This is a genomic window from Thermococcus sp. PK, assembly GCF_000430485.1.
In the GTDB taxonomy this organism is placed as follows: Archaea; Methanobacteriota_B; Thermococci; order Thermococcales; family Thermococcaceae; genus Thermococcus_A; species Thermococcus_A bergensis.
The window spans coordinates 494,241-551,518 of sequence record NZ_KE387149.1; the positions used below are offsets into that span (position 1 = coordinate 494,241).

The window sequence follows — 57,278 nt, forward strand, 5'->3', positions numbered from 1 at the left end:
ATTGAACTCCTGCCGGGGGGTTCTGGGAATTTTTATGCTGATGGGGCTTATGATTCAAAGAAAGTTCTGAACACTGTGGTGGAAAAGGGTTATCGGCCGATTGTTAAGAAAACTAAGAACGCTCCAGGTGGTTTTGGTAGTAAGAAGAGAGACAGAGTGTTTTCTGAAGAAGAGTACAGGCATAGGAATCCTCATGAGGGGTTCTGGGGTGCGTTTACAACGTGGTTTGGCAGTAGGATCCCCTGTTTTCTGAAAAAGACTACTGTAACCCGAATCCTGCTTGGGGTAATGTGTTATGGTCTGAAAATCCTCCTCAGAGTCAAATACTGTTTAAATAACAGGGGGTGAAACTAAACACGCCCCTTCAGTGGACAACAATGATCGTTAGAAAACTTAAATAGTAGTTCTTAGCAAATACAATTCCGGTGAATTAGATGGGCATAACAACCAAAACCGGAGATAAAGGAACAACGGGAATCTTTACTGGAGAAAGAATAGTAAAATTCGCCCCGATAATAGAGGCCAACGGCACAATAGATGAACTGAGCTCGTTTTTAGGAGAAGCAAAGCACTACCTCGATGAAGAGCTGAAAGAACTCCTTGAGAAAATCCAGGTTGAGCTTTATTCGCTCATGGCCGAAATTGCAAGTAAAGGAGAATACAAAAAAATTGGGGAAGAAGAGATAAGGCATTTGGAAGGGCTTATCAAAAAGTTTGAAGGCGAAGTAAAACTCGAAGGGTTCGTGGTTCCCGGAGCTACACTGGGGAGTGCAAAGCTTGACGTCTGCAGAGCAGTAGCTAGAAGGGCTGAGAGGAAAGTTGCCAAGGTAGTTTTGGAATATGGGATTGGAGAAGATGTTCTTAAATATCTCAACCGTCTGGGCGACCTGCTCTTTATAATGGCTCGCTATGTTGAACTCAAGGAAGGAAAAATCAAATACGCGAAGTGATCGAGCATGGAGAAGGTCATAGGAATTCTGGGTGGAATGGGCCCTCTTGCAACTGTAGAGCTTTTCAAAAGGATAGTACTCAAGACGCCAGCCAAAAAAGATCAAGATCACCCGAGAATAATTATCTACAACAATCCCAAAATCCCCGACCGGACAGCATATATTCTCGGAAAAGGCGAAAACCCGCTTCCAGAGCTCATTGACAGTGCAAAAAAACTTGAAAGCTGGGGAGCGGACTTCATAATTATGCCCTGCAACACTGCCCATTACTTTGCGGATGAAATTCAAAAGGCTATCAAGATACCCCTTATAAACATGGTTGAAGAGACCGCTGAATACATAAAGACCCTAAATCTAAAAAAAGTTGGTCTTTTAGCCACGGATGGCACAATAAAGGGGATGGTTTATCATAACGCCCTTTTGAAGAGGGGAATTGAGATAGCAGTTCCGGACAAAAACGGCCAAAGAGAATTGATGGACGCCATCTATGAGGGTATAAAAGCTGGTAACTTGGAATGGGGAAGAGAAAAAATGCTTGAAATTGCCAAAAAGCTTGAAAAAAGGGGTGAAGGGCTTATAGCAGGGTGTACTGAAGTTAGTGTGGTTTTAAGGCAGGAAGACTTCGACATACCGCTTATAGACCCCATGGATGTTATAGCTGAAAAAGCCGTGAAGCTTGCCATTGGCCTATAACCATCCTTTCTTTTTGAAATAGTACAGCATCCCAAGGGCTATTATGAGCATAGTCAGAAGTGTAGCCGGATATCCGTAGTACCAGTTGAGCTCGGGCATGTTATAAGGAGAGATGCGGGTATTGAAGTTCATTCCGTATATACCTGTTATGAAGGTTAGAGGGATGAAGATCGTAGAGACTACAGTGAGAATCCTTATAATGTCGTTTGTTTTCATGGGGAGGGTGGAGTAGTAGATATCTATCAATCCATTGGTCATTTCTCGGTGATTTTCAATAATATCGAGGATTTCCATGACGTGCTCATGGAGTTCTTCTAGGTATCTCTGCGTCTCTTCAGTGAAAAATTCTTTTCCTTCTACTCTCAACCGTCTAAAAATCTCTAACAGGGGAAATATTGTTCTTCTCAAAAACAGTATCCTTCTCCTAATTCCATGTATCTTTCGGAGCACTTCTCTGTCTCCACCTTTTAGCACTTTGGTTTCTAGGGTTTCCATTTGCGAGCTGATGTTCTCTAGAATTGGAATGTAATTCTCAACTATCGCATTGAGGAGTGCAAAGAGTAGGTAATCTGCACCTTTCTTCCTGAAAATTCCTTCCCCGTGCCTTATGTTTTTCCTAATCGTGTTAAACACATCGCCAGGCCGTTCTTGTATTGTTATGACAAAGTTATCTTTTAGAAAAACAGCAGTTCTTTCTTTTTTCAGGCCTCCTTTCAGCTCGTAGACCTGATGAAGCAGAAGGAAGATATGATCTTTTAGGACGGAAACCCTTGCTCTAGTGTTTGCTCTAAGAATTGACGTAATGGTAACTTCATGAAACTTGAAAATCTCTTTAAGCTCTTGGAGATACGCAAGTCCCTCCATGTTTACCCAAACTACATTGTAATCTTTGTATTTGAGGATCTCTTCAATTGTTTTAACAGTTGTTTCTTTAAATTTGTCCTCGGAATATGCAAAGACCGTTATCTTCGGTTGTTCCATCTTGAACACCGTAGTGAAAGTCGCTAATTTGAATTTCACTTAATGGTAATTATAGTTTTCTCTCTTCAAAACCTAAGGGGAAAATCAAAAATAATTTTGGTATATACTCAATTCAAGAGAATCCGCTCTTCAACGCTTCCAGAAATAAAGTCTTTAAGTTTCGTCTTCTTCATAGTCATAGGGTTTTATTCCCCCGAGTTCCATTGCTCTCAATCTGTCTGGGCTTTTATCTCTCGTACTATGCAGGAGATACGATGTTGGGACAAAGCCCTCCTCCAAAGACTTTACAACGTAAAGATACTCTTCAATAACCCCGTTCAGTCTTGTGGAAGTCACTATGACGTAATCACTAATCCTCGCAACCCAAGTGGTAAAACTCTCCGAGACGGCCTTTTTAGTCAGTGGAAGGACGAATATAGAATTGGGCCGGTACTTTCTCTCCAGCGCAAGCGTTTGGTTGAGAAGGCGGAGCGTTTCTTTTTCTCCGAACATCAATGCAGCCCCGTCGAGGGTATAAACTACCCTTACAATGCGCCTGTCCTTTACTAGGGGTTTAATGTGCTGTTCAAGTATCAGTTCAAGTTTGGGGTTTATTGTGTCTGCTGCAACGTTGTCGATGTAAAAGAGGTTTTTGCACTCGCATTTGACACCATACCTTGAGCCGAAGACGTCTATTATGGCGAGGTTGTCGTTTTCAAGTTCTTTTTTGATGTCCAGTCCAACTTGTTCTCCGCTCATGATGATGTTTTGGACGGGTGTTGTATAGTTTGTGATTATGGCAAAGGAGCCCCGTTCGAGTTCTTTTTTGATTATTGCGAATGGCATTAGCCATATGGCGGAGTAGGGGTCGTGGATTATTGTGAATGTTGTGCCTGCTGGTGGGGCCGATTTGAAAACCTCCCCAAAGATATTGAGAACCTTCTTCTTGACCATACTCACCACCAATTACGTACATTGCATTACAAACTACAAGTTGCAGTATGATTTTTCTTCAACTATTTCCATTTGTTATAATTATTTATTAATGTTTTCCCTTCTAAAAAGATACTGTTAGGATAAGCTGTGGGGTGTCAGGTTTAAGTTACTGGCAGTACTTTAGAAAAAGAAGGGGGAACATGAAGTCTGAAACCATTATTTACTGGGTGGTTTCAGCCTTAAAACCCTTTCGTCGCAACAAAATCCCACCAGAAAAGAAAATCAGGGGAGTAGAATTATACCTGCGAGGCCTCAGTTACCGGCAAACCGCCAGAATACTCAAAATCAGTCACGTAACAGTCTGGGAGGCAGTCCAAAAACTCGCAGAAGCAGTTTACAAGCCAAAAATCCTCGCAGTCAAAAAACAGCGAAACTTCATCGCAGTTGACGAAACAGTAATAAAAATCAACGGGAAGAAAAGATACCTCTGGGCTGCAATTGACGTTGAGAGCAAGGAAGTTTTAGCAGTCTGGATTACGACTGTTAGAAACTGGTGGGTTGCCAGGGATTTCATTCTGGTTGTTTTAAAGTCGTGTGAAGGGCAGCCTGTCTTTCTGGTTGACAGGGCGAGCTGGTATAAGTCTGCTTTTAAGAGTTTGAGGTTGGGTTATCTGCATGTGACTTTCGGGCCGAGGAACAGTGTTGAGCGCTGGTTTAGGACGTTGAAGGAGAGGACGAAGCGTTTCTGGAATAATTTCAGGGGTAAAGACTGGAGGAGGGTTCATAGGTTTGTTTTTCTGTTTGCCTTCTGGTATAATTTTGTCAGAATTCATTCTAGTTTTGGTGATCCGCCTGGTGATGTTACTGAATGGCTTCAGGAGGTGATGCCCCAGTTATCCTAACAGTATCAAAAGATAATAACAAAAAGCTCAGGGAATTGGGTAGCCGAGTCCTTTGAGGATCATCCTAATGGCTAGGAACGCCATCACAACAGCGAAAGCTTTTGTCAGGTTGCTCGCTTTGGTTCTTTTTGCTATTCTTGCTCCCAACTGGGCTCCAACTATTAGTCCCGGAACAAGGAGGAGCAACCATTCCACTTCAACGTTTCCCAGCATGTAGTGCTTCAAAGCCCCGCTTGTTGCTGTGAAAACTATGGCAAAGCTCGAAGTTGCCACTGCATAGTGTATTGGTAATCCCATATAAGTTAGGAACGGAACGTTTATCGCTCCACCGCCTATACCAAGCAGACCGCTGGCTATTCCGGCTATGAACCCGCCGAGAGGTACTACTTTGTAATCGAGCTTTATCTGGCTCAAATCTACTTCGTGTGGCTCTTTGCTCTTTTTGCGGTAAAGTCTTATTGCCACGAGGAATAGGACTGCACCAAAGATGACCTTTAACTGGCTTGCGCTTATAAAGCTCGTCATCCATGCTCCTATATAAGCTCCTATCACGGCAGTGCTTGCTAGGAGAAGGCCCGCTTTGTAGTGTATTCTCCTCTGCCTGTGGTACGCTATGGCGGAGCTTAGAGAAGTGAAAACAACCGCAGCGCTTGAAGTCCCAATCGCGTGGTGAATTTCAACCCCCAGAAGGTTTAGAGTGGGTACAATCAAAAACCCTCCCCCTAAGCCGAAGAGGGCTGCTAGTATGCCTATAAAAATCCCAACACCAAAATACCCTAGGTATTTAAGCAAATTACCACCTCCGCTACTCAAGTTCAAACACAAGGGCTTCTATTAGCTTTATCAGAGCTTTGAGGTCATCCAAGTGGAGCATCTCCGTTTCACTGTGGAGGTATCTTATGGGGGCGCTTAAAGCTAGGGTTTGGCTCTTGAACTCAAAAGCTGATGCGTCGGTTCCTCCACCGGTAACTCCAATCTGCACCGGGATGTTGTTCTTCTTTGCTATTTCGAGAGCCTTCCTTGCAAGGGAGGGTGTATAGATTGCTGAATTGTCAACGGCCCTTATTACAGCGCCTTTTCCGAGCCTTACATCTCCCGTAAGGAAAGAACAGCATGCAAAGGAGTCTACAGCAATTGCGTATTTTGGTGAATAGCTGTTTGCCAAAAACTTGGCCCCCTTGAGTCCTATTTCTTCTTGAACTGTAAAAGCGAAAATGTACTTTCCATCCAGATCGTGGTCAACGAGGTCTTTTATGGCCTCAACAAGGGCAACAACACCAAATCTGTCATCCAGGGAGCGCGTTGCGATATATTTGTTGTTTAAGATGCTGAAGTGCTTTTTAAATACAGCAAAGTCCAGAACCTTTACTCCCATTTTCTCAGCCTCTTCCTTTGACTCTGCGCCGATATCTATTTCGAGGCTGTGCCAGGGAATTGTGTCGAACTTTCTCTCGAGGTTTAGATGAACGGGAGTGACCCCTATAACTCCGTCCAGATCCCCTTTTCGGTTATTACTTTTACATGCCTCCCCAGAAGCAGTCTGTCGTCTATTCCCCCTATTTTTCTGAACTTTAGCTTTCCGTCGTTTGTTATCCCGGTTATCATAAGTCCGATTTCGTCCATGTGTGCCATGAAAATAGCTTTCTCCTCACCCTCTCCGAGCTCCACGATGAGGTTCCCAATTGCATCGACCTTATAGTCGGCATAGTCTTCGATCCATTCTATGGCCTTTTCCCGTATTCTCTCTTCATATCCGGAAATACCGGGAAGTTGGGTTATCTCTTTGAGCATCTCAACTAGCATAATTTTCACCAAAAAATAAATTGAGACAAACTACTTAAAGTTTTTTAATAGCGTTAAGATTTGCATTTTAATGGCCTCTCACTAAACTTTAAAAACCCCTATGGGTTTATTTATAAAGGGTTTTTAAACCCAGTGGAGGTGTAAGCCTTGGTTGATATGAGCAATGTTGAACTTAAGATAGAAAATATAGTAGCCTCTGTGGATCTTTTTGCTCCTCTTGATCTCGAAAAAGTGATAGAAATTTGTCCGCACTCAAAATACAACCCGGAGGAGTTCCCAGGGATAATATGCCGCTTTGATGAACCAAAAGTTGCCCTTCTTGTATTCAGCTCCGGCAAGCTCGTGGTCACCGGTGCAAAGAGTGTTGAAGACATAAAGGCTGCGGTTTCAAAGCTTGTTGAAATGCTCTCAAAGATCGGGACTAAGTTCACCAGAGAGCCTGAGATAGATATCCAAAATATGGTGTTTAGTGGAGACCTTAAGATGGAGTTTAATCTCGATGCTGTTGCTCTTGTCCTGCCCAACTGTGAATATGAGCCTGAGCAGTTCCCCGGTGTCATCTATCGTGTTAAAGACCCAAAGGCTGTTATCCTTCTCTTCAGCTCAGGAAAAATCGTGTGCAGTGGGGCAAAGAGCGAACAAGATGCGTGGGAAGCTGTTAGAAAGCTCCTCCACGAGCTTGAAAAGTACGGCCTCATTGAAGAAGAGTTTTAATTTTTCTTTAACTTTTCTATGGCGTGTTTCTAGTTCTGGAGACTGTTGCTAAAGTGAAGGATGTCGTTGGGCAGTGGTGGAGCCTTTAGCAGCTTTTAGAAAAATATGAAAGTTAGCTAAAGCTTGCGAACCCAATCTCGTAGAGCTGTCTCAGCATACGTAGGACTTTTTTGGCCGTGTGCTTGAAGCGGAAGTTGTCTTTGTAAGTTTCCCACTCTTCGAGCATGGCAACAATCGTATCACTGCTGAGCTTATCGATATCATCCGGTAACTTGAGCTCGATTTCTTTATCATCCACTTTAACATTCACTGTTGTCTGCTTTTCATCCTCGGTTCCAGTTACACAAAGCCTTAGAACTTCCTTCAAAGGCTTCTCAAGCTTTTTCCTGTTCCCGTGGAACTTTGGAAGGACTTTCATCAGGAGTGCCAGGTCAAAGATTTCGTCGTCATTATCAAATTTGATTATTTCTCTCTCCTCGCTATCTTTGGCATTCTTGAAGAACAGGGCAATCTCATCAACAACGCGATAGCCAAAATGAAGATCGTAAGGCTCGAGAGCTTTGTTTAATTCAATGAGGATTTGCCAGTACTCAGTATCCTTCAGCTTTTTGACGGCTTCATTTATTGAATTTTTATAGCTGGCTAAGAATTTGCCATCCTCACCACGGAGATCATCCCATATAGATTTCCACAGCTTTGCCACTTGCTCGGGGGCGAATTTGTTGTTTTCTACCTCAGGAGGATACTTCTCAAGCTCCACATCGTGGAACTCTATCGTGAAGGCCCTGTCAAGAACTTTGGGGCTGAAAGCGTAGGTGGTCTCGTCCATGTTGACAGTCCCAACGATATAGAGGTTTGGGGGAAGTTTAAGCTCTTTGGGGATTTCCAGGAACTTTTCAACCTCATCACTGTCATGTAGAGGTATTCCCTCCTTAGTGAAGCCTTCGTCTCTCCCGCTCTCAAGGACGCTCAGGAAGTCGGCAAAGTAGTACTCCACGTGAGCAAGGTTCATCTCGTCGAGAATTATAAAGTACGGCGTGGCTTTTTCCTTGTTCTGTTCATAGTCTTGGATTACCCTTAAGATAAATTCCAAGAGTTGAGTTTTGTGATATTCACCTGTCAGTGGATTATAGTAGCCGAGCAGGGATTTAGAATCGCGCCAGTCAGGACGGACTGAAAGGAAGATGTGGTTTTTTGTCACTATAAAATCATCTTTAAGGATATTTTCGTCTAATAGTCTAACTCTTGAGTACCCCTTTTGAGCCACTTGTTTTAGTGGTCTTCCTAAGTCTAACCCATAAAATCTTTCATATCCCAGCTTTTTCTCTAGCTCAATTACTTGGGTTACTTCTAGAAATATTTTGTCTTTCTTCAATTCCTCTTCTAGATGTTCATATAATCTTATAGACCATTCAAATCCTTTTTTAATTCTCTCTTTGAGATCAGGATTATTAAGAATTTCTTTTTTTAGATACTTCTTCCTAACTATGAATCCATATTGCACGCCAGACTTATACCCAATCCATAAGATAAAGGGTTCTAAAGTGCTTTTTAGAGTATTTGAGTCATCCCAAGCTAAAATTGCATATCCATTTTCACGTATAAGTCTTTTTATCCAATTAATTGCATCTTCAAACTTTTGTTCTGGATCATCACTTCCCCATGCGGTTAACAATTGTGGAAGGGGTATTTTTTCTTTTTTCCCCAGTAATTCTGCAAACTCTAAGGCAATCTTTGTCTTTCCTGTTCCAGTTAATCCGGATAGGATAACGAAGCCTTTGGTCTTGAGGGCGACGTAGAACTGGGAAACTAGATGCTCTGGGTAGAGATAGCCTTTTGAGGTGAAATATTTAGCAAGGAAACTATGTTCCCCCGCAACTGCGGAAATTATCGGATTTGCTTCTTGAACATTATTATTGGAGCCAGCATGTAATTTTAGATAGTAAGCGACTTCTAGAAGAATATGAATTCCTAACTCCTTCAGTTTGTATCGAAATTCTGGGTTATTTAACTCAAGAAAAGCGTTGGTAATGTCTTCAGGTTTCCACTGTCCATGTCCCCACAATTTTTTTGTAAAAAACTCTTGCCAAATATCTCCGAGCCAAGGTGCTATTGGCATGAACATCTTAGGGTTATAAATCGCCATCCATGACGTGATTATTGCAGGTCCTAAGTCAACTAGGTCTTCGTTCTCCTTAATTTTGCTGAGTAGATTTTTAATTTCGTTCTTATATTTTTCTAAGTCATTGTAATCACTTATCGTAGAGACTAGCTCTAGGAGATTTAAGAAATCCTCATTGGCAAAATATTTCGATATGTCCTTCGGTTTGTTGAACAGATAGAACAGCTCCTTTACATTCTCGCTTATATCCAAGCCATTGAATCTTTCCGTAATTATCCGATAAAGATCCTTGTTAGGATCGCTAGAATTTCGAGATCTCTCGGCTATCATTTTGAATTCATTGATTTTTTCAATTATTTTCTCAAAATTTATACCAGGGTATTTTTCTTTCTCCCTTTTAACGACCTCCAATATACTATCAGCTTTTACTATCATAGACATCCCTCGGAACACGTCTTAGGTAACCAATGCCCTCTAAATTTCCTATTAAAATGTCCTCAATATCAAAGTTGTTAATTCTTCCAATCTTAACATCAAAAAACTGCTCCTCCTCCCCGGGATAAACCACCACCGCAAATCTACACCTGAGGGCGTCTCGATAAGTGTGCATCTTGTAGATGTCCTCAAGCTTTGCCCATGTCTCGTAACTTCTCGTTTCTTCAGCGAGTGATGTCTCCTCATCGAATTCTTCTATCTCCTCTTGCTCATCCACTATGTCAACCTTGAACTTTGCATCGAAGACCCCTATGAGCTCGGTGTCCTTTTTCGACGGATTCCCGCTAAAGAGCGAAAAATCAGGCCTCAGCGAGACGGAGTAGCTCCACCTTTTTGGAGTCAGCTTCTTGTTGTAGTAGAGCCTCCAACCGTTGTCAAACTCGGCATAAACGTCTCCGCTCTCAGAAAGTTCGCCCGCGGGAGTAACAACGATTTTAAGCTTTTTCCTTCCAAGAATTCTTCCTAGTTCATCCACCAGCCTGAAGAACGCCCAGTATTCGTAGAGCTTCGCAATGTCCTTGTTGTCTATTGCGCGTTGAAGCCCCTCAAAGAAAGGTGAATACGCCGTAAACTCCCTGTAAAGCTCAAGCAGGTCACGGTAGCCATCTCCCTTCAGGAGGGTCTGAGAGGTGTAGGGAAAAAGCGTCATCTCCCCGACTTCGTCCCATAGCCCGTCGCTCCTCAGGAATTCAAGCTCTCCCAGAAGGTCTTCTACGGGGTTTAGGTCAACATTTGTTTTGCCAAAGGTTTCCACAACTCTCTCGCCCCACTCTATTAGCAGGTTGAGGAAATATTTGACGAAGCGGTTTTCGGGAGTATCAACGCTCTCATACTTCCGGAGAGCAAAGACGCGTGTGGGGACGTAGCCATTTAAGTATTTACCCACGAGGACACCTTCCCCCGCAGGGGCAAGGTACTCTGGGTGCTGAGCGATGGCGATGAGTGTCTCAGGGGCTACCTCATCGACCTCGTCGGGCTTCATCCATTTCTCCTCCACCACAAGCTTCCTCTTCATGCGGTGCATTACTGTCTCAAAGGCGCCGATAATACGTTCCCCGTTCGAGCGGAGGTAGTGGTAGGCAAAGAGCTCGTTGACGGGCTCATCGCTTTCCATGGTCGAGAACTCAGTTGGAGACTCCAGGTGAAATGGGAGTGTGCTTGAATACCGGAGAATCTCGTGGGTTAATGCCTCCACAAAGCTGTTCTGGAGATCTGATAACTCCTTGACTTGTTCCTTAGCCCACTTCTTGTGATATCTCTTCAAGATTGTAGGTGAAATTACCTCAACAGGCATTTTTATTGTTCTGCCCTCTTCAAAGACTAAAACCAGTTCAGAAAGGCCAATGAAATTACCGAAAGATACCAAAAAGAATCCATTTTTAAGTTTTTTTGCAGGTTTGCCGTTGATTAGAACTGTTTTGATATTCTCGCCCTCAATGTAGTGGTCCGTCCATCCCATAAGGTAAATTCTATTTTTCCCCTTAAACACCCAACAGTCTTCCTTAGCGGAGAAAATTTTCCATCCATTTAGGGACTCACTATCAATGCACTCCATGGTTCACCAAAAAGTTATTTCACCTGAAAACTAATAAGCATTTCGGGAGAAAATAAAGGAATGAGTAGGGCACTCAAAGCCCTAAAATATCTTTTGCGGCTTGTATTCCGAGGTCGAAGGCCTTCATGTTCACGTCCACAGCTTTTGGTGGAACACTTATCTTTATGACTTCCCTAACGTGCTCTGCATCGAGTGGGAACTCTGGAACCTGTGTTAGAGCTCCAATGAGGACTGTGTTGGTGGTAACCACGTGTCCCGCTTTTTCGGCAAGCTCTTCTGCGTTAAAGCCAATCCACTTCGCCTTGAAGTCCTCCTCGAAAATTCTCCTTATCTCGTCCAGGCTTGGGTACTTAGCCATTCCCATCGAAACCTGCACTGGGACTATTGGCTTTGTATTGATTACTGCCATTCCGCCCTCTTTGAGGTAGTTAACGTATCTTAGGGCTTCCACAGGTTCGAAGGAAAGTATAACGTCGGCTTTACCTTCTGGCACCATTGAACCGTAGACGTCCTCTCCAAAGCGCACGTAGGAAATAACGCTTCCAAACCTCTGGCTCATCCCGTGGACTTCTCCCAACCTCACCTTGTATCCAGCCCTTAAGGCGGCCCATCCAAGGATGTTTGCCGCGGTCAAAACTCCCTGGCCGCCTACTCCAGTAATGACTATGTTATACTCTTTCATTGTGATCCCCCCTCTATGGGTTCAAAAGCCCCAAATGGACATACCTGGGCGCAACCTCCGCATCCCCAGCACATTGTTGGCTCTACTCTTGCTTTCTTCTTCTCCTCGTCCCAGTAAATTGCTGGGCAGCCGTAGGTGTTGATACATGCCCTACATCCTGTACACTTCTCTTCGTTGACTTGGTAGATGGGCCACTTTTCGCCTTTTCTCCTCATCTGTCCTATTCTGTAGAGAGCACATGGTTGTCTTGCCACCACAACGCTAACACCCTCAACTTCTAGGGCTTTCTTCATGGTCTCGTATGTTGTTTTTATGTCATAGGGGTCAACAACAGCCACAAAGTCTGCACCCATGGCTTTTGCAACCTCTTCTATCGGGATTCTCTTACCCATGCCGTGTGGTGTTTCTCCGGTGCTTGGGTTGGGCTGGTCACCGGTCATAGCGGTAACGAGGTTATCAAGAACGACTACCAGCACGTTCGAGCGGTTGTAGATTGCGTTTGCCAGAGCGGGGAGTCCAGTGTGGTAGAACGTTGAATCACCGATTGTGGCAACTATCACTTGCTTCTCTGGGCTCTTCTGCTCTTCGCTGAGGCTTCCGTTCTGGGCTATGCTCAATCCGTGGGCAATTCCAATTGAAGCTCCCATGGCAACAGTGGTATCAACCGCTTGAAGCGGTGGGAGCAGTCCTAAAGTGTAGCACCCTATGTCGCTGGGGTAGATTGCCTTGCCCTTTGTTGCCTTCTTTATTGCGTAGAAGCTGTTTCTGTGCGGGCAGGCTGGGCACAGTGAGGGAGGTCTTGGCGGTAGGAGGGGCTTAACTTTCTCGTACTTTGCGTCGAGCTCTTCAAAGTTTATTGGCGTTTCAACTCCAAGGAACTTCGCTATGGCAGTTACTGCTCTCCTCGTTGTCATCTCATAAATCCTTGGCACGAGGTCTTTGCCGTGGATTGGAATTGTAATTCCTTTGTCATAGGCCCATGTTTTTACCTGCTCCTCAACGACTGGCTCGAGCTCCTCTACGATGAGAACCTTCTCAAGCCCTTCCAAGAACTTCTCTAATAGCCCGTAGGGAACCGGGAATGGTGTTCCGAGTTTGAGGATCTTGACGTTATCAACGCCAAGCCAGGCGAGGGCTTCTTTCACATAGGCGTAGCTCAAGCCTGGAGCGATTATACCTACCTTGGCGTCTTCTTTGCCCTCTATCCAGTTGAATGGGCAGTTGTTGAGCTCTTCCCTAATTTTCTCAATTTTCTCAAGGATTATCGGGTGGAAGTTTCTTGCGTTGGCTGGAACGTCAACAAATCTGCTTGGGTCTTTCTTGAATTTTCCAAACTTCCTCTTTCCTTGTTTTATCTCCTCTGGAAGTTCTCCTAAGACTACGTCTCCCCTTGCGTGTGATGTCCTTGTTGTTGTCCTTAAGATTACAAAGTGCTTGAACTTCTCACTGAGCTCGAAAGCATATTTTGTCATCTCCTTTGCCTCGTGAGGATCGGCTGGCTCAAGAACAGGAACGTTTGCAAACTTGGCGTAAACCCTTGTATCCTGCTCGTTCTGAGAAGACCACATGCTTGGGTCGTCTGCCACCATTATGACGAACCCGCCTTCGACACCCATTCCGACGGCGCTCATGAATGTGTCGGCGGCAACGTTTAAACCAACATGCTTCATTGCGGTCATTGCTCTGAGTCCGCTCCAGGCTGCTGCTAGAGCGGTCTCAAAGGCTACCTTTTCGTTTGTGGAGTACTCCATGTAAACGCCTGCCTTCTCTGCTACGGCAGCCATTGTATCGGTAAGTTCAGAGCTTGGGGTTCCGGGATAGGCGGCATAGACCGCAATATTTGCTTCTAAAGCTCCTCTAGCTATTGCCTGGTTTCCTAAAAGCAGAACTTTTTCTCCAGGTTTGTCCCATAGGACGATATCACTAACTTTAGCCATATACACCACCTCATTCTTTAATAACACCTTTTGCCTTAGCGAATTCAGCTAAAGCATAAGCAGCTACTCCAACGTCTTCGGGCCTTTCATAGGCTGGGATTCCCTCTTTTTCAAGAAGCTCTTTGGCCTTCTCGCTAACGTAACCTGCCATGAACAATGCCAAAACCGGTTTTCCGTTGTTGACCTCTTTTACCGCTCTTATAACTCCTTCAGCGTGCTCTGTTGGAGTCATCCCTGCAAAAGTCGGCACGACACATATTGCTATGAGCATGTCAACGTTATCATCTTCAAGAAGGAGCTTTGCGGTCTTGTAGTACTCTTCTCCCCTCGCTGAGGCAATCATGTCAACAGGGTTTTTAACTGCTGCCATTGGCGGTAAGAATGAGCGGAGCTTCTCCATGGTTTCCTCTTTTAGGTTGGCCAGCTTTAGTCCTCTCTTGTCTATCTCGTCAGCCGTTAGAACCCCCGGGCCACCTGCGTTGGTCATTATTGCGACTCTCTTTCCTTTTGGCAGTGGCTGGGTGAAGGCCCTTGCCATGCTCAGCATCTCGTCTATAGTGTTTGCAACCAGAATTCCGCTCTGCTTAAATGCGGCTTCATAGATGGCATAGCTTCCAGCTAAAGAACCCGTGTGGGATGAAGCGGCTCTTGCACCGCTTTCGCTTTTTCCAGCTTTTAGGGCTATTATTGGCTTCTTCTTGCTGGCTTTCTTAGCAATTTCCATGAATCTCTTTCCATCTTTTATGCCCTCTATGTAAAGGGCAATTGCCTTGCTGTTTTCGTCATCAGCGAGGTACTCCATCAGGTCTGCAAAGTCCACATCGCTCATGTTTCCAACGCTTATGAACTTAGAAAAGCCTATGTCTTCTTTGATGGTCTTGTAAACTATTCCTGCACCGAGGGCACCGCTTTGGGATATGAAAGCGACACTGCCCTTCTTGGCCTTCATTATAAACGTTGCGTTCAGGTTGCTGTGTGTGTCCATTATACCAACACAGTTTGGTCCGATGATCCTCATTCCATATTTGTGTGCTATTTCGACAAGTTCTCTCTCCTCTTTCTTCCCTTCTTCGCCGGTTTCACCGAATCCTGCTGTTATTACTACGGCACCTTTCACGCCTTTTTCTCCGCAGTCAATGATTGACTGCTTGACGAATTTTTTGGGCACCACTATGACGGCTAAATCCACATCGTCGGGGATTTCCTTGACGTTCTTGTATGCTTTGACTCCCTGGACTACTTCTTCTTTTATGTTCACTGGGTAAACCTTTCCTCCGTATTCCTTGAGGTTCTTGAAGACCTCATAGCCGAGTTTCAGTGGGTCATTGGATGCTCCCAATACGGCAACGCTTTTTGGGGTGAAGAAATAATCAAGCATTTTTACAATCACCGAGTTTCGTATCGGTAAAAGTCTATATAAGCTTTGCCGAGAAAGTGCAGTTAGGCAATCTTGACCATAAAAAAGCACAAATTGGTCTTTGATGAGCATAAAACAGCACGAGTGCATTATCACTTGGAGTAATATGCCTCCACAAGGCAAAGCCAAACCTGTCGTGAGAATTAATTTGAATGGGCGGAGGTTTGTTCATATTTGCTCATAAAACCTTATGACGGACAGATACCTCAGCTAACCCTCTTGTCATCATCATCAGAGTGGCTAACGCTCATCATCGGCTAACACTTTTTAAAGAATAGGGAGTTAAAAAGTTTGGGATGATGTGCGTTTACCGGTCTGAGCAGTGATGATATCGGCACTATCTGACCGTTTTATTCTCTTTTTTCGAGGAGTTCATGCTCGACTAAAGCCACAATATCTTTGTGGATGTCCTCAACAGGGGCTAGGGCGTTTACAATTCTTATCTCATCGAACCTCTCGGCAAGCTTCAGATAGTTTTCCCTTACCTTTTTTTGGAGCTCAACAATCTTATCAAACTCCGATTTGATACTTCTACCGTTTATGCGTTTTATGCTCTCCTTAACAGGCAAATCAAGGAGGATTACAAGGTCTGCTCTTGGAGCAAATGCATTTAAGTTGATAAGCCATTCCAAATCAAGGCCCCTTGCCCACTGGTAGGCTAGGGATGAGTAGAAATACCTATCCGATATAACTACCTTTCCAGCCTTTAAGGAGGGCTCTATGAGTTTTTTAACGTGCTCTGCTCTATCTGCAGCAAAGAGTAATGCCTCAGCTTCTTTGCTTATTCGTGCACCGTCTATTATTCCCTCTTTTCCTCCTGTAAGTACAAGCCTCCTTATCAGTTTCCCAAAAGCAGTATCTGTTGGCTCTTTGGTTAGAACAACTTCGTATCCTCTCTCTTCAAACCACTCTGCAAGCAATTTTGCCTGGGTTGACTTTCCCGCTCCATCAATTCCCTCTAAGACAATGAATATGCTCATAAATACACCTCCAGAGTTGCATCTCGCTTGGTTTTTGTTTATGGCTTTTGCCTTTTGTATATCTTTTTGGTGAAATCAGAGGAGAGTTTTCTTCATGTGGTCTAGGAGCTTCCACATGCTTCCAAACTCTTTTTCCTCTTCCCCTTTGTGGAACTCTACGTATCCATTCGGCTTGAAACGGAGTCCAAAAGTATACTCTCCCTTTTTGAGCTTTTGAAGGTAGACTTCTTTTGGTTTTGGTGGCAGGTAGCTGGTCATCATGTCATTGAGAAGCTCCACCTCAAACCCAAAGTGCTCATTTAGCCTGGGGAAGAAGAGTACTGCGGGAGTATTCATGCAATCTACCAGTGCAGTTCCCTCTATCTCAAAATTATAGTGTCTGAAAATGTCATGCAAAAAGTCATCTAGAGCGTTAGGATAGTAAATCGTTGCTCCTATATCATTGGGATTTGCTTCTATAAACTTCCTGCTCTCCATTATAGCCTTTATTTCATCTGGATCAAGACCGCTAACTTCTACCCTTATCCCGTTGTGGTAGTAAACATACACCAGAGGAAGGCCTTTCTTATGGGCAAAATCTTTGAGGGCTATTAGCGGGATAAGCCTGACGTCCATAGTTGCTGCTCCGGTACTTACAATCCCCACTACGAGTGCCCTCTTTCCATACCTTGAGATAGCTCTTCCGTCTCTCCCCACTATTATTGTTCCCTGTCCTACGGTTCCTATTGCCCTACCGAGCAGAGCAAGCTCTTCTGGGTTGAATTCCTCGGATTTGTAAATCTCCATAATCATCACCTCAATCTGGAAGTATTATACTTTCTTTTCCAATTCTTGACTCAGTCCAGACTTTCACATTTGCCCCAATTTTTGTGAAATCTTCAATCACGGAGTTATCTCCAATAACGCTACCACTTTCAATAACAACACCTTTTCCAATGTAAACGTTTTCCCCAATTATCGCCTCGTGTATCTCTGCTCCTTCCTCAATGGTCACATTGGAGAATATTACGGACCGCTCTATTTTAACGTTTCTGCCTATTTTAACGTTATCGCCCAAGACGGCAAATCCTCTTATATTCGGGTTTCTGATTTGACATCTCTTACCGCTGTAAATAGAGCCCCCGTGTTCCAGGTTTCCTTTTAGGGATTCAGTTTTTATTTGTGGGAGCTTCAGCCTTCCTAAGAACACATCCGCAGTTGCTTGAAGGTAGCTTGATGGCCTCCCTATGTCGTTCCAGTATTCTTTAAACGGAAAACCGTAGAGAGGCAGCTTCTCTTCGAGCATTTTGGGAAACAGATTGAGTGAGAAATCAAAGTTCTCGCCCTTTGGAACTAAATCAAATACCTCCGGCTCGAAAACATAGATGCCAGCATTTACAAGGTTGCTAAAAGCCTCTTCTGGCTTTGGCTTTTCTTTGAACTTTATTATCCTGTTCTCTGGATCCACGATCGATATTCCGTACTGGGTGGGATCTTCGACCTCCGAGAGGGCTATTGTGGCGAGGGCGTTCTTTTTCTTGTGGTACTCGTAGAGGGCTCTGATATCCAGATTAGTGAGAACATCGCTTGAAGCAACGATAAATGTGTCTTCTATTTTATCAACGACTTTTTTTGTAGCTCCTGCGGTTCCGAGCTTTATGTTGTCCCCATTTGAGTAGTGTATTTGAACACCAAACTCACTTCCGTCTCCAAAGTACTCCATAATCCTCTCTTTGAGGTACCCGACTAATACAAATATTTCCTCTACTCCCGCGTTTACTAGGGCGTTGACCATGTACTCCATCATGGGTTTGTTGAAAAATGGAATCATTGGCTTGGGGCGGTAGACTGTTAGAGGAAGCAATCTTGTTCCCTTTCCGCCCGCTAGAATCACCGCTTGCATATAGTTGCCACCATAGTGTTTAGGAATTTTTCAGTTAATATAATTTATGGTGTTCGTTGAAAAGCTTTTTAATCCATCGTTGAGCAATGTTTTACGGTGATGTAAATGGGACCTCTGGAATACCTTAAAAATAGGCTTGACCCAGAACAGTTTGAGAAAATTAAGGCAATCGACAACCCTGAACTTCATGAATTTCTGGCAAAATATATCGATCTTTTGAATCCCGCAAAGGTTTTTGTTTGCACCGATTCAAAGGAAGATGAAGAGTATGTAAGAAGAAAGGCCATTGAATACGGGGAGGAGAAACCCCTCGCAATGGACGGACACACTGTCCACTACGATGGCTATTATGATCAAGCTCGGGACAAGGCCAGGACTAAAATCTTGGTTCCTAAGGGTGTGGAGATTCCGTTCGTAAATACTATGGACAGGGAAGAAGGGCTTAAGGAGATTCACGAAATCATGAGAGACATCGCAAAGGGTAAAGAGCTTTTTGTATGCTTCTTTGTTCTCGGACCCAAGAACTCTATTTTCACAATCCCTGCTGTTCAGCTTACGGATTCGGCCTATGTTGCTCACAGTGAGTTTATCCTCTACAGAAAGGGTTACGAGGAGTTTAAGCGCCTGGGAAGAGAAGCAAAGTTTTTGAAATTTGTACACTCTGCTGGAGAACTTGACGAAAGGAAGACCAGCAAGAACATAGACAAGAGGAGGATTTACATTGACCTTGAAGGGGAGACCGTTTATTCGGCAAACACCCAGTACGGTGGCAATACAATAGGGCTCAAAAAGCTTGCTTTTAGGCTTACAATTAGAAGAGCCGTTCAAGAGGGCTGGTTGAGCGAGCACATGTTTCTTATGCGCGTGAACGGTCCCAATGGTAGAAAGACTTACTTCACCGGAGCCTATCCCTCAATGTGCGGTAAAACCTCAACAGCAATGATTTCGTGGGAGAACATAGTAGGGGATGACTTGACGTTCATCGTTGACATGAAGGGAGAAGCCAGAGGGGCCAACGTCGAGAAGGGAGTTTTTGGAATAATTCAGGGAGTCAACCAAGAGGATGACCCGATAATTTGGGAAGTGCTGCATTCACCGAATGAGATAATATTCTCAAACGTGCTCGTTAAAGACGGGAAGCCCTACTGGAATGACATGGGGATCCCAATTCCAGAAGAGGGAGAAAACCACAGCGGAAAATGGTGGAAAGGGAAGAAAGATGCTGAGGGTAACGAAATCCCGCCGAGCCACAAAAACGCTCGCTTTACCGTTAGCCTTGAAGCTTTCCCAAACGCTGACCTGGAAGCCCTTGAAGCTCCATGCGGGGTTAGGATTGGGGGAATGATATTCGGTGGCAGAGATGCAGATACTTGGCCTCCTGTGAGAGAGGCCTTTGACTGGGCACACGGAGTAGTTACCATGGGTGCAGCACTGGAAAGCGAAACAACTGCAGCTACTCTTGGAAAGGAAGGGGTAAGGGCATTCAACCCAATGGCGATTTTAGATTTCCTCAGCGTTCACATTGGAGACTACCTCAGAAACTACCTTGAATTTGAGAAGAAGCTGAGAATAAAGCCAAAGATATTTGCCGTTAACTACTTCCTGAGGGATAAAGACGGCAACTGGCTGAACCACAAGCTAGACAAAGCCGTGTGGCTCAAGTGGATGGAGCTGAGGGTTCACGGGGATGTTGATGCAATAGAGACTCCCGTTGGGTACATTCCAAAATATGAAGACCTGAAGAGGCTCTTTAAGGAAGTTCTTAACAAAGATTACCGCAGGGAGGACTACGAAAAGCAGTTCACCATAAGGGTTCCAGAGTTCCTTGCCAAGATAGAGAGGATTGAGAAGATTTATAGGGATGTTGGCAATATCCCGGAAGAGCTCTTTAAGGTCTTGGAGAAGGAAAGAGAAAGACTTCTTAAGGCTAAGGAGAAGTATGGGGACTACATATCTCCATTCCAGTTAGAAAAGAGTTAGCATGTAAGAAAAAGCTTCCTTTCTATCTTTTTTCTTCAATTAAACTCACCAAAACCTTTTTATATAACTTTTCGGAGATTCGCTATCTGAGGAGAACCAGAAGAATTCAGGGGGATGAAGCATGGAGGATGGTAACAATGGTAGTAGTTCGAGTAGGCACTTCAACAAATCTAAAGGAGTTATTGAAAGAAGGATTAACAGTTTCATTACCAGCGCTCTTTTTGTGCCTGCTGCTGGATTTCTTCGCCGGGGCAGTTCTGGGCAGGTTTTTTGAGAAGATAATGAACGAATATCCGGTAGTTCTTGTGATTCTTCCTGGTTTGATGGGTCTTAGGGGTAATATATATGGGTCTCTTGTCTCCCGATTCACAACGATGTTGCATCTCGGTGAGATGAGCCCCAGTTTAAGGGATGAAAACGTTACGAGGAACATCTTTATCTCTCTCCTCCTTTCCCTTCTCCCCGTGACAATACTCTGGTTTGTGGGTGTTGTGAAGATTAGAGATGTGAACATGGCGATTATAGTTCTCCTAGTAGTTGTGGCCTCTACGATATTCGCTGGGGTTATCCTTGGATATTCGGCAGCATTTACCACAATAATTCCGTTCAGGAGGGGTATCGATCCAGATGCAGTCGCTGGTCCAATAGTAACTTCTGTCGCTGATCTTGTTACCGTTCCCTTCTTAGTGGGATTTATACTCTTATATGAAGCAAAAACTGGTATCTTTTATTCACTCTTTGTTCTATCGCTTGTCTTTATGTTGATGCTGAGGAAGTTTTCCAAGATTAGAAAAAGAGAAAGGCGAATCTTTACAGAGGTTTTGGGAGTTGTTGGAATATTGGCTTTGCTCTCAAGTATCTCCGGGTCAATTCTTGAAAGTTACAGCGAGCTAATCTATGCCTCAGTAATATTCAGCGTAATGTATCCGGCGGTTCTTGACACTACTGGGAACCTTGGCTCTATAATAGGAATGAAGACCTCCACTAGAATACATCTGGGAGAAATAGAGAGCATTTTCAACAGGTTAATTTTTTTGGAGGTTGCAGTTTACACGATAATTGGGGCTTTGCTTGGGCTTTTGGCAAATCTAACCTCAGTAGTGATTGTTAGGATAGCTCTGGGTAAAACTGTTGGACTAGTAATCCCTTTTATATTGCTTTACCCAATGTTGTTATTCTTTGTCATGTTCATTGCGTATTTCCTTGCGATATTGTTTGACAGAGTTGGATTGGATCCCGATAATGCTACAGTTCCGACTATAACAACTTTGGCGGACATATTTTCGACACTCTTCACTGTGGGTGTTGCTCATTTGATTGTTTAGGTTAAGAAAACCTTAAAAGAAAATGGTATGTGAGATAAAAACGGGAGGACAAAGGGATGGAAGAATTTGAGGAGTTTGAGTATCAGCCTAAGAGCGTTAAAGAAATTTTCATTGAGATGAAAAACATCGTCGAGCTCATGGTTGATCTTGCTTACACAGCAATCCTCTTCGGGGATAAAGAGATAGCCGAGGAAGTGCTCGATCTCGAGGAGAGAATGGATCTTCTTAACTATCATTTGATGACTCACGCTGTTTTGGCAGCGAGAAATCCAAAAGAGGCGGAACAAATAACCTCCATTCTGCAAATGGCTAATTCGATAGAGGACATCTCAAATGCCGCCGGAGACCTTGCAAAAATGGTTCTTGAAGGGGTTGAGCTCCATCCTGTAATTTCAGAAGCAATTATGGAAAGTGAGGAGGTAATAGCAAAGATTCCTGTTTCTGCAGACTCCGTTATTGTGGGAAAGACACTTGGGGAGCTTAATTTAGCCACGAATACCGGTGTCTGGATAATAGCGGTAAAGAGAGGTAAAAGATGGATTTTTGCCCCTGATAAGGACTTCAAGATAAAGCCGGAAGACATTTTGATAGGACGGGGAACTCACACTTCTGTTGAACACCTTAAAGAGATTGCAAGAGGAATTATCAGGGTGGTTGGCGATGAAAGAGCTTGAAGAGATAAAGGATTGTCTCATAGAGATGAAAAACCTCTCTTCGCTAATGGTTGACCTTGCTTTTTCCGCCGTCATGTACGACAGCGAGGACATAGCTGATGAGGTTTATATCCTAGAAGAAAAAATGGACGAGCTTACGTTAAAGGTGAAAAAGCTTGCTTTGAGGGCCGCTAAGCATGAAGAAAATCCCGAGACACTCTTAAGTATAATTGAGATGGCCACAATAAACGAGCAGATAAGCGATTCTGCCTATGAAATAGCCGATCTTGTTCTCAGGGACGTTGAGCCACACCCCATAATAAGGAAAATAATGCACGATGTTGATGAAGAAATAGGGCGCATAAAGGTTAACAGGGGATCAATACTAATAGGACAATCCCTCAAACAGCTCAAGCTTCCGACTAAAGTGGGTGTGAGAGTGATAGCGATAAAGCGGGGAGGGAAATACATTTATAACCCCTCCAAGGACGAGAAAATCGAAGAGGGGGACATATTAATAGCTGTAGGTTCAGGAATTGATCGCCTGAGGGAGCTTTCCAATGAAAAAGGGGAGGAAGGAGAGTTCATAGAAGAAGAGGAATAGTTATAAACTCCTTTTTGAAAGGAGAAATGGAGGATTTGAAATGAAAGTTGAAGGATTTGTTGCAAGTTTGAAGGATGCCGAAACAATCGAGGAGCTCTTTGACATACTTGAAAAGAAGGGCGCACCGGTTATAGAGTTTGATGGACAGAAGACTCTCGTAGTTGTTGAAGGGGACTTTGAGGGAAAGCCGTTTTGGACTGAAATAAACGGTAAAAAGGCTAACTTTGCCCTTGGAGATGCAATGTTGAACTCTGCGAGCTTCCCCTTCAAGTGTAAGAAGCCCTACACCGGTGGAAATGCCATATTCGTGAACTTCGAAAACATAGAGAGTGAGGAATTCCTTGTTGCTTATAGGTCAGAAGATACAATAAGGGCGTTTCATGTGAAAGGTAGTGATGTTAAAAAAATAGACGAGAAAAAATACAAAGAGCTTATTGCCAAAATGCCCGAGTTCAAAGTTAAGGGCTTCTCTGAAGAGCAGATGGACATGATGGGTGCCTTCTTCGGCTAAGCCCACGGCACTTTTGTTTTTATTTTCCATATCCCGAGAAGTTTTCTTGAGCCCCAAGTCGCCTGTATTTCAAATGCCGCTATCATGTCTTCATAGATGTCTATTAAGTTGAAGGAGTTTCCAAATGGGTTTCTATGGAGCTCCCAGCTTATCGAGCCTGCGTTTATTATTGGGGTTTCCTCAACTTTTATTCCAAGCGTATTGCCACCGTGACCGGTTAAAACTAACTCTGCCTTTTCTTCTGTCAGTATTTTCAAAACGTTGCCACCATCTTCCAGAAATCCTATCTCTCTGCTTCTGGGTATCGGAATTATATTGTGGTGCATTACAACAACCTTAAACTTATCTTCGTGCTCTCTCAGATGCTGCTTCAAAATCTTCTGACCTATTCTTCCAACCACACCTATAGGAGTCTCATATTGGGCTGAGATTATCGGGATGAAGGCAAAACTGTCCATTTCCAGAATTTTTGGTTCTCCAAAATATTCTCTGAAGAGCTCGTAGCCGAGGTAAGTGATGTCGTTGTGGCCCGGCACTATAATCTTCTCCGGCTTAATTTTTTCCCAGAACTCGTAGGCCTTTGCATAATAACGCTCTGTTCCAACATCTACCACGTCTCCGCAGTGGATAACTAAGTCGGGCTTATATTTTTCGTTGATGGCTTTAATTGCGTTTTTCAAAATTCTCTCCCTGAAATAAACCCTGTCTGATACATTACTCTCGCTCATCTGGACGATTCTTAGCAGCCTTCTTTTCTTTGGAACGAAAATCCTCTGCTTTTTGATTTTGAATTCCCTTCTTGCGATTTCTCCCGTCACTCGCTTTATGCTTACCGAGATTTTTCCATCTTCCTTGATTTTAATTATGTTGTAGCTGTTTACGTCGCCTTTTCTGGTCTTTCTGCAGGAGGTACAGCCGGCATTTGCCACAACAAGCCCTTCAACTTTGTAGATGTTGGGTACGTGTTTGTGGCCGCAGATATAGAGGTTGACTTCATGCTTTAAAAGCAAGTCTAAAACATCTCCAGCATTGAACAAGACGTTCCTTTCCCTCCCCGTGTCTGGTAGAGGGACTAAATGGTGGTGGGAGGCAACAATCTTGAACTTTTTGTGGGAATACTCCTCCAGCTTTTCTTTAAGCCACTGGAACTTGTATCCGCCTATCCTTCCATCGCTTAGGTCCGGTATCGTGGAATCAACCCATATAATGACGAGGTCGTCCTTCTCATAAACGCCATTTAGCGGCCCTATATACTTCTCAAATAGCTCATAGCCGACGTTTCTTGCATCATGGTTTCCGGGAACAACTATTAGGGGCTTCTGGATTTTTTTCAACTCATAGCTTGCTCTCTCGTATTCTTCTTTCAACCCTTCATTTGTCACGTCCCCCGTGTGAACAACTATATCATAGTCGAGCGTGTTGATTTCGTTGGCTATTAAATCGTAGGCGTACCCCTTGTAGGCTTCACCGCTGGTTATGTGGGTGTCGCTTATGTGAGCTATTTTCATTTCCATCACTCTGCCGCTATCGACGTTTCGAGCTTTCTTCTGCTTGCCTCAAGCAGATCGCTCAGCGTAAAAATCCCCACTACTTTTCCTTCTTCTCTGATCAGTATGTGTTTTATCCTCTTTGCCGCCATAATTTTCAAAACTTCTTTTAGGGGAGTGTTGGCGTCTACAGTGATGAGTTCTTTTGTCATAATCTCCTTCACGGGTGTTGTGTAGGGCAGACCGGGAACGATTACCCTTCTTATAACATCGCTTTTTGTAAAGAAGCCCACTACGCTGTCGTTTTCATCAACAACCACAAGAGAACCGATGTCAAAATCCATCATCACTTTGCACGCCTCTTGGACACTATCCTCAGGTCTCACCCCTATGAGCTTCTTCGTCATATAAACTTTAATAGGTGCATTTTCATCCATGGGAATCACCGTAAAAGCTCTCAACATTAATTGGACTCAAAAAGATAAAAGAGTTTTGTCCTTAAATTGAAAGCTCAATGCCTCTTTCTTTAAGCCGTTTTGGTATCTCTTCCATGAGATTGTTCATTATTGCATTTACAGACTGTTCGAGCTCGACGTTCTCTATAATTGGAATTCCATGTTCTTTTGCTTTTTCGATTAAATACTCTTGGATGCGCATTATGTTGTCTATGTTTTTTACGTAGTATTCTGCCGGCCTGAGGCTGTAACGGGCCCTTTCATAGAACCTTGCTTCAAGTGCCTCAAGGTTTTTTACAGTTATGAGATACATAAAGCTTCTGTCGTTCAGGCTTACATAACCCGGAACTAGGTGAATTCCCTCTATTATCGTGTTGAAACCCTCCTTGTATGAACGCTCTACAACTGCGTTAATTCCTACGGTTACATACCGAACTTGACTCTCAAATCCGTATATTAGGGGATCCACGTCTTTTGGCAAGTTTCTGAGCTCTTTCCATGCTAAAAACGAGGAAGTGTGGATCGATGGTAGGAGCTCTTTGCTTATTATCTTCCTCATTACCTCTCTGACGGTATCAGTCCCTAGTATGGTTCTTATTCCAAGCCTAAAGGCCAGCTCTGTTGCTAACGTGGATTTTCCAACCCCTGTTGCTCCTCCAAGGAGGATTATCATCGGGTACTTCAGCTTTCTGAGCTCATGCCAGAAAAGGTACCTTCTGGCGGCGTCTTTTAGTCCATGATCCAGGAGCTTCTTATAGGTCATCTTTCGGATGTCCTCTTTGGTAATGATCTTTGTCTTTTTTCTCTCGAGTTCCTTTACTATCTCCGCAGCTATTGAGTAGGCAACTCCAACGTCAACACCAGCTGAGGTTATTGACCTTGTCAGGATGCCTCTTGAAAAGGGCAGCTTGGTGTTTTTCTCAGGGTCAACGACGATTATCATCTGACATCCCCTCTGAGTTCTCTTCCGATTTTCAGAATCGCTTCCTTCAAGTCCTTACCGTCCATATTCACCGGCTCGTTGTCAAGGTAAATTATTTCTTTTCCGCGCTGGAGGACTTCCTTTGTAACCACATCCACAGCCGCTGCCTTAAGCTCCACTATAACCGTATCGTAATCATCAAAGCGCTTTAGATCCTCCCTCAGTTTTGCTCTGTTTGATAGGTTCGGGCTTTTTCCAACTATCTCCACTCCATAGTTTTCTTCAAGATGCTTTGCCGCCTTCTCAAGCCCTTCTGGAGGTGCGGTCATGACAAGAAGGGCTTTTTTGCCCCTCACATCTCCCAGAGGCCTCGGCTTGAAGGCCGTTAGATGTATATCTGCTTTTGGGTTTATGTATTTCAAAACTCTCTGGAGCTCTTGAAGCTTCTCTTTGCTTACCATATCGGCAAGTGTAACCACGATTAAGTCCGCCAATCCCACTCTAAACGGACCGAAATAGCTCCTTATGAACTCAATCCTCTGAGTTGCACCAACGACGGTTATGTATTTGTCTGCCTTAACCGCGGGAAAAGTTGCGCCACTTCCCTCGAGTATCACGATATCCCCTTCAAGCTTTTCCGCAAGCTTTACTCCCTTGTCAACTATGTCAAAAAAGCTGAAGCCTGCCATTCCGCCCCCACATCTTCTGCATCCAATGGTTAAAACTCTAGCGGTTAGGGCGTCTTCAAAATGGTCAGAAGCAGCATGCTTGCCTGACTCCGCAATTTTTACCAGAAACTCGGGAGTTATCTCTATCTTATCTCCCTCAATTATCTCCGGCTCTTCCGGCCCTCCCCTGCCCATTGTTACTATTATGGGCTTTGCGATTTGTTTTAGAGTTCTTGCAACAAAACCACTTACCGCTGTTTTTCCAACTCTTTTGCCGGTTCCGAGTATTGTTATGCTCGGTTTGCTTATTTTTAACATCTTCTTGGGGGAGAACTCAAAATCAGCGCCCCTGTATTTTATTCCATGCTTTAGGAGCACTGCCGCTATTCTAAACCTGTCCTCATAGTTCACCACTGGTTCGTCGCTCAAATCAATAACTTCTTCAATTTTGTTCTCTTTGATAGCTCGCTCTATCTCAATAAGATAGTCCTCACCAGAATACAGCTTGACACCTATTTTTTTCTCAAGAGACTTAATATCTCCTATCTTTTCCGTACCTCCCAAAAACACGGCACAACATACGTCCTTGAGCTGCTTAATAGCCCAAGCCGTTACATCTGGATAGTGCTCCCCGTCAATAAGCACCATTCTCATTTTCTCACCTTTAAAAGTTTAGGATAGCTAAGTATAAAATCCTTCTGGAGTAAGCAAACTGGCTTAACTTTAACACATCTGTTTGCTCAAAATGTTTAAATGTTTAAAGTGGAGTATTCTTCTGGTGGTTTGATGAAACGGGCATCATTGATCCTTGTGGGGGTTCTCCTCTTTGCGATAATTGCCAGCGGCTGCATTGGGGATAATGGAGTTAAGGACACTGGAACGAAGGAAAGCATTGCTCCTCTATCAGGACAAACGGAACTCCAAAAATCAACTTTGAAGATTTTCCATGCTGGCTCTCTGAGTGAGCCCTTAAAAGACGTCAGCGAGGCTTTCAGGGAATATGCTAAAACCCTTGGCTATGATGTGGAAATTCAAGCAGAGGCTAGTGGAAGTGTTATGGCCGTTAGAAAGGTCACAGACTTGGGGAAAAAAGCCGATATTGTTGCCCTTGCGGATTATACCCTAATCCCTCAGTTGCTGGTGCCCAACTATACGGACTTTTACGTCCTTTTTGCGACCAATGAGATAGTCATAGCATTCACCGATAAGAGCAGATACGCTGATGAAATCAACTCCAACAACTGGTACGAAATTCTGGCGAGAGAGGAGGTTTCCTTTGGATTCAGCGACCCCAATCAGGATCCCTGTGGCTACAGAAGCCTTATGGTGATGAAGCTTGCCGATATCTATTATGGAAAGCCGATTTTTGAGACTCTGGTGGAGAGGAACACCAACATATATGCCGAAGGAAACCACATAGTTGCCCCAAAGGAAATCCAAATTAAGACGGACAAAGTTGTTATAAGGCCAAAGGAAACGGACTTAACTGGCTTGGTGGAGAGCGGTAGTCTGGACTACTATTTCATCTACAAAAGCGTTGCAATGCAGCATAACTTGAGATTCGTTGAACTGCCCAAAGAAATCAATCTGAAGGATTTTGCCTTGGCAGAGCACTACGGGCAGGTTTCAATAACACTGGGCTCAACAGGGAAAACCATCAAAGCAAAGCCGATTGTTTATGGGGTCACAGTTCTAAAAGATGCTCCCAACAGGGAGCTTGCCCTCGAGTACCTGAAGTTCTTGCTTAGTGAGAAGGGCAGGGAAATCTTTGAGAAGAACCATCAGGATTTCATATGGCCACCTGTTGGATTTGGAAACATTCCAGAGGAGATCAAAGATGGAGTGGAGGTAGAGGGCTAAACTTTTTATCTTTTTCTTCAGAGGTGAGGGTATGAGGGATTACGTAACATGGTTTTTCGCTCTGCTCGGCACGTTCCTTGTTCTGTACATCCTCCTTCCGTTAGCCGTTATCATAGGGAAGCAACTTTTCGACTGGGAGATGCTAGTAGAGACGCTCCACGATGGCCTTGTTTTGGAAGCCCTTAAAAATTCTTTCCTAACTTCCACGGCTGCAATGCTGATTTCCCTCCTTTTTGGAGTCCCCCTTGGTTATGTGCTCGCAAGGAAGGATTTTGTGGGGAAGAGTTTTGTCCAGGCGGTTGTTGACGTCCCAATAGTCATCCCACACTCCGTTGTTGGCATAATGCTTCTTGTGACATTTTCAAACAAAATTCTGGACAGCTATCTCGGAATAATAATGGCAATGCTTTTTGTCTCTGCACCTTTCACAATCAACGCTGCCAGAGACGGGTTTTTGGCGGTAGATGAGAAGCTTGAGCATGTGGCAAGAACCTTGGGGGCGAGTAAGTTAAAGGCATTCCTCACGGTTTCCCTCCCAATTGCAATGCCCTCTATTCTGAGCGGTGCCATAATGACGTGGGCGAGGGCGATAAGCGAAGTGGGAGCAATCCTAATCGTTGCATATTACCCAAAAACTGCGCAGGTTCTGGTCATGGAGTACTTTAACAACTATGGGTTGAGGGCTTCAAGGCCGATTTCCGTTATCCTTGTACTGCTGAGCTTGAGCATCTTCGTTGTTCTAAGGTGGATTGTAGGGAGGTCGAGAAATGCTTGAGGATAAAGCTTTAAGTGAATTGAATCAAATACTTAAAGGGATGCCTTATGATAACCTCTCTTGAAGTTAAAAATTTCAGGGGAATCAAAAACCTGAAGCTTGAAAACCTTGGACAGATCAATATAATTGCTGGTAAAAACAATGCGGGTAAATCAAGTGTTCTTGAAGCGTTGTCTCTCTTTTTGAGTGCTCCAGAAGGAGCTCAGGCGTTTAAAGACATTCTTCAAGAGGTTTTGATATGGAGAGGATGGTACGGGCCTCAAACGGTGGAGGACTTGTTCTATAAGAAAGCGCAATCTGCGGAAATTGCGGCAGTGCAGAAAGGTCATAATGCATTACTGCCTGACCTTTATGTTGAGCAGAAAAGTTCATGGCAGCTTACATTAAAAAAGGAGAAAAGTCATAACGCACTACTGCCTGACCTCTATGTTGAGTTGAGGGGATTCAATCTGAGAGCGCCAAAATTAAAAGCTAGATTTCCGGTATCCAATCTCGTTGATCCTAATGTGTTGTCTTCATTCCTCCTTTCAGCAAAGTTCGAACCTGGGCTGAATTTTGAGTTTATCACTCCTTTAACCCTCCGCAAGTTTGGATACGTTGAGAGTCTTTACTCCTTTGCATATGAAAGAAAGGTCGTGAAGAACAGCGTGAAGGTTCTCAAAGAAGCGTATCCAGAGGTTGAAGGCTTCAGTCCACTATTTAAGGCAAATAAATGGATACTCCACGTCGAAACGAGACATGGGGTTTATCCCTACTATCTGATGGGAGAGGGATTCAAAAATGCTATGATCATAGCCTTTCTCTCGTCACTTTTAAAGAGCGGGTACCTCCTCATTGACTCAGCAGAAGCTTTTCATCACCCAGCGTCTTTGAAAGTCATGGCTAAAACTATTATCAAGGGGGTAAAAGAAAACAAAGTCCAGGTATTTTTAACGACTCACAGCCTTGAGCTGATTGACATACTCATAGAATATGGGGCTGAAAATGGACTTGATGGAAAGTTAATTTACATGAAACGTGAGGGTGAAAAAATTAATGCGAAAGTTGAACCTTTTGAAAAGGCTAGGGAACTCAGGGAAATTCTAGGGCTGGACTTGAGGGGATGAGCTATGCAGGAGCAATGGAATGTTAGGGTACTTCTCTTGGAGGGTCCAACCGATATCAGCTTTTTTGTTCCCATCCTCAAGAGGATGTATGGATTTCAAGAAGCCCCCAAAGAGCTCTATGGCAAGATTAAGATCGGGAAAAATTATCCTAACGGGAATCGGGACAGTTTGTCCAAGCCAGTATGCATAGTAAAAAACGGGCGGGTAGTGGTTCTGTTTCATGTTGGAGGGCGAGACAAATTGCCAAAGGCTCTTAGGGGTGTTCTGACTACCCTTGATGCTTACTGGGATGAAGACTTCAGGCCCAGAATTGTGGGTGTTGTACGGGATATTGACACAGAACATAACGTCTTTAATTGGGTCAAAAGTGTCCTCCGTTCTTTAAATTTTGAAGAAAACGGGGAGGGTATCCTTCTGGTTGGCGGTATCAGAGTTGTACCTTTTGGTCTTGGTAATGTGGGCGTGGATAATCCGAACATCGAGGAAAAGAGAGAGCTTGAGCTTTTACTCACTGCACTTGTGGAAAAGGCGGGCACATTGTCTGAGTTTGAACGTTCTTTGGAACAGCTTAAAGAAGACGCCCAGAGAAAGCTCAAGCCAAAAGACGTGATGCACGTTCTGGCTATTGCCAAAGATTATGACGGGGACGCAATGTCCGGACTTTACAGAAAATTCATTGAAGAACTCATCAGAGCAAAGCCAGAACTCATAGAGGAGCTTCTTGAAGAGTCCGGTCTAAGAGGATTCCTCGACAAAATGGTGGGGTAACGGTATGCTTGAAGTTAAATCCATCTCCAAAGACTGGAAAGAGTTCAGAATTAGAGATGTCAATTTTGAGGTTAAGAAAGGGGAGTACTTCATAATTTTGGGCCCTAGTGGTGCTGGAAAGACCCTTCTCCTTGAGCTCATCGCTGGCATCTTTACACCAGATTCTGGAAAAATCTTTATGGATGGAAAGGAGATAACTTTTCTTCCACCGGAGAAGAGGGACTTAGCTTACATTCCTCAAAACTACGCTCTCTTTCCTCATATGAAAGTTTACGACAACATAGCCTACGGGTTGAAGCTCAGAAAAATTCCAAAAAATGAAATCAATAAGAGGATTAGGGAGATTGCAGAGATTCTTGAAATCTCACATCTTTTGCACAGAAAACCAAAAACGCTGAGCGGTGGTGAAGCTCAAAGGGTTGCCATTGCGAGGGCTTTAGTACTGGAGCCAAGGCTTATACTTCTTGATGAGCCTTTTGCGAATCTGGACGTTCAAACTAGGGCTAAGCTCATTCAAGAGATGAAACGCTGGAGAAGGGAGCTTAGCTTCACGGCTTTACACGTAACGCATTCTTTTGAAGAGGCTGTCAGTTTAGGGGATAGAGTTGGTGTAATGCTGAACGGAAAATTGATCCAAACCGGAGAAGTTAGAGAAGTCTTTTCCAAGCCTAAAAATGAAGAAGTCGCGAGGTTTCTTGGGTTTGAAAACATAATAGAGGGGATTGCGGAAGGGAAGATATTAAGGGCGAACGGAATTTCAATAGAGCTACCTGGAGAGTTTAAAGGGAAGCTGAGAGTTGGAATAAGGCCGGAGGACATCGTTATATCCAATGGGCCCATAAAAACCTCTGCAAGAAACGAGTTCAAAGCTAAGGTGTTAGCGGTTGAAGATCTGGGCTCTCTAGTGAGACTAACCCTTGATATTGGTGGAATTGAGCTTAGAGCTTTTATAACCCGCTCTTCTCTTGTAGAGATGGGGATTGAAGAGGGAAAAGAGGTTTACCTAAGCTTTAAAGCAACGGCGATCCATGTCTTTTAACACATTCGGGCGGGAAGTCCCCTCCCTATCGGAAGGGGATGAAAGCCCGAAACCCTTAAATACTTTCATAGTTACACAAAATTTGGGATAACTATTAAATACAAACTCGATAAAGGAGCACACTCAGTCTATTCACTCTACTACCACCTCATTTTAGTCGTAAAATACCGCAGAAAAGTCTTCACCAACGACAGGATAATAGACTTTCTTAAACAGAAAATCCACGAAATATCGGAGACCCACGAGGTAGAAGTTCTCGCTATCGAGACAGACCAAGACCACGTTCACATCCTCTTCAAGGCAAAACCCACCCTCAACATACCAAAATACATCAACGCCCTAAAGACAATCACATCACGGGAAATACGCAGGAACTTCCCGGAAGTGAAGGAAAAACTCTGGAGAAACGCTTTCTGGTCGCCCTTATACTTCCTCGCAACATCTGGGCAAGTGACCCTCGACGTTCTCAAAGCCTACGTTGAGAGTCAGGGTGAGGAAAGTTGATGCGTTCCTACCGCTTCAGAATCTATCCCTCAAAAGCACAACAGGAAAGGATGCTCTAACATATGAAACTCTGTAGCTGGCTCTACAACGAGTTATTGAGGGCAATACGGGAAGACCCTTCACTCAGGAGAACCGACACCCAAAGGCTAATCGTCGAGCTGAAGAAGGAAAAGCCAGAACTCAAGGAAGTCTACTCTAAAGTTCTCCAAATGGTGAACCACCAACTCTGGAACAACCTGACCGTCCTGAAGGTTCTAAAAAAGAACGGGCATAAGATAGGAAAGCTAAGATACAAAACCTCGCCGAATAGCTGGAAGACTCTGAACTACAATCAAAGCGGGTTCAAGCTCGATGAAGGGAGGAAGAGACTGCACCTTTCCAAAATTGGAGAAGTTCCCATAAAGCTCCACAGGAAAATTAAGGGCAGGATTAAAGGAGTAATCATAAAACGGACGAAGAGTGGAAAATGGTATGCTATCTTTCAGGTTGAGGAAGAACCAGAACCACTACCTAAAACGGGTAGAGCAGTTGGAATTGATTTGGGGGTGGCTAATTTCGTCGTTGATAGCGACGGCAACGCTTTTGAAAACCCTCTGTTCCTTGAGAAATCCCTCGAAAGGATTAAGAAGATACAGAGAAGGCTCTCAAGGAAGCAAAAAGGTTCGAAGAACTGGGAGAAGGAGAGGATAAAATTAGCTAAAGCTTATGAAAAGCTAACGAACCAGCGAAATGATTTTCTCCATAAGCTCGCCCTCTACTACGTCAGGAATTACGACATTATCGTCGTGGAGAAATTAAAAGCGAAGAATATGGTTGAGAACGGTCATAGAAGTCTCAACCGTCGTTTGCTCGATTCCTCTCTTGGTGCTTTCATTAGGACACTCCCCGACAAGGCTGAGAGAGCTGGTCGGAGGGTTGTTTTTGTTGAGCCAGCTTACACTTCGAGGACTTGCTCCCGTTGTGGGTTCGTTGTGGAGGAATTGCCTCTTTCGGAGAGAGTTTTTCACTGTCCGAAGTGTGGGCTGGTGATGGATAGAGATTTGAACGCTTCCTTCAACATATTGAGAAGGGGTTTGGATGAAGGGTTGGGACGACCCGGATTGCCTGTGGAGGGAAGACCTTTACCCCGTGTCGTGCCTTTTGAGGCAGTCATCACGGGGTAAGTCTTCCTTATGAAGCAGGAAGCCCCGCCCGAAAGGACGGGGTAGTTCACACGGATTGGGAGTTGTGATTTTTGCTTATGTCAGCCACATGGTAATCCCTGAGCTCCTTAAAGGGCTTGAAGACGTGAAAACAACAACAAAAGCAGTATTTATAGGCTACCTAGTCCCAATGGTTTTTTACGCTTTCTTTGCTCTTTCATTTGTAGGGGCCTTTGGTGCAGATACGCCTGAACTCGCAACAACTGCACTTGAGAGGTTATACGGAAGTCTGGGCAGAATTCTGGGCCTTGTATTGCCTCTTGCAGCAATATGCACGAGCTATATAGGTGTGGCGCTCTCAGAGATGGACAATATGAAAGATGTCCTGCGGATGAACAGGTCTTATGCATGGGCATTAACAGTGTTTCCACCTTTGCTGATATACTTTGCCGGTCTTAAGAGCTTTGTAAATGCCCTATGGCTGGCAGGAACTTTTGGAGGAATTCTCTATGCAGGCATACTGCCAACAGCGATGTATTTGAAGGCAAAGAGGCAGCATGGGAGCTTTCACCTTAACATTCCGCACTCAGTCGCTTACTTCTCTGGGCTGGTCTTCTTTGTGCTCTTCCTTTATTCACTCGCCTCTCTGGCGTGAATTTTATATTTTACCACATACCTTCCCTTTTCAAAATCTTCTTCCTCCTCAATGACCTCAACCGGCTCCACTTTTAGTTCAAACTCCATAGCCTCCCATTTGATGTCCTCAAAGTAATCAAAAAGCCCACAGGTCTTGCAGAAATAGCCTTTAAACTCAATTATCGCTTCATCGTCTCTTATCTCTATTATCTTGGCCTGGGCTTCGCTTCCATGAAGTCTGTTAAATTCCTCAATGGCTTTTTTAAGCTTCTCCATGACTCTCCCTGTTGGAATTTAGTTCTGGATCTTTAAATGATTCTGTTCGAAAATCGTATCAAAACTTTTAAAGTCCGGCTATAAAGGATTATCGAGGGCTATGATAAGGTTTGCGAGCAGGGAATACAGCGATGAGGAAATATACGCAATCCTTGACAGGCCTATCGGCGAGTGGTTTAGGCGTAAGTTTGGAACTTTTACTCCCCCTCAGAGATACGCGGTTGTTGAAATTCACAAGGGAGAAAATGTTCTTATATCCTCCCCAACAGGTAGTGGAAAAACCCTATCGGCTTTTCTTGCCGCAATAAACGAGCTTGTCCTCCTTGGAAAAGAGGGTAAGCTGGAAGATCAGATTTACGTTCTCTACGTTTCTCCGCTGAGGGCTTTGAACAACGATATAAGGAGGAACCTTGAGGAGCCGTTAAGTGAGATAAGGGAAGTTTATAGAGAACTTGGATATGAGCTGCCAGAGATAAGAGTGGCTGTGAGAACAAGCGATACCCCAAGCTATGAAAAGCAGAAGATGGTGAAAAAGCCGCCCCATATTTTAATAACCACCCCTGAAAGCCTGGCAATCGCCCTAAATGCTCCCAAGTTCAGTCAAAAACTTAAGACGGTTAAATATGTCATCGTCGATGAAGTCCACGCTCTGGCTGAGAACAAAAGGGGCACTCATTTGGCCTTAAGCCTCGAGAGACTTCAAAACCTTGCCGGAGATTTTGTTAGGATTGGACTAAGTGCTACAATTCATCCCCTTGAGGAAGTTGCCAAGTTCGTCTTTGGCTACAACGATGATGGAAGTCCAAGGCCGGGCATTATAGTTGATGTTAGCTTTGCAAAGCAGACTGAAATTAAGGTTGAGAGCGTTGTTGAAGACCTTGTTTACGCATCTGCAAATGAACTCAGTGAAGCCCTGTATAAAAGGCTTGACGAGCTTATAGAGCAGCATCGGACGACTTTAATATTTACAAACACACGAAGCGGTGCCGAAAGAGTAGCCTATCACCTCAAGAAAAAGTTTCCAAAATACGCTGAGCTAATTGAGGCACATCACTCAAGCCTTTCTAGGGATGTTAGGCTTGAAGTTGAGGAGAAACTGAAAAGAGGGGAGCTCAAGGCGGTAGTTTCAAGCACCTCTCTGGAGCTTGGCATTGATATCGGAAGCATTGATCTTGTTGTTTTAATAGGCTCCCCCAAGAGCGTCAACAGAGCACTTCAAAGAATTGGAAGGGCTGGGCATAGATTGCATGAAGTAAGCAAAGGAATTATTCTTGTTCTGGACAGGGATGACTTGGTGGAATGTACGGTTTTAGCCCATAACGCAAGGAATAGAAGGCTCGATAGAATAAAAATCCCCCAGAACGCGTTGGATGTCCTTGCACAGCACCTTCTTGGCATGGCTCTTGAAAGGGTCTGGGATATAAAGGAAGCATATTCCCTTGTTAGAAGGGCTTATCCATACCGCAACCTGAGTTTTGATGACTTTATGAGCGTTTTACGTTATCTTGCGGGAGAATATGCGGGCTTGGAGGAGAAGAATGTTTACGCAAAAATCTGGCTCGATGAGGAGGAAGGAAAGTTCGGCAAGAGAGGGAAAATGACGAGGGCAATCTACTACATGAACACCGGCACTATTCCAGATGAGGCAAAAATTGAAGTTTATACTCTCGATAAGCGCTTCATAGGAACGGTTGAGGAAGAATTTGCCGAGAGGTTAATGCCTGGGGATATCTTCGTTTTAGCCGGCAGGACGTATGAGTTCAGGAAATCACGGGGCAATAGAATATACGTTGTGCCGAAAGAAGGTGCAAAGCCCACTATTCCGGCATGGTTTTCTGAGATGCTGCCACTAAGCTTTGACTTAGCTTTGGACGTTCAGAGGTTTAGACGAGAAGTTAAAGGACTTTTAAACAACAGAAGGGCTAGGAGGTTCCTCATGAAAAAGTATCAAATCGATGAAAAAGCCGCAAAGGCAATTTTGGGGTATTTTAGGGAGCAGGAGAAGTATTCTATAATTCCAGATGATGAGGTTCTTTTAGTTGAAGAGGTCTTTGACGAGAAAAGGGTTAAGTACTTTTTCCACACGCTGATAGGAAGGAGGGCTAATGAAGCCATTAGCAGGGTCTTTGCATACCTTATCAGCAAGAAGAAGAGAACAAACGTGGGAATGGCAATAAGCGACAACGGATTCGTGCTGATACTCCCCAAGGAAAAGTCTCTAAGCGAAGAGGAAATTAAGGGACTGTTTCAGGTTGAGGACTTGAGGGAGACTTTAAAGAGGGCATTGGACAACACGGAGCTTTTGAAGAGAAGGTTTAGACACGTTGCCAACAGGGGGTTGCTCATCCTTAGGAGGTACATGGGGAGGAAGAAGAGCTTAAGCAGGCAACAGCTGAATGCACAAACCCTTTTGAGGCTCTTGAAGAAGAACTATCCCGATTTTCCTCTGCTCAGAGAGGTCTACCGCGAGATAATGGAAGACAAAATGGACATAGAAAACGCGGAGCTCTTTTTGAGCTGGGTGAAAGAGGGGAAGATAAAAATTATCATTGAACACAACGAGCTTCCGAGTCCATTTGCGTTCAACCTTGAGGTAATCGGAGCGAGCGACGTTGTCCTCATGGAGGATAGACGAGAACTAATCAAGCAGCTGCACAGCAAGATTATGAAGCTGATAGGTGAAAAACAAATAAAAGAAGAGTCCAAAAACGCCTAGGCTCTAAACTTTAGTGCCTAATGTCTTGACAACGAAAGCGAGCAGGTCTGTCAGTTCTTTAATCCTCGTCTCTGGTGAAGCCCCCATGTGTCCGCTCTTTGTTTCCACCCTGAGGTAAACTGGAGCCCCGAGGTCTTTGAGCTTCTTTGCGAACTTGAGCGCATGTGCCGGGTGAACCCTGTCATCATGTAGCCCGGTGTAAATCAGTGTCGGCGGATACTTTTGGGGTTTGACGTTGTGGTAAGGAGAGTACTTGAGGAGGAATTCCCTGTCCTTGGGATCATCTGGATTTCCATACTCCGGAATCCACACACTTCCGATGTAGAGCTTATGGAAGCGAAGCATGTCTATAACGGGGTAGCCTATTAAAGCAGCGTCCATAACGTCCGGTCTCTGGACTAAAACTGCCGAAACCAGAAGCCCACCATTGCTTCTTCCCCAGGCGGCGACCTTATAGCCCTCTTTTTTGAGCTTCTCGAGGACTGCAATAAAGTCGTCAAAGACGTTCTGTTTGTTTTCCCTCATTCCAGCCCTGTGCCATTCCTCGCCGTATTCACTTCCTCCTCTAAGGTTCGCCATCGCGAAAGTTCCGCCCCGCTTTATGAACGGTATCGCATGTGGGAAGAACCTCGGCTTCAGAGCGATGTTAAAGCCACCGTATCCGAGGACCCATGCCTTCTTTTCGTCCTTTTCTCCTTTTACGGTGAAGTAGTGCACCTTTGTTCCGTCCTTTGAGGTTGCAAAGTCTTCGCCCACCTTAAAGCTGCCCTCAACTTTGACCTCATCTATCAGTTCGAGTTTTTCCTTGAAGAGGTAGAGGCGGTAGGGAATTGTAAAGCTCTCATACCTCAATATCGCTTTTTCTCCGTCGGTGTCGAGGGGGTGAACCTGCCCGGGCATGTCAAATTTAATCTCCTCAATAAGCTCTCCGTCGAGTGTGAAGACCCTCAGCAGTGAAGATGCGTGCACCAGATAACCTGCGAGAATCTTGTCTCCGACGATTATTGCCCATTCCAGTGGGAAGTCACCTTCCGGGATAACCTCTTTTACGTTCCCGTTTTCAATGGCAATGACCTTACCGAATCCCTTTCCTTCCCTTGTGTAAATGTAAAGTCTTCCATCCACGTAGTCAATTGGATATGCTGGAACTTCGCTTGAATACACCTTTTCCCATTTTTCTGGCTCTTCAAGGGAGCCAAAATAAATCTCACTCTTGTTCCATCCTAGTGAGAGCGTTATTAACGCATAATTACCGTAGTTGCTCTTGTGGAGGCTCATAAAGTATCCTGAGCTTAACCCTTCTCCAAAGACCATTCTCTCTTCTCCGCCTTTTTTGAGGAAAATTCTCTCCGCAGGAGCATCAACTCCGTCTGGTGTTTTCCCCTTTCTATAGAAGCGTGCGAAGTAATAACCATCATCGAGGAAAACGATGTTCCAGAGTGATGGTTTTATCTCTTCAATTACCTCGCCTTTCTCTAGGTCAACTATCCTTGTAATGCCCTCATCAGCCCCGCCTATTGAGAAGCTGTACGCTAATCTTTTTCCTTCTCTGTCTACAGTGAAGCTTTGCAGGAGAATTTCATCCTTAAGCTCCTCTTCAAGCTTCTTGGAATCAACTATAACTTCGTTTGTTTCGAGAATTTTTATAATCTGCCTGCCCTTCTCGTTTACCCTTACAAACGTTCCTCTATCTGTTATGCGTGCCTCTACAACGTTCGGGAGGTAATAGTAGTTCCTAACCTCTTCAATTAACTTATCCGGGAGGTCTCCAAGAAATTCTCTAAACCGGGCGTTTTCTTCGCTTATGAATTCTATCACTCTTTCATCGTTTAAGTTTTCCATCCACATATATGGGTCTTCCATAGTCATCACCGCTCAGATATATGCCTCAACGTTATTAAACGTATTGTTTCGCTCAACACTTAAATATCCTATTGCCTAAATATCTTGGGTGGTTGAATGATAATCCGGGGAAAAGTTGTCGGCAGTGAGGTTCCTAGGTTCAAGCACAGGTGGTTTGGGATTCTTGAGGTAGAAGCGGAGGAGAGATATAAGCTCTACATGAGCGGTATTGCTCAATGGTTTGTAACGGGGGATGAGGTGGAAATACACGTCAAGAACAAGCCCAAAAAAGACAATGTGCTTGACTTTGATGATTATGAGCTCTACAAGTTTTACGAAGGGGACAAAATAAAGGTCTGGCCCCTGTGGGAAAAGGAGTACGAAGCAAAGCGCTTTTCTCCCCTGACTGGAGAGCTTCTCTATACTTACAAAATCCGGGCGAGGGAAGCTACTTATGAGAGAGACTTTGAGGCAATAGCGGAGCTTGAGCAGTATCACTACGCATCACAAAAGGAGAAGGTTGCCCTATGGAGGTGTGAGAACAATCATATCTTCGAGGCAAACACGAAGCAACCCTGCCCGGTATGCGGAAGTGAAGACGTTCATATCCTTGAGATTAAGGGTTCCACTCCAGCATCGCGTTTTTTGCTCCTTGAGCTTGAAAACCGGGAGGAATATGAGCCCAGAATATTGGCATACGTTAGAGTTGACCCACCTATTCCACTGATGCACCGTCGTTTACCCAATGGAGAAATAGAAAAGAATATAAGAGAGAAAGTTTTTCCTGAGGAGTGGTTTAAACCCTCTTTCTGGCCGGAGAGAATCATGAAGGAGCTCTATGAGGAACTGAAGAAAAAGCATACAAAAAAGATTGCACGTCACTTGCTGTGGGAAAAGGCTAAGTGGCAGGCTTTGAGGGAGAGCAACACCGCAGGAGCCAGAATAGCGAGGGTTGTTGTCCATCCCGACTACAGAAGCGATGGACTTGGACAGCTCAGCGTTAAAGCTGCCCTCGAGTGGATAAGCGAAAGAAGAATTCCCGAGATGAGAAAGAGAAAACACATTGTCGAGACTATAGCCCAGATGGCCCGCTTCAATCCGTTTTTTGAGAAAGTGGGGTTTAAGTTCCTCTGGGAAACCGCAAGCGGAAGACCCGTGCTCTTCTATCCCCTAACAGAGGAAGCAAAAGAATATATCGAAAGGTTCCTCAAAGAAGACCCCTATGCTCCTAAGGATGGAAGGCTGTGGAGGCCGAGCTATGGAAAGGTTGAGCCTTTGAAGGGGTCGATAGTGTTTAAAAACGTCAGCAAGGTGTTTGAGAGCGAGCTGGACATAAAGGGCCTTCCAGAGGAAATAAGGTTCCTTCTGGAAGCCTTTGGAGTTAGACATAGGGTAATACAGAGGCCTGTTTTGAGAAACTTGAACTTTGAAGTCAAGCCCGGAGAGTTAGTTGCGGTGGTTGGGGCAAGTGGAGCTGGAAAGACGACTCTCATTAGGCTTCTCCTTGGCGCAGCACTTGGATACTGGGAAGAGAAGTACAGACCTACGAGTGGAGAGATTAAGGTGCCGGATAACGTCAAGGTCTCAGCCCTGTTGCCCGGGGAACAGGAACCCCTCTTTGGCGATGAAAGCATTTTGGAGCATGTTTACAGAAAAATAGGGGATTTAAATGCAGCGGTGGAAGTCCTAAACCGCTCTGGTTTGAGTGATGCCGTTCTTTATAGGGCAAAGTTCAGTGAGCTCTCTACTGGTCAAAAGGAGAGGGCGAAGATAGCGTCTTTACTTGCGGAGAAGCCGAATCTTCTACTAATGGACGAATTTGCTGCTCATCTGGACACTCTCACCGCCATGAGGGTCGCCAAAAAGGTGAGTGAAATTCTAAGGGAAGCTGGCATAACAGCTTTGATAATAACCCACAGGCCGGAAGTAGTCAAAGCCCTCGATCCGGACAAAGTTCTTTTTGTGGGCTATGGAACCGCAAAGCTAACTGATCAGTTTTGACCACATTTTTCTTCTTATTTGACCACAGTATATTATATTGAGGTGATGAATATGATTGAAGTTGTTGAGAGGGAATATAAAGTGGGAGAAGGAACAAAGCTAAAGATCGGAAACATAAACGGAGCCATAAGAATTGAAGGCTACGAAGGTGAAACAATACAGCTGAAAGCCGAGAAAAAATGGGGGCTTTTGGGTGCTGAGCCAAAAATAAAGGTCAAAAAAGAGGGAAATATGTTTACGATTAAAGTTGAACAGCAAAAGACCTTTGGTGTTGGCATTGGTGGGAGTTCTGTCAATTTCAATATCCGCGTGCCGAAAGGAGTTGAAATAGAAAAAGCTGGAAACGTTAACGGCGCAATATCCATAAAGAACGTTGAAAAAGCAGGGAAAATTAGCACTGTAAATGGGAGCATTTCCATAGAAAACACTTCTGCCGAAAAAATATCTGCTGTAAACGGTTCAATCACAGCTCTGCTGTCCCGTATAAACGATAACATCAAGATTTCCACGGTTAACGGAAGAATTGAAGCTTACATTCCAAAAGATGCCGATGCCGTAATTAAGGCCACGGCTGTCAATGGGAAAATAGATTCGGAAGTTCCGGGAGAGCTTTCGAAGCCTCCGTTCCATGGTCCAAAATCTTTTAACGCTGTTCTTGGAAACGGTAAATACGAGGTTGTGCTCTCTACTGTAAACGGTACCATTACTATCAAGTCCCTATAGTGCAGAGGACGTCAAAAACAACTGCCCCGGCCCAGTGGAGAAGGAAGCTCGGCAGAAAGCTTCCGCTCTTTAAATCTATTTTCGCAAAGATTATCCCCGCTATGAAGGAGTATGGAATTTCCAGCGGTGGTTTGCCTATGTGAACCAGGGTATAAGGGATGTTCTGGGCGATTATTCCAGCCCACTCGTTTTTCTCTGCCACGGGAAAGAGGAGAATTCCTCTGTAAAACCCCTCATGGGCAAACATGATGATGCCAATTAAGAGCTCCTTGAGGAGGAAGTCCTTCCAGGAGGAGTAGGCAAATATCGGGTAATAAGCCCTGAAGCTTTCCAGATGAGAGGCATAAATGCTTATGGGGAAGGAGAGGAGAAAGAGAGCAAATGCCCAAATATAACCTTCCCTTCGTCCTATTTTAAAGCCTAATTTATGAGGCTTGAAACCAAGCAGATAAGCGGCTATGAGGGGTATAACCACATAGAAGAGGGCGTCGTAGAATGCCCACTCGTGGATGTTTTCCCCTACTCGATAGTTGATCACAATGAGAAAGCCGGCAAGAACGTAGAGGAGGAGAACATTTCTCAAAGCCTTCACCAAATAAAAAAGATAAAGGGCTCACTCGTTCTTCTTTTTGCGTCCTTTGGAGGTCCTTCTCGTTCTTCTCTTGGTTGTTTTCTTCTCTTGTTTTTCGGCTTTTTCTTCTTTTACTGTCTCTGTTGTCTCCTCGGTTTCCTCTTTTGTTTCTTCGGCTTTTTCTTCTGTTTTCTCTTCTACTTCTTCTTTGGCCTCGGCTTCCTCGATTTCTTCCTCCATTTTGGCTTCTGGTGGCTTCAAGAGCTCTTCGACACTTGGCTTGAACTCGATCTTCTCATATCCTAGGAACTTGAGGTCGCTCTCAAGAAGGATTTCTCCTAGGACAAGGGTTCTTGGGTCTATTGCCTGCTCTCCGAAGTCTATTTTAACATCGTTTTTGCCAACTTCGATCTGCACTTTCTCAAAGTCTATCCTTGGGATTCTGAGCTCGATTAGGGCTTTCACTTTCTCTATTGGGTCGTCTATCTTTTCAAGTATCTCAACTTCATAAATAACGGTTTTCCCTGCGTATGGGTGGTTGAAGTCAACCCTAACCCTACCGCTTGAGACGCTTATTATTCTTCCTTTGAGCTTTGTTCCGCTGTCGGTCTCTATCTCCACGTCAAGTCCGGGAAATGGGTAGATGCCCTGCCTTCTGAACTGGCCGATTGTGAAGGTCTTTATGAGCTTTGGATCCCTCTTTCCGAATGCCTTCTCCGGTGGAAGCTCAATGGTGTGCTTCTTTCCAACTTCCAGACCTTCAAGAGCTTCATCGAGGCCCTTTATGACGTGTCCAGCTCCGACGGCAATTGGAACCGGTCCATAGATTCCCTTCTCGTTGTATATCCCGGCTTCCTTTGCAACATCTTCATAAGTGGTATCGAATATCTCTCCTGTTTCTTTTATCTTTCCGGTGTAGTGGAGCCTTATCACGTCTTTCTTCGCAACTTTCATAATCATAACCTCCTCTTTCCTTTTTTCAAAAACTGGTTTAGATTATGGAAGGGGGTTTTTAAGCTTTGCACTTGCCGGAAGCGATAATCTAATAAAAACTTCGAAGGACTCTTTCTGGGTGATTGGAGTGAAGGTTTACAACACAATGTCCGGGCAGAAGGAAGAGTTTAAGCCTTTGAGAGAAGGAGAGGTTAGAATGTACGTGTGTGGGCCGACTGTTTACGATTACACTCATCTCGGCCATGCGAGAACTTACGTAGCTTTTGATGTTATCAGGAGATACTTGGAGCATAAAGGCTACACCGTTCTAATGGTAATGAACTTCACCGATATAGACGACAAGATTATTAGAAGGGCAAATGAAACCGGGGAAGACCCAAAAGAGCTGGCTGAAAAGTTCTTGAAGCTCTTTCTTGAGGACATGAGGGCTTTGAAGGTAAAGCCTGCCGACATTTATCCAAGGGTAACGGAGCACATTCAGGATATAGTTGAATTCGTTAGGAAGCTTGAGGAAAAGGGCTATGCCTATGAGGGAAGTGATGGGGTCTATTTTGAGGTAAGGAAGTTCAAAGATTATGGAAAGCTCAGCAAGATAAAGCTCGATGACCTTGTCAAAGGCGCGCGTGTAGAACCCGGTGAGGGCAAGAAGAACCCCGAAGATTTTGCGCTTTGGAAGAAAGCCAAGCCCGGGGAACCCAAATGGGAAAGCCCCTGGGGTGAGGGAAGGCCTGGCTGGCATATAGAGTGCTCCACAATGAGCACCAAATACCTCGGCGAGCAGTTTGACATTCATGGTGGCGGCAACGATCTAATCTTCCCGCACCACGAAAACGAGATAGCTCAAACAGAGGCATGTACGGGCAAAGAATGGGTGCGCTACTGGCTTCACACGGGCTTTGTAATGGTCAAAGGAGAGAAAATGAGCAAAAGCCTCGGAAACTTTGTTACCATCAGGGAGCTCCTTCAGAGATACTCGCCTGAGGTCATCAGGTTCTTTGTCCTTCAGAAGCACTACCGCTCTCCGTTGGATTACACGGAAGAGGGAATTCAGCACGCCAAGAACAACCTTGAGAGGCTTTACAACACCCTTGAGAATATTAGGATAGCCCTTGAAAAGGCAGAAACGCCGTTCAGATGGGACAAAGAGGAATTCGAGCTTTATGAAGTGGTGAGGGATGCAAGGAAGAAGTTCTACGAAGCAATGGACGACGACTTCAACACAGCCGAAGCTATGAAGCCAATATTCGAGGTGGCAAATGCCGTAAACAGGTATCTGGAGAGGGTTGAGAGGCCAAAGGAAAGCGTTCTCAGAAAAGCCCTTGAGTTCTTCAAGATGATAAGTGAAGTCTTCGGCATATTCGAGGACTACTTCAAAGAGGCTAAAGAAACAAAAGAGGAAGAGCTAATAGAGCTCTTAGTTGAAGTGAGAAGTGCACTTAGAAAACAGAAAAACTTTGAGCTGGCAGACAAAATAAGGAGCGAGCTCAGAGAGCTTGGTATCCAGCTTGAAGATACTCCTCAGGGGACAATATGGAAAAGAATAAACGTTTGATTACTCTTTTTTCTTTTTGAACTCTGCCAGGAGTTCTTTTGCTGCTTTTACCATTTCTTCAAGGCTTGCCTTATCGTGGGTTATGCCTATGGTTATCTTTGCGTTTGTGGTTGCGTAGGAGAAATACAGTGTGTTGCCCTTGCTCTCGGCAAAAAACTGCTCTACCGTTGTTTCTTCGTCCACTCCCTCGTCACCTTCCTCTGCTGCTATAATCTCATTGGGTATGTCCTCAAAGAGCATTGGTTTTGGCTTCATTTTCACCACCGGCTATAGTTGGTGTGGAAATTCTTAAATATCATTTCGATGAATATCTTAATGGTGTTGTCTATGGATGTTGTTGAACTCCTTTCTGAACTGGTACGATTTGACACAACGAACGACCCGGCAAAAGGTATAAAACCCCCAAAGGACTGCCCGAAGTTTATAATGGAAACACTGTCCTCCTGGGGCATTGAAGCTGAGCTGATAGAAAAGGGCGGCTATTATGCAGTTTGTGGTGAAATCGGAAGTGGAAAGCCAAAGCTCCTCTTCATGGCCCACTTTGATGTAGTTCCCGTAAACAGAGAAGAGTGGGAAACCGAACCGTTTGAGCTAACCATTAAAGGCAACAGAGCATATGGGAGGGGAAGCGCCGATGACAAGGGAAACGTGGCTGCGATAATGTTCGCACTGAAGGAGCTCTCAAAAATGGAGTTTGAGGGGAAGATTCTGTTTGCCTTTACTGGGGATGAAGAAATTGGTGGAAAAATTGCAATGCACATTGCTGAAAAGCTGAAGAGCGAAAATAAACTTCCGGAATATATGATCAATGCAGACGGCATTGGCATGAAGCCCATAATACGCAGGAGAAAGGGGTTTGGCGTCACCATAAGCGTACCCTCTGAAAAAGTCAGGGTAAGGGGATTTCTAAAAGAGAGAACCTTTAAGATAAGCACCCCGGTTATTGAGACAAGGCACGCTGCTTATTTCCTTCCTGGAGTTGATACTCACCCGATGATAGCACTTTCGCACTTTTTGAGGAATTCAAACGTTTTGGCAGTCTCTCTTGAAGGAAAGTTCCTCAAAGGAAACGTTGTGCCGAGTGAGGTAACGCTCAAGTACCTTGAGCCGGGAGAAGGAGATGAAGTTGAAGCAGATATTGGCTTAACGAAGCTTTTAAAGGCGATAGTGCCTCTGGTGAGAGCGCCTATAAAGCCGGAAAAGTACAGCGACTATGGAGTATCGATAACGCCCAACCTCTATTCGTTTAATGGCGGTAAGCATGTTTTGAGGCTCGATATAAGGGCAATGAGCCATTCTCATGAAGACATCGAGACCACAATAAAGGAGGTTTTGGCTTTCAATATACCGGAAGCGGAAGTTACTGTAAGCAATAACGAGAAAGCCGGGTATCTCTTTACCCACCCGGAGGACGAGATAGTGAGGGCAATGCTTGAAACGCTTGAAAACTTTGGCGAGAAAGCCGAACCCGTAGAAGGGCCAGGGGCGGCGGATTCAAGGTTCTTCACGCCTTATGGGGTGAAGGCGATAGACTTTGGGCCGAAAGGGGGCAACATTCATGGGCCGAATGAGTACGTTGAGATAGACTCGCTCCGCAAGATGCCGGCACTCTACACTGAGGTGGCGATGAGGTTATTGAGAGGATAGTTAGCGCCCTTTCTCTCTAACTTCGTTGAAATCCTCGAGGTCAAAGACGATGTAGCCCTCTTCCCTCAGGTTTTCCTTTCCTTCCACTCTCTTCCCGATCAGTCCGAAGTGGCTCCCAGATATTCCCGTGAGCTCCGCTTTTCTTTCAAGGTCTTTCAGGATCCCCCTCGCTTCCCTTTCGCTCAAGTTCTTCCACTTGGCCTCGAAAAACCCCGCTTCCCCGGTGATGCTGTTGAGGGCAACTAAGTCGATCTCCTCCCCCCTGTGCCACCATCTTCCGAGCTTTGTAAACCTGAAGGGCAGCTTTCCGAGACGGTTCATCCTTATTAGGAACTGTCCAGCAACGCTCTCGAAGACCTCGCCGAGGTAGCGGTTGAAGTCGCTCTGGAAATCCTCGAAGCTTATTGCTCCGATCTCTATGTCATCGCGGTAGGGGTAGACAAAGCGGAGCCAGAAGCAGTAGTAAAAGTCTTTCACCCTGTAAACGCCGCGCCCGCGCTTTCTCTGGTTTATCGGGTACTCCTTCTTCACGAGGTCGAGGGTCTCGAGGACTTTGAGATACTTTGGGAGGTTCGTCACAGCGACCCTTGTCTCATTAGCTATCTCCGTGAGCTTCGTCTTTCCGTCGTTTATGGCCTTCAGGATGTTGAGGTACGTAATCGGTTCCCTCAGCTCGTCTTTCAGCAACCTCTCGGCGTCTTCATAGAGGACGCTCACCTTATTGTAGAAGTTGTTCTCGATGTTTTTCTCCACTGGAAGAGAGTCATCGAAGTACTGGAAGTAAGCTGGAATTCCGTCTATAGTTCCATAGACCCTAACGAGCTCCTCCCAGCTGTAGCGTGGGAAAGCCTCCTTCAGGTGAAAGAATTCAAGAGGACAGAGCTTTATCTGGGCCGTCCTCCTGCCGTAGAGCGGGTTCTTGTAACTCATAAGGCTCTCCATCGTCGAGATCGAAGAGCCGAGCAGAATAAGGAAAACCTTTGAGTCTTTCAGCACTTCATCCCAGATGTACTGGAATGTCGAGGGAATCCCTTTATCTTCCTCAACCCAGTAGGGGAACTCGTCTATTACGAAGGCTATCTTTCCGAACTCTTTTACTCTCTCAAAGAACTCTTCAAGATTCCTTGCCTCGATGAAGACGTTGAACTTCCTGTTGAACGCTTTTATGAGCCGTTCAAGCTCAAGCTCCATAGGCTCTTTTTTAGCTAAGAAGTAGAAGGCCTTCTTTCCATTTATGAACTGCTTCACGAGCTCGGTCTTTCCAATCCTTCTCCTGCCGTAGATGATGATGAGGTGAGCCTTGTCCTGGGCGTAAAGCTCCTCAAGTGCATGGAGCTCCTCTTCCCGATCAATGAATTTTAGTATCATGATATTTAATATCACGTTATTAATTTTAAGATTTTCGGCTGGTTTACCTTTCGGCAACCAGCCATCCCACGGGCAGGTGTTCGGCCCCGTTCTTCCACTTTTTGTAGGCCCTGTCCCACCGCTTCAGGAGTTCAGAGCGCTTTTTCTCATCTTTTATCTGCGCTACGTACTCCCGCGGTATGTATGCGAGGTAGTGCGGCAGGTTGGGCTCAAAGGTTCCACTCTCAACGATCCTTCCTCCGGCGCGCTCCACGAAGTCCTCCAGCTTTTCCAGCGGGAAGTAGTGCAGATCGTCCTTCTCGCCGAACAGGGCTTCGAATATCTCCTGCCTCAGGTTGTACAGTTCAAGGTGTGCCTTTTGGCGTTCGTTGTTTGCTATTGGGAGGGTCTCGGCTATGAAGATCCTCTCGGAAACGCGGAGCATCTCTGAGATGACTTTGACGATGGTTTCCTCGTTTTTCAAGCTTCTGACCCCGTGGACGATAACGGCTAGATCAAACGTTTTGAATGGAAAGGGCAGTTCTTTTGCGTCGAGTTTTATGGAGAGTATCCTGTGCTTCAGCCCCCGCTGCAGACGTTAGCCAGCGGGCTTTATCCACGGCAACTACTCTGCTGGTCTCACCAACGAGGTAAGCGAGCGGAACTGTTGTTATTGCATGGGCGCCACAGCCGGTTTCGAGGACGTTCATGCCCTCTTCTAGAGGCGCGAACCTGAGTACACGGAAGCGTTCGAGTATTTCAATATGCAACCAGTCGGGAGGCAAAGGCGGCTCGTTTCGGAGTGGAATTTTTGAAAGGACATCTGTACCTAATACTTAAAGCGTTAGATTTATATTTGACAATGTTGAATTGTCGGATGCGGGCGATAGGATAAACGTTGAGGGTGTCATAATAGAATACCAAGAAGGGGACGGGGGCATGGCGCCAGTTTATGCATTTTATAAGGTTCCCGTTTACTGGGAATACATTTATGCCACAAAGGTGAGGACTATAAACACTAATATACCAATATACGTAACACATGGGTGATACTATGAGGCTTGGGGTAAGGGATGCATTGTACCTTTTCATTATTTTTCTTTTGATTGCCCAGCTTTGGTCGGTCTCACGCGAAAACGAGCGTTTGAGAGAAGAACAGAAGAGTATAAAGGAAACTCTTGTGACTTCTCAGCTCACTCACGAAATTTTCGAGGTCAGGCATCATGCAAAACTCGTGAAAAGGCTTATGGACAGTCCCCAAAATAATAAATCAGAACTCGCCCTACTTATTGAGCTAAACAACACAAAATACTCCCTTTCAAAGCTGGAGATGAACGTAGATTACTTGGGGGCTTGGCTAGGATACGAAGATGATACTCTGGCTCCCTCTGGCGGGGACTGCGTGAAGCTTCTTGATGTGGTGTATTTGTCCATCCAAAGCGGGAACATGACCAACAAAGATGTATCTCTCGTCAATAGGGGTATTGATGCGATCATGAACTTTACCTATGTTTATCCACCCACCTACGAGAACATCGTGAACGGGCTGAATGAAATGAACGGGAAGTGTAAACGGTTGCTTCAGGAGGCTAACAAAACAAACTAAAAAGAAAAGAGACCCTCACTCAACAAACACCTCCGGCTTCAGCGGCATCGCGGCCTTCTTCTTTCCACCCTTGTCCTCCTCGGGGTTGATGATTATCTCGATGCCGAGCTCCTTCTCCATGAAATCCTTCGCTTCTCTCAAGGCCTTTTCTTCATCTATGCGCTCCACCTCGAAGGCTCTCTCCTTAATTAGGCGCTGTATGAGCCTGCTAACTTCCTTGCCGTGCTTCCGCATCTCGGGGTCTTTCATCAGCTCCTTGCTACTTTGAAGTCTCTCATCTGGGCGACAACCTCGACGACCTTCCACTTCCATTTGGAGATAGTATAGATGTATGCCTTCTTCGGGAAAAGCTTAAATACTCCCTTTTCATTAACGCCAGTAAGGGAAATCATGAAGAAGTTTCCAGCATACCTAGCTTCTTGGGACGATATAGAGAAGTGGGCCAAAGAAGGAGCTATCAGGATTCTTGAAGAAGGATGGATGCCAGACGTTGTTGTGGGCCTTGCAAGAGGCGGCTGGGTTGCAGCGAGGCTTTACTGTGACTATTTGGGCATTAAAGACCTCGTCAGCATTAAGGTTGAGCACTGGGGGGTCACGGCAACTCCAGATGGGAAAGCCAAACTTAAGTACGGCACGCAATACAATTTTGAAGGTAAGAAAGTTCTGATAGTTGATGACATAGCGGACACTGGAGAAAGCTTAACCCTGGCAAAGAGTTACATTGAGAGCAAAAATCCAGCTGAAATAAAAGTTGCAACTCTTTTGACGATAAAAACCTCAAAGTTTAAGCCAGATTACTTTGGAGAGGAGATTGACTGGGCATGGATAGTCTTCCCATGGAACTTTGTTGAGGATATGATAAACCTTGTGGGCAACCTGTTTGAGGAAAAGGAAGCCCTCACTGCAGATGAAATAGTTGAGCTGTTCAAAGAGCTCCACGGTATGGAGGTTCCGAAGGAAAAGCTTGAAGAGGCTTTAAAATTTGCTCAGATGAGAAAAATATTTAAATGGGATGGGCAATCCTGGCGCAAAGCCTGAGGTTGTGATACCTTGGATAAGGAGGATGTGATAAAATCAATAAGGGAGCACAGCAACTACTCCAGGGAAATCTACAACATGCACGAGGACGCTATAAACGAAGCTCTGGAGCATTATGACAAGCTTAAGGAAGAATATTTGAACGACCATTCGCGCGCCAGAATCGTTAGAATAGTGATAAATGAAGATAACAATCTGCCGCTGGCTATAGAGTTCCACCGCAAGGATGACTCCTTCAAAGGCTTCAGCATAGCAATAGGCAAGCCATACATAAAGAATGGAAAGAACAGCGAGGATCAGGAGTAAAATCCGTCCTCAATGACTCTTCCATCATATATTTGGTAGCTTAGTAGGTAGTAGGTTGGATTTTTATACCTTCTTGTTCCGTATCTATCCGTCCCGGCGATCCATATTATGTAGTTGTCTTGCCGATATGGGTTTTGTATTGCCATTATTAGAGATGTAAGGGGTGAGTTATAGGTTTTGCTGGTAAATTCGATTTCTTTTATATTTTGATCCGTTATTAGAAACGTTCTGACGTTTTTGAATTCAGCATTTTTCTCCAGAATCCATGTTCCGTTTGAAAACACAAATCTCAAGGGAAAGCCTTCATCCAGCTGATCGACGACTTTGTTACTAGCTGGACCTCCAATGAGAATCAGATCCTTCTTTAAATCCTCGTCGGTCACTTCCAGGTCGCTCTTAACTTCTACCTTTATCTCTCCTGTCCACTGGGAATAAAACCTCTGGAGGTAATCTCTAACTATTTCCGCGGTTTTCCTGTCGTAATCCACACCACTTTTGTCCGGATTTTGCGTGCCGTAGACTATGAGCACTTCTCCTTCCTTTACCACATCATCCAAGGCTCTCAAAGGAGTCACGGGTACTCTTTCCTTATAAAGGGCTTTTGCCTTCTCTTCAGGCACTTTTTGGGCTAACTCCGTCAAAATGTTAAGCATGTACTCGTCTAGAGGCTTGTTGTTTTCAACGGCAATTCTGGCGTATTTTTCGTAGAGCTCTACAACCTCTTCGATCCAAAATTCTCCCCATGCTTTCTGCATCTCCAGAGAGAGTTCTGCATAGTCCTTATTTATTCTACTCAGGGCAAAGTATGCCCAGCCATCTGCAAAACTTTCGTATATCATTGTTGCTTCGCCCCAGAAGTGGATGTCGTATGTTGCCAAGTAAGGTATATCCTCTTCTATGGTGTCTTCAAGGTACCTAAGGGGTCTCACCTTGTATCCATAATACTCGCCGAGCTTGGGTGAGGTTAAGTCGTGCCCAAGTTCGTGGTAGATAAACTCCAAAATCCACACTCTGTCAAATTCTGAGTTGTTAACGTAAACACTATTTAGTGGAAGCCCAAAAACTGTGTCCTTTGCCCTAAGAAAGCCCCAGTATGTTTGGGGAGGGTTTCTTCTGACTAATGGATGCATTCCTCCGGAGCCGTAGATTACCGTTTCGCTTATTTTTTCTCTGAAGCTGTGCCCGTGAATACATACCAGATAGGGAAAATGAAACTCAAACCGAACTTTGGTTGAGTTCATATATGACTTCATGAATTTGTCTGGAGGAAGCAGGGCTATAGCAGAGGTGTAAACTTCCAGGTCTTCGCTGTAGTAGTTTTCATGCTTCCTGAAAAATTCTATGAAGTTTGTATCCCTGGAAAACTCCCTCAGAGCATCCACTATTTTGTCAAGCTCCTGATCCTGCCATTCTGTGTAGATTCTTTTCATTTCAGGTGGCTCTGAGAACTGCAGAAGATATGCATCAAGAACAAATAACAGATAGTCCTTCTCGGGAATTCTTTTTGCATTTTTGAAGTATTCCCTAAGTACCTCCACCGCTCTGTGGTTTTTGTACGCTCCAAACCACTTCTCTACATCGCTGATGTACTTCCCTCTGTGGATTACAAACTCATCATGCCCAAATGCGAGGTAGTAAACAATGGACAGAAGTTCCTCGTTCGGATTTATTTTCACTAAAACGCTATCTCGCTGGTATGTACTAAGGCTCAATGCCAACAGCAGAACAAGAAGGAAAGCAAGTATCCTACTTTTCATAAGCATCATGCTGTTTTTAGTCTTGGTATATTTAAACCCTCTGCAAAACTTTAAAACACAATGCATCAATTCTGTTAGGGTGACCTAAAATGAAAAAGGTAGTGGCAATGCTGTTTGCACTTATCCTTCTTTCTCCATTAACTGTTGCCCAGGAAAAGCCTTTAGTTGTTACAAGCATAGCGCCCATAGCAGAGATACTCAGGGAAGCCTTTGGGGACGCTGTTCAGGTGGAATATCTTGTTCCTCCGGGCGTGGACCCACATCAATATCAGCTTACACCGGAGCAGATTGAGGAAATCCAAAGGGCAGACGTTATAGTTACACTTGGCCACCTGCCGGCTGAAGAGAAAATAGAGGAGCTCGAGCAGGAAGGCATCTTGAAAGGAAAAGTTCTTGGGATAGGGGATTATCAAAAATATGGCTTCCGCTATCTCCCCGAGAGGTGGTATAACAACAAGCACAACCCACACGGCATTTGGCTTGACCCTTACAATGCCCTTGCCATAGCAAAGGCTGTGGAAGATGCCTTGGGATTCTCGGCTTATGATTCCCGGTTTTTAGAATTTAAGGCAAAGGTTGAGGGTATTGTTTTAGCCTACCAAAAACTGGGTCTGGAAGGAAAGAAGGCATTAGTAGAGCTTCCCTCACAACAGTATGCTCTGGAGTGGATGGGAATTGTGGTGGTCGGCTCTATCCTGCCTGAAGAAGAGGTGCCGGCCAAGAGTGTGGATGAGCTCCTTACTGTTGCAAAAACGGTTGATGTAATAGTTTACTCAGGGGAATCCCCAGAACCTTTGAAAAGTGCTGCCCTTGAGCTTTCAAAAAGAACTGGGGTTCCAGCGGTCGAAGTTTCGGTCATGTGGAGCGGAAAAGACTACACTGATATTTTAGCTCAAAATTCGGCCAGCGTAGCATCAGCATTTAGAAGCTGTGCTCCGCAACAAGGACAGGTATTTCAGCAACCAAACCTCAACACAACGTATATCCTCCTCGCCCTCGTGGTCGGCATTACCCTTGGGACAGCTGTGGGAGTAATAATAAAAAAATGAAAGGGCTCACTCTCTCTTGTAGGGCTTTCCATCGGCCTTTGGAGGCCTTACTTTTCCTATTATTCCTGCCACAATGATCAATGTCACTAGATATGGAAGTGTAGCAACGAACTGCCATGGGACGATTCTCTGGATTTCTGGATTCGTTCTTACCCACACTGAGAGGTTATCGAAGAATCCGAAGATGAATCCACCAAGGAGTGCCCTTAATGGGTTCCATCCGCTGAACACCATGTTTGCTAGGGCGATAAATCCTCTACCTGCTGAAAGCTGCTTTGTGACAGTTCCAAGCCAGTCAACGCTCATGAAGGCTCCTCCAAGACCTGCAAGCATTGCCCCGTAGACTGTGGCTAGGAATCTGTAGCGTTCGACGTTTATACCAAGAGCATCCGCTGCTTCAGGATTTTCACCCACTGCCCTTATTCTAAGCCCTAATGGAGTTCTGAAAAGAACCCAGTGGGTTAAGATTGCTATGGCAATTGTTATGAGAACCATTGGGCTTAGGCTTCCGTATGGAGTGTTTATTATCGGCGCAACTCTAACGTTCGTTGGAACTTGGTGCTGACCGGCAGTTCCCCAGTATGCTGTAATTCCAAAGGCAACTACACCCAGTGCTAGGAGGTTTACACCTATACCGGGAATTACATGGTCTCCCTTCAGGTAGACTGTGATAAATCCGTGAAGCATTCCAAGGAGCATGCCCACAAAAGCCCCACCAATAAGACCGATCCAGGGATTGCCTGTGATTTCTGCGAATATTGCTCCGAAGAAGGCACTCATGAGAATTATTCCCTCGTATCCTATGTTTACTACACCTGCTCTCTCGCTCACTGTAGCCCCCACGCTTGTAAGCACTAGTGGAACCATGGCCGTCAGTGCTCCAATAAGTATTGAAATAACTGCCTCGATCATCTTCTCACCACCTTCTTTAGAAGGTCTAAAAGTCCTGGAATTGCAATGGTCACAACTATAACTCCCTGGACAACTTTTACCATCTCTAATGGCACTCCTGCCTCAATCTGCATGCTTGTTGCTCCAGCTCTAAGCATTCCAAAGAAGATGCCGCTGAATATTATTCCAAGCGGGTGATTTCTTCCTACGAGGGAAACCCCTATTCCATCAAATCCATAGCCGTATATGTTCGCCATTCCCTGGCTTATTGCATAGCTTGGGGGCCTCCCCATGACTTCTGTTGCTCCAGCAAGGCCGCTCATGATACCTCCAAGTAAGAATGACCATATAATTGCTTTCTTCGGATTTATTCCACCATAACGGGCTGCTCTCTCATTGTACCCGCTCACTCTGAGCTCGTAGCCCAGTTCCGTGTGCCATAAGATGTAGTACGTTATGAGGGCCGCTATTACGGAAATCGCAAATGCCCATGAAAGCTCGGTTCCTTTCATTATTATTGGGAATCTTGCGCTCACCGGGACTGCCAGTGTCTTATTCGGGTCTTCTGGGTTAGGTATTTTCTGCAGGACGATGTAAAGGGCTATGAAGTATGCCATCCAGTTAAGCATGATGGTGGATACAACTTCGTTTACTCCTCTTAGAACCTTTAGAATTGCTGGAATTGCCATCCAGGCCATTCCTGCTAGTATTCCACCAAACAGGCCCATTAAAACGTTTCCCCAGAGATTTGTTAGTATGATTGCCATTATCGCTCCGAAATACACCGTACCTTCTCCACCGATATTGAAAAGCCCTGTTCTCGCTCCTATTCCAAAGGTCAAAGCTGTTAGTATTATGGGAGTTGCGGAGCTCAGTGTCATGGCTAATCCGTACTTTGAGCCTAAAGCTCCGTTGAAAAGTGCTATGTATGCTTCAGCTGGGCTGTATCCGGAGAATGCCAGTATAATCGCACCTACTAAGATTCCAATAACTATTGCTACTAGGCTCTCTACAAGTGGCTTTGTGAACCCTTTGATATCAACTCTCATTCTTGATACCTCCCATCATCAGTCCTATTTGCTCCTCAGTAACTTCTTCGGGCTTGACTATACCCACGAATTTGCCCTCGTAGATTATTGCCATTCTATCACTGAGCTGCAGCACCTCATCCAAGTCTGCAGAAACCAAAAGAACTGCTTTGTTTTCGTTTCTGAGCTTTATGAGGTAGTTTCTTATGTACTCAGTTGATGCAACATCTACACCTCTCGTTGGCTGAGAGGCGATTATAAATTCCGGCTCTTTGCTAACCTCCCTTGCAACTATGAGCTTTTGCTGGTTTCCTCCACTTAGACTCTTTGCGGGGGCTTCTATACTTGGAACAACAACTTCAAAATCCTTCACGAGCTTTGCCGCATGTTCTTTAACTTTGTCCCACCTTATAAGTCCCAACGGCCCTCTAAAGGCCTTTCTCCAGTGGAGTCCAAGAATTGAATTTTCAGCCACGCTCATTTCGATTACAAGACCCATGTGAATTCTATCTTCTGGGATATGTGCCATTCCAAGGTCGTAAAGCTCCCTCGGTGGCCTGCCGGTTATATCCTTCCCGTTGAGAATTACTTTGCCTTTTTCTACTTTTCTCAACCCGCTTATTGCTTCTATAAGCTCGGTCTGCCCGTTGCCCTCTACACCGGCTATACCGAATATCTCTCCGGCTCTCACTTCAAATGTCAGCCCTTTTACTGCGTCTTCCCCTCTGTCTCCCTTTACCCACAGGTCTTTTACTTCAAGCACGGGCTTTCCAGCTTCTTTCGGTGGCTTCTCTATTTTGAGAACAACCTCTCTCCCAACCATCATTTTGGCGAGCTCTTTTGGAGTTGTTTCTCTTGTATTGACAGTCCCGATTAGCTCTCCTTTTCTTAGAACGGTTACCCTGTCGGTTATCTCCATGACTTCTCTTAGCTTGTGGCTTATGAATATTATCGTTTTGCCCTGGGACTTTAGCTTTCTGAGAACATCAAAGAGCTCCTTGACCTCTATTGGTGTTAACACTGCAGTTGGCTCATCCAAAATAAGAACATCAACATCTCTATATAGGGTTTTTAATATCTCGATTCTCTGCTGAACGCCCACCGGAAGGTTTTCAACGGGTACATCGAGGGGAACTTGAAAGTTCAGCTCATCCATGAGTTTTTGCAACTTCTCCTTCGCTTTCTCAACATCTATCTTTGAGAAAAGACCATGACCTTCCATTCCGAGTATGATATTGTGAAGTCCATCAAAAACATCAACAAGAGTAAAATGCTGGTGAACCATGCCGATTCCATTTGCAAGGGCATCGGCAGGACTCTTAAATCTCACTTCTTTTCCATTAACAAAGATTTTACCCTCTGTTGGATGGAGCATTCCGGAGAGGATTTTCATTAAGGTTGTTTTTCCAGCTCCATTCTCTCCCAATAAACCGTGAATCTCACCTTTTTTTACGGAAAAATCAACACCTTTCAATGCTTTTGTACCATCTGGGTATACCTTGACGATTCCT

At 44.7% G+C, this 57,278-nt stretch carries 55 protein-coding genes and 2 pseudogenes (1 of these 57 only partly in view); 28 read left to right on the forward strand and 29 right to left on the reverse strand.

Annotated elements, in window-relative coordinates; genetic code table 11:
• The 3 genes from THEPK_RS13360 to THEPK_RS04595 form a co-directional block, all read left to right on the forward strand.
• On the forward strand, positions 1-348 hold a 348-nt coding region (locus THEPK_RS13360; protein WP_042698881.1), incomplete at its 5' end, for a hypothetical protein.
• A gap of 86 nt (positions 349-434) precedes the next feature.
• Positions 435-950: a cob(I)yrinic acid a,c-diamide adenosyltransferase gene (locus THEPK_RS04590; RefSeq protein ID WP_042698884.1), complete on the forward strand. Its 516-nt coding sequence runs from the start codon at positions 435-437 to the stop codon at positions 948-950.
• Positions 951-956: 6 nt separating this feature from the next.
• Positions 957-1,643, forward strand: a complete 687-nt coding sequence (locus THEPK_RS04595; protein WP_042698886.1) for a cysteate racemase — start codon at positions 957-959, stop codon at positions 1,641-1,643.
• Here THEPK_RS04595 and corA read toward each other — a convergent pair.
• Positions 1,638-2,624: a magnesium/cobalt transporter CorA gene (gene corA / locus THEPK_RS04600; protein ID WP_042698888.1), complete on the reverse strand. Its 987-nt coding sequence runs from the start codon at positions 2,622-2,624 to the stop codon at positions 1,638-1,640. The two genes, THEPK_RS04595 and corA, sit on opposite strands and share 6 nt — an antisense overlap.
• Positions 2,625-2,777: 153 nt before the next feature.
• A complete protein-coding gene (locus THEPK_RS04605) occupies positions 2,778-3,557 on the reverse strand; it encodes a hypothetical protein (RefSeq protein WP_052315889.1) in 780 nt (259 codons plus the stop codon).
• A gap of 182 nt (positions 3,558-3,739) precedes the next feature.
• Here THEPK_RS04605 and THEPK_RS04610 point away from each other — a divergent pair, with 182 nt between their 5' ends.
• The gene (locus tag THEPK_RS04610) at positions 3,740-4,441 is read left to right on the forward strand and encodes an IS6-like element ISPfu1 family transposase (protein ID WP_011011522.1); all 702 of its coding nucleotides are present in this window, start codon (positions 3,740-3,742) and stop codon (positions 4,439-4,441) included.
• Positions 4,442-4,468: 27 nt separating this feature from the next.
• On the opposite strand, the gene THEPK_RS04615 is transcribed toward THEPK_RS04610, so the two are convergent.
• Entirely contained in the window at positions 4,469-5,233 is a 765-nt protein-coding gene (locus THEPK_RS04615) for a sulfite exporter TauE/SafE family protein (protein ID WP_042698892.1), read from the reverse strand.
• A gap of 13 nt (positions 5,234-5,246) precedes the next feature.
• Positions 5,247-6,244: pseudogene (locus THEPK_RS04620) on the reverse strand (M42 family metallopeptidase).
• Positions 6,245-6,391: 147 nt separating this feature from the next.
• On the opposite strand from THEPK_RS04620, the gene THEPK_RS04625 reads away from it, so the two are divergent.
• Positions 6,392-6,958 carry a TATA-box-binding protein gene (locus THEPK_RS04625; RefSeq protein WP_042698895.1) on the forward strand — a complete coding sequence of 189 codons (567 nt, stop codon included), beginning with the start codon at positions 6,392-6,394 and terminating at the stop codon, positions 6,956-6,958.
• A 112-nt stretch (positions 6,959-7,070) separates the two neighbouring features.
• Here the strand turns inward: THEPK_RS04625 and THEPK_RS04630 are convergent, their stop codons facing one another.
• The 8 genes from THEPK_RS04630 to THEPK_RS04665 form a co-directional block, all read right to left on the reverse strand.
• The gene (locus THEPK_RS04630) at positions 7,071-9,515 is read right to left on the reverse strand and encodes a hypothetical protein (RefSeq protein ID WP_042698899.1); all 2,445 of its coding nucleotides are present in this window, start codon (positions 9,513-9,515) and stop codon (positions 7,071-7,073) included.
• Entirely contained in the window at positions 9,499-11,034 is a 1,536-nt protein-coding gene (locus tag THEPK_RS04635; RefSeq protein ID WP_232194534.1) for a DUF2357 domain-containing protein, read from the reverse strand. Before THEPK_RS04635 ends, THEPK_RS04630 begins: the two co-directional genes overlap by 17 nt.
• Before the next feature lie 169 nt (positions 11,035-11,203).
• On the reverse strand, positions 11,204-11,812 hold the full coding sequence (locus tag THEPK_RS04640; protein WP_042698905.1) for an indolepyruvate oxidoreductase subunit beta: 609 nt from the start codon (positions 11,810-11,812) through the stop codon (positions 11,204-11,206).
• Complete coding sequence (gene iorA, locus THEPK_RS04645) at positions 11,809-13,749, reverse strand: indolepyruvate ferredoxin oxidoreductase subunit alpha (protein ID WP_042698908.1); 1,941 nt, start codon at positions 13,747-13,749, stop codon at positions 11,809-11,811. Before iorA ends, THEPK_RS04640 begins: the two co-directional genes overlap by 4 nt.
• A gap of 10 nt (positions 13,750-13,759) precedes the next feature.
• A complete protein-coding gene (gene acs, locus THEPK_RS04650) occupies positions 13,760-15,127 on the reverse strand; it encodes an acetate--CoA ligase alpha subunit (RefSeq protein ID WP_042698911.1) in 1,368 nt (455 codons plus the stop codon).
• A gap of 389 nt (positions 15,128-15,516) precedes the next feature.
• Entirely contained in the window at positions 15,517-16,146 is a 630-nt protein-coding gene (tmk, locus tag THEPK_RS04655; protein WP_042698913.1) for a dTMP kinase, read from the reverse strand.
• A gap of 75 nt (positions 16,147-16,221) precedes the next feature.
• The gene (locus THEPK_RS04660) at positions 16,222-16,932 is read right to left on the reverse strand and encodes a phosphohexomutase domain-containing protein (protein WP_042698916.1); all 711 of its coding nucleotides are present in this window, start codon (positions 16,930-16,932) and stop codon (positions 16,222-16,224) included.
• 10 nt (positions 16,933-16,942) lie between these two features.
• Complete coding sequence (locus tag THEPK_RS04665; protein WP_042698918.1) at positions 16,943-18,028, reverse strand: nucleotidyltransferase family protein; 1,086 nt, start codon at positions 18,026-18,028, stop codon at positions 16,943-16,945.
• 105 nt (positions 18,029-18,133) lie between these two features.
• On the opposite strand from THEPK_RS04665, the gene THEPK_RS04670 reads away from it, so the two are divergent.
• From THEPK_RS04670 to THEPK_RS04690, 5 genes are all read left to right on the forward strand, one after another.
• A complete protein-coding gene (locus tag THEPK_RS04670) occupies positions 18,134-20,008 on the forward strand; it encodes a phosphoenolpyruvate carboxykinase (GTP) (protein WP_042698920.1) in 1,875 nt (624 codons plus the stop codon).
• 137 nt (positions 20,009-20,145) lie between these two features.
• The gene (locus THEPK_RS04675; RefSeq protein WP_052315890.1) at positions 20,146-21,333 is read left to right on the forward strand and encodes a magnesium transporter; all 1,188 of its coding nucleotides are present in this window, start codon (positions 20,146-20,148) and stop codon (positions 21,331-21,333) included.
• Positions 21,334-21,389: 56 nt separating this feature from the next.
• Positions 21,390-22,007, forward strand: coding sequence for a potassium channel family protein (locus THEPK_RS04680; RefSeq protein WP_042698922.1), 618 nt, complete (start codon positions 21,390-21,392; stop codon positions 22,005-22,007).
• Entirely contained in the window at positions 21,994-22,590 is a 597-nt protein-coding gene (locus tag THEPK_RS04685) for a potassium channel family protein (RefSeq protein WP_042698925.1), read from the forward strand. Before THEPK_RS04680 ends, THEPK_RS04685 begins: the two co-directional genes overlap by 14 nt.
• Positions 22,591-22,630: 40 nt before the next feature.
• Positions 22,631-23,101 carry a hypothetical protein gene (locus THEPK_RS04690; protein ID WP_042698928.1) on the forward strand — a complete coding sequence of 157 codons (471 nt, stop codon included), beginning with the start codon at positions 22,631-22,633 and terminating at the stop codon, positions 23,099-23,101.
• Here THEPK_RS04690 and THEPK_RS04695 read toward each other — a convergent pair.
• The 4 genes from THEPK_RS04695 to THEPK_RS04710 form a co-directional block, all read right to left on the reverse strand.
• Complete coding sequence (locus tag THEPK_RS04695; protein ID WP_042698931.1) at positions 23,098-24,609, reverse strand: metallophosphoesterase family protein; 1,512 nt, start codon at positions 24,607-24,609, stop codon at positions 23,098-23,100. The two genes, THEPK_RS04690 and THEPK_RS04695, sit on opposite strands and share 4 nt — an antisense overlap.
• A 5-nt stretch (positions 24,610-24,614) precedes the next feature.
• Positions 24,615-25,025 (reverse strand): CBS domain-containing protein, encoded by a 411-nt coding sequence (locus THEPK_RS04700; RefSeq protein ID WP_042698934.1) that lies wholly within the window; start codon positions 25,023-25,025, stop codon positions 24,615-24,617.
• Positions 25,026-25,086: 61 nt separating this feature from the next.
• Positions 25,087-25,986: a 2-phosphoglycerate kinase gene (locus THEPK_RS04705; RefSeq protein WP_042698937.1), complete on the reverse strand. Its 900-nt coding sequence runs from the start codon at positions 25,984-25,986 to the stop codon at positions 25,087-25,089.
• Positions 25,983-27,287: a 2,3-phosphoglycerate synthetase gene (locus tag THEPK_RS04710; RefSeq protein ID WP_042698939.1), complete on the reverse strand. Its 1,305-nt coding sequence runs from the start codon at positions 27,285-27,287 to the stop codon at positions 25,983-25,985. Before THEPK_RS04710 ends, THEPK_RS04705 begins: the two co-directional genes overlap by 4 nt.
• Before the next feature lie 132 nt (positions 27,288-27,419).
• Here THEPK_RS04710 and wtpA point away from each other — a divergent pair, with 132 nt between their 5' ends.
• The 8 genes from wtpA (at position 27,420) to THEPK_RS04745 (ending at position 34,482) form a co-directional block, all read left to right on the forward strand.
• On the forward strand, positions 27,420-28,493 hold the full coding sequence (gene wtpA / locus THEPK_RS04715; RefSeq protein ID WP_042698941.1) for a tungstate ABC transporter substrate-binding protein WtpA: 1,074 nt from the start codon (positions 27,420-27,422) through the stop codon (positions 28,491-28,493).
• A gap of 31 nt (positions 28,494-28,524) precedes the next feature.
• A complete protein-coding gene (wtpB, locus tag THEPK_RS04720) occupies positions 28,525-29,268 on the forward strand; it encodes a tungstate ABC transporter permease WtpB (RefSeq protein ID WP_042698943.1) in 744 nt (247 codons plus the stop codon).
• Positions 29,269-29,315: 47 nt separating this feature from the next.
• Positions 29,316-30,374, forward strand: coding sequence for an AAA family ATPase (locus THEPK_RS04725; RefSeq protein WP_042698945.1), 1,059 nt, complete (start codon positions 29,316-29,318; stop codon positions 30,372-30,374).
• 3 nt (positions 30,375-30,377) lie between these two features.
• Positions 30,378-31,142, forward strand: a complete 765-nt coding sequence (locus tag THEPK_RS04730) for a DUF3226 domain-containing protein (RefSeq protein WP_042698948.1) — start codon at positions 30,378-30,380, stop codon at positions 31,140-31,142.
• A gap of 4 nt (positions 31,143-31,146) precedes the next feature.
• A complete protein-coding gene (gene wtpC / locus THEPK_RS04735; protein WP_042698951.1) occupies positions 31,147-32,181 on the forward strand; it encodes a tungstate ABC transporter ATP-binding protein WtpC in 1,035 nt (344 codons plus the stop codon).
• A 93-nt stretch (positions 32,182-32,274) separates the two neighbouring features.
• On the forward strand, positions 32,275-32,685 hold the full coding sequence (tnpA, locus tag THEPK_RS12570; protein ID WP_083965032.1) for an IS200/IS605 family transposase: 411 nt from the start codon (positions 32,275-32,277) through the stop codon (positions 32,683-32,685).
• A 62-nt stretch (positions 32,686-32,747) separates the two neighbouring features.
• Positions 32,748-33,848 carry an RNA-guided endonuclease InsQ/TnpB family protein gene (locus THEPK_RS04740; RefSeq protein ID WP_232194535.1) on the forward strand — a complete coding sequence of 367 codons (1,101 nt, stop codon included), beginning with the start codon at positions 32,748-32,750 and terminating at the stop codon, positions 33,846-33,848.
• A 64-nt stretch (positions 33,849-33,912) separates the two neighbouring features.
• Entirely contained in the window at positions 33,913-34,482 is a 570-nt protein-coding gene (locus tag THEPK_RS04745) for an aromatic amino acid transport family protein (protein ID WP_232194536.1), read from the forward strand.
• Here THEPK_RS04745 and THEPK_RS04750 read toward each other — a convergent pair.
• Positions 34,458-34,739 (reverse strand): hypothetical protein, encoded by a 282-nt coding sequence (locus THEPK_RS04750; protein ID WP_042698954.1) that lies wholly within the window; start codon positions 34,737-34,739, stop codon positions 34,458-34,460. The two genes, THEPK_RS04745 and THEPK_RS04750, sit on opposite strands and share 25 nt — an antisense overlap.
• A 100-nt stretch (positions 34,740-34,839) precedes the next feature.
• On the opposite strand from THEPK_RS04750, the gene THEPK_RS04755 reads away from it, so the two are divergent.
• Entirely contained in the window at positions 34,840-37,455 is a 2,616-nt protein-coding gene (locus THEPK_RS04755; RefSeq protein WP_042698957.1) for an ATP-dependent helicase, read from the forward strand.
• Between the two features lie 3 nt (positions 37,456-37,458).
• Here the strand turns inward: THEPK_RS04755 and THEPK_RS04760 are convergent, their stop codons facing one another.
• Entirely contained in the window at positions 37,459-39,318 is a 1,860-nt protein-coding gene (locus THEPK_RS04760; protein WP_042698959.1) for a prolyl oligopeptidase family serine peptidase, read from the reverse strand.
• Between the two features lie 96 nt (positions 39,319-39,414).
• Here THEPK_RS04760 and THEPK_RS04765 point away from each other — a divergent pair, with 96 nt between their 5' ends.
• Together THEPK_RS04765 and THEPK_RS04770 are read left to right on the forward strand one after the other, a co-directional pair.
• Positions 39,415-41,298, forward strand: coding sequence for a GNAT family N-acetyltransferase (locus tag THEPK_RS04765; RefSeq protein WP_042698962.1), 1,884 nt, complete (start codon positions 39,415-39,417; stop codon positions 41,296-41,298).
• A 51-nt stretch (positions 41,299-41,349) separates the two neighbouring features.
• Positions 41,350-42,021 (forward strand): DUF4097 family beta strand repeat-containing protein, encoded by a 672-nt coding sequence (locus tag THEPK_RS04770; protein ID WP_042698965.1) that lies wholly within the window; start codon positions 41,350-41,352, stop codon positions 42,019-42,021.
• On the opposite strand, the gene mrtA is transcribed toward THEPK_RS04770, so the two are convergent.
• Positions 42,008-42,613, reverse strand: coding sequence for a CPBP family archaeomyxosortase MrtA (gene mrtA / locus THEPK_RS04775; RefSeq protein ID WP_042700581.1), 606 nt, complete (start codon positions 42,611-42,613; stop codon positions 42,008-42,010). The two genes, THEPK_RS04770 and mrtA, sit on opposite strands and share 14 nt — an antisense overlap.
• 21 nt (positions 42,614-42,634) lie before the next feature.
• A complete protein-coding gene (locus tag THEPK_RS04780; RefSeq protein ID WP_042698968.1) occupies positions 42,635-43,546 on the reverse strand; it encodes a peptidylprolyl isomerase in 912 nt (303 codons plus the stop codon).
• A 121-nt stretch (positions 43,547-43,667) separates the two neighbouring features.
• Here THEPK_RS04780 and cysS point away from each other — a divergent pair, with 121 nt between their 5' ends.
• Entirely contained in the window at positions 43,668-45,098 is a 1,431-nt protein-coding gene (cysS, locus tag THEPK_RS04785; protein WP_198011305.1) for a cysteine--tRNA ligase, read from the forward strand.
• Here cysS and THEPK_RS04790 read toward each other — a convergent pair whose 3' ends face one another.
• Positions 45,099-45,353 carry a hypothetical protein gene (locus THEPK_RS04790; RefSeq protein ID WP_042698973.1) on the reverse strand — a complete coding sequence of 85 codons (255 nt, stop codon included), beginning with the start codon at positions 45,351-45,353 and terminating at the stop codon, positions 45,099-45,101.
• Between the two features lie 60 nt (positions 45,354-45,413).
• On the opposite strand from THEPK_RS04790, the gene THEPK_RS04795 reads away from it, so the two are divergent.
• Positions 45,414-46,745, forward strand: a complete 1,332-nt coding sequence (locus tag THEPK_RS04795; protein ID WP_255346947.1) for a M20/M25/M40 family metallo-hydrolase — start codon at positions 45,414-45,416, stop codon at positions 46,743-46,745.
• On the opposite strand, the gene THEPK_RS04800 is transcribed toward THEPK_RS04795, so the two are convergent.
• The 3 genes from THEPK_RS04800 to THEPK_RS13570 are packed head-to-tail and all read right to left on the reverse strand — an operon-like array spanning position 46,746 to position 48,802.
• Positions 46,746-48,113, reverse strand: coding sequence for an ATP-binding protein (locus tag THEPK_RS04800; protein WP_042700584.1), 1,368 nt, complete (start codon positions 48,111-48,113; stop codon positions 46,746-46,748). It lies immediately after the preceding gene.
• A 43-nt stretch (positions 48,114-48,156) separates the two neighbouring features.
• Entirely contained in the window at positions 48,157-48,576 is a 420-nt protein-coding gene (locus THEPK_RS13565) for a hypothetical protein (protein ID WP_232194537.1), read from the reverse strand.
• Positions 48,577-48,607: 31 nt separating this feature from the next.
• On the reverse strand, positions 48,608-48,802 hold the full coding sequence (locus THEPK_RS13570; protein WP_232194538.1) for a hypothetical protein: 195 nt from the start codon (positions 48,800-48,802) through the stop codon (positions 48,608-48,610).
• Between the two features lie 160 nt (positions 48,803-48,962).
• Between THEPK_RS13570 and THEPK_RS04810 the strand changes: the two genes are divergently transcribed.
• Both THEPK_RS04810 and THEPK_RS04815 read left to right on the forward strand, forming a co-directional pair.
• Positions 48,963-49,142: a hypothetical protein gene (locus THEPK_RS04810; RefSeq protein WP_042698979.1), complete on the forward strand. Its 180-nt coding sequence runs from the start codon at positions 48,963-48,965 to the stop codon at positions 49,140-49,142.
• 4 nt (positions 49,143-49,146) lie between these two features.
• A complete protein-coding gene (locus tag THEPK_RS04815; RefSeq protein WP_042698982.1) occupies positions 49,147-49,698 on the forward strand; it encodes a hypothetical protein in 552 nt (183 codons plus the stop codon).
• A 15-nt stretch (positions 49,699-49,713) separates the two neighbouring features.
• On the opposite strand, the pseudogene leuS reads toward THEPK_RS04815, so the two are convergent.
• A pseudogene (leuS, locus tag THEPK_RS04820) lies at positions 49,714-50,042 on the reverse strand (leucine--tRNA ligase); the annotation flags it as partial.
• 46 nt (positions 50,043-50,088) lie between these two features.
• Here leuS and THEPK_RS04825 point away from each other — a divergent pair.
• Together THEPK_RS04825 and THEPK_RS04830 are read left to right on the forward strand one after the other, a co-directional pair.
• Positions 50,089-50,736, forward strand: a complete 648-nt coding sequence (locus THEPK_RS04825) for a phosphoribosyltransferase (RefSeq protein WP_042698990.1) — start codon at positions 50,089-50,091, stop codon at positions 50,734-50,736.
• A gap of 12 nt (positions 50,737-50,748) precedes the next feature.
• Positions 50,749-51,042: a hypothetical protein gene (locus THEPK_RS04830; RefSeq protein WP_042698993.1), complete on the forward strand. Its 294-nt coding sequence runs from the start codon at positions 50,749-50,751 to the stop codon at positions 51,040-51,042.
• Here THEPK_RS04830 and THEPK_RS04835 read toward each other — a convergent pair.
• The gene (locus THEPK_RS04835; protein ID WP_232194539.1) at positions 51,033-52,808 is read right to left on the reverse strand and encodes a DUF4932 domain-containing protein; all 1,776 of its coding nucleotides are present in this window, start codon (positions 52,806-52,808) and stop codon (positions 51,033-51,035) included. The two genes, THEPK_RS04830 and THEPK_RS04835, sit on opposite strands and share 10 nt — an antisense overlap.
• Positions 52,809-52,888: 80 nt before the next feature.
• Between THEPK_RS04835 and THEPK_RS04840 the strand changes: the two genes are divergently transcribed.
• Positions 52,889-53,848, forward strand: a complete 960-nt coding sequence (locus THEPK_RS04840; protein ID WP_042698996.1) for a metal ABC transporter solute-binding protein, Zn/Mn family — start codon at positions 52,889-52,891, stop codon at positions 53,846-53,848.
• 6 nt (positions 53,849-53,854) lie between these two features.
• Here THEPK_RS04840 and THEPK_RS04845 read toward each other — a convergent pair whose 3' ends face one another.
• The 3 genes in view from THEPK_RS04845 to THEPK_RS04855 are tightly spaced (each overlapping or abutting the next) and all read right to left on the reverse strand, a layout consistent with a single transcriptional unit that may run on beyond the window.
• Positions 53,855-54,760: an ABC transporter permease gene (locus tag THEPK_RS04845; RefSeq protein WP_042698999.1), complete on the reverse strand. Its 906-nt coding sequence runs from the start codon at positions 54,758-54,760 to the stop codon at positions 53,855-53,857.
• Positions 54,757-55,788 (reverse strand): ABC transporter permease, encoded by a 1,032-nt coding sequence (locus tag THEPK_RS04850; protein WP_042699002.1) that lies wholly within the window; start codon positions 55,786-55,788, stop codon positions 54,757-54,759. Before THEPK_RS04850 ends, THEPK_RS04845 begins: the two co-directional genes overlap by 4 nt.
• On the reverse strand, positions 55,778-57,278 hold the 3' portion of the coding sequence (locus THEPK_RS04855; RefSeq protein ID WP_042699005.1) for an ABC transporter ATP-binding protein. Its footprint extends 29 nt past the window's final position; only the last 1,501 of its 1,530 coding nucleotides appear in the window; its start codon lies off the right edge, out of view; it ends in the stop codon at positions 55,778-55,780. Before THEPK_RS04855 ends, THEPK_RS04850 begins: the two co-directional genes overlap by 11 nt.

Coding starts and splice junctions, on each gene's coding strand:
- THEPK_RS04590 (WP_042698884.1), top strand. CDS start 435: ATGGGCATAACAACCAAAACCGGAGATAAAGGAACAACGGGAATCTTT.
- THEPK_RS04595 (WP_042698886.1), top strand. CDS start 957: ATGGAGAAGGTCATAGGAATTCTGGGTGGAATGGGCCCTCTTGCAACT.
- corA (WP_042698888.1), bottom strand. CDS start 2,624: ATGGAACAACCGAAGATAACGGTCTTTGCATATTCCGAGGACAAATTT.
- THEPK_RS04605 (WP_052315889.1), bottom strand. CDS start 3,557: ATGGTCAAGAAGAAGGTTCTCAATATCTTTGGGGAGGTTTTCAAATCG.
- THEPK_RS04610 (WP_011011522.1), top strand. CDS start 3,740: ATGAAGTCTGAAACCATTATTTACTGGGTGGTTTCAGCCTTAAAACCC.
- THEPK_RS04630 (WP_042698899.1), bottom strand. CDS start 9,515: ATGATAGTAAAAGCTGATAGTATATTGGAGGTCGTTAAAAGGGAGAAA.
- THEPK_RS04635 (WP_232194534.1), bottom strand. CDS start 11,034: ATGGGATGGACGGACCACTACATTGAGGGCGAGAATATCAAAACAGTT.
- THEPK_RS04640 (WP_042698905.1), bottom strand. CDS start 11,812: ATGAAAGAGTATAACATAGTCATTACTGGAGTAGGCGGCCAGGGAGTT.
- iorA (WP_042698908.1), bottom strand. CDS start 13,749: ATGGCTAAAGTTAGTGATATCGTCCTATGGGACAAACCTGGAGAAAAA.
- acs (WP_042698911.1), bottom strand. CDS start 15,127: ATGCTTGATTATTTCTTCACCCCAAAAAGCGTTGCCGTATTGGGAGCA.
- tmk (WP_042698913.1), bottom strand. CDS start 16,146: ATGAGCATATTCATTGTCTTAGAGGGAATTGATGGAGCGGGAAAGTCA.
- THEPK_RS04660 (WP_042698916.1), bottom strand. CDS start 16,932: ATGGAGATTTACAAATCCGAGGAATTCAACCCAGAAGAGCTTGCTCTG.
- THEPK_RS04665 (WP_042698918.1), bottom strand. CDS start 18,028: ATGCAAGCGGTGATTCTAGCGGGCGGAAAGGGAACAAGATTGCTTCCT.
- THEPK_RS04670 (WP_042698920.1), top strand. CDS start 18,134: ATGGGACCTCTGGAATACCTTAAAAATAGGCTTGACCCAGAACAGTTT.
- THEPK_RS04675 (WP_052315890.1), top strand. CDS start 20,146: ATGGTAGTAGTTCGAGTAGGCACTTCAACAAATCTAAAGGAGTTATTG.
- THEPK_RS04680 (WP_042698922.1), top strand. CDS start 21,390: ATGGAAGAATTTGAGGAGTTTGAGTATCAGCCTAAGAGCGTTAAAGAA.
- THEPK_RS04685 (WP_042698925.1), top strand. CDS start 21,994: ATGAAAGAGCTTGAAGAGATAAAGGATTGTCTCATAGAGATGAAAAAC.
- THEPK_RS04690 (WP_042698928.1), top strand. CDS start 22,631: ATGAAAGTTGAAGGATTTGTTGCAAGTTTGAAGGATGCCGAAACAATC.
- THEPK_RS04695 (WP_042698931.1), bottom strand. CDS start 24,609: ATGAAAATAGCTCACATAAGCGACACCCACATAACCAGCGGTGAAGCC.
- THEPK_RS04700 (WP_042698934.1), bottom strand. CDS start 25,025: ATGGATGAAAATGCACCTATTAAAGTTTATATGACGAAGAAGCTCATA.
- THEPK_RS04705 (WP_042698937.1), bottom strand. CDS start 25,986: ATGATAATCGTCGTTGACCCTGAGAAAAACACCAAGCTGCCCTTTTCA.
- THEPK_RS04710 (WP_042698939.1), bottom strand. CDS start 27,287: ATGAGAATGGTGCTTATTGACGGGGAGCACTATCCAGATGTAACGGCT.
- wtpA (WP_042698941.1), top strand. CDS start 27,420: ATGAAACGGGCATCATTGATCCTTGTGGGGGTTCTCCTCTTTGCGATA.
- wtpB (WP_042698943.1), top strand. CDS start 28,525: ATGAGGGATTACGTAACATGGTTTTTCGCTCTGCTCGGCACGTTCCTT.
- THEPK_RS04725 (WP_042698945.1), top strand. CDS start 29,316: ATGATAACCTCTCTTGAAGTTAAAAATTTCAGGGGAATCAAAAACCTG.
- THEPK_RS04730 (WP_042698948.1), top strand. CDS start 30,378: ATGCAGGAGCAATGGAATGTTAGGGTACTTCTCTTGGAGGGTCCAACC.
- wtpC (WP_042698951.1), top strand. CDS start 31,147: ATGCTTGAAGTTAAATCCATCTCCAAAGACTGGAAAGAGTTCAGAATT.
- THEPK_RS04740 (WP_232194535.1), top strand. CDS start 32,748: ATGAAACTCTGTAGCTGGCTCTACAACGAGTTATTGAGGGCAATACGG.
- THEPK_RS04750 (WP_042698954.1), bottom strand. CDS start 34,739: ATGGAGAAGCTTAAAAAAGCCATTGAGGAATTTAACAGACTTCATGGA.
- THEPK_RS04755 (WP_042698957.1), top strand. CDS start 34,840: ATGATAAGGTTTGCGAGCAGGGAATACAGCGATGAGGAAATATACGCA.
- THEPK_RS04760 (WP_042698959.1), bottom strand. CDS start 39,318: ATGGAAGACCCATATATGTGGATGGAAAACTTAAACGATGAAAGAGTG.
- THEPK_RS04765 (WP_042698962.1), top strand. CDS start 39,415: ATGATAATCCGGGGAAAAGTTGTCGGCAGTGAGGTTCCTAGGTTCAAG.
- THEPK_RS04770 (WP_042698965.1), top strand. CDS start 41,350: ATGATTGAAGTTGTTGAGAGGGAATATAAAGTGGGAGAAGGAACAAAG.
- THEPK_RS04780 (WP_042698968.1), bottom strand. CDS start 43,546: ATGAAAGTTGCGAAGAAAGACGTGATAAGGCTCCACTACACCGGAAAG.
- THEPK_RS04790 (WP_042698973.1), bottom strand. CDS start 45,353: ATGAAGCCAAAACCAATGCTCTTTGAGGACATACCCAATGAGATTATA.
- THEPK_RS04795 (WP_255346947.1), top strand. CDS start 45,414: ATGGTGTTGTCTATGGATGTTGTTGAACTCCTTTCTGAACTGGTACGA.
- THEPK_RS04800 (WP_042700584.1), bottom strand. CDS start 48,113: ATGATACTAAAATTCATTGATCGGGAAGAGGAGCTCCATGCACTTGAG.
- THEPK_RS13570 (WP_232194538.1), bottom strand. CDS start 48,802: ATGAACGTCCTCGAAACCGGCTGTGGCGCCCATGCAATAACAACAGTT.
- THEPK_RS04815 (WP_042698982.1), top strand. CDS start 49,147: ATGAGGCTTGGGGTAAGGGATGCATTGTACCTTTTCATTATTTTTCTT.
- THEPK_RS04825 (WP_042698990.1), top strand. CDS start 50,089: ATGAAGAAGTTTCCAGCATACCTAGCTTCTTGGGACGATATAGAGAAG.
- THEPK_RS04835 (WP_232194539.1), bottom strand. CDS start 52,808: ATGATGCTTATGAAAAGTAGGATACTTGCTTTCCTTCTTGTTCTGCTG.
- THEPK_RS04840 (WP_042698996.1), top strand. CDS start 52,889: ATGAAAAAGGTAGTGGCAATGCTGTTTGCACTTATCCTTCTTTCTCCA.
- THEPK_RS04845 (WP_042698999.1), bottom strand. CDS start 54,760: ATGATCGAGGCAGTTATTTCAATACTTATTGGAGCACTGACGGCCATG.
- THEPK_RS04850 (WP_042699002.1), bottom strand. CDS start 55,788: ATGAGAGTTGATATCAAAGGGTTCACAAAGCCACTTGTAGAGAGCCTA.